The sequence below is a fragment of the Streptomyces sp. NPDC020379 genome (assembly GCF_044387105.1).
In the GTDB taxonomy this organism is placed as follows: domain Bacteria; phylum Actinomycetota; class Actinomycetes; order Streptomycetales; family Streptomycetaceae; genus Streptomyces.
This window is the reverse complement of sequence record NZ_JBIRVR010000027.1, coordinates 1-57,671: the sequence shown is the minus strand read 5'-3', so window position 1 is coordinate 57,671 and position 57,671 is coordinate 1. Positions and strand designations below refer to the sequence as shown.

General features: G+C 69.1%; 43 protein-coding genes and 6 pseudogenes. 34 read left to right on the top strand and 15 right to left on the bottom strand.

Annotation, left to right across the window (positions count from 1 at the left end; all coding sequences use genetic code 11):
- Positions 1-2,184 precede the first annotated feature (2,184 nt).
- The 7 genes and pseudogenes from ACH427_RS28010 to ACH427_RS27980 form a co-directional block, all read left to right on the top strand.
- Positions 2,185-2,529, top strand: a complete 345-nt coding sequence (locus ACH427_RS28010) for a hypothetical protein (RefSeq protein WP_398873792.1) — start codon at positions 2,185-2,187, stop codon at positions 2,527-2,529.
- 25 nt (positions 2,530-2,554) lie between these two features.
- Entirely contained in the window at positions 2,555-3,415 is an 861-nt protein-coding gene (locus ACH427_RS28005; protein WP_398873790.1) for a DUF6294 family protein, read from the top strand.
- A gap of 241 nt (positions 3,416-3,656) precedes the next feature.
- Positions 3,657-3,830 (top strand): annotated as a pseudogene (locus ACH427_RS28000) (DUF6192 family protein); the annotation flags it as partial.
- A gap of 46 nt (positions 3,831-3,876) precedes the next feature.
- Complete coding sequence (locus ACH427_RS27995) at positions 3,877-4,080, top strand: hypothetical protein (protein WP_398873866.1); 204 nt, start codon at positions 3,877-3,879, stop codon at positions 4,078-4,080.
- 112 nt (positions 4,081-4,192) lie between these two features.
- Positions 4,193-4,285, top strand: a pseudogene (locus ACH427_RS27990) (cold shock domain-containing protein); the annotation flags it as partial.
- 198 nt (positions 4,286-4,483) lie between these two features.
- Entirely contained in the window at positions 4,484-4,693 is a 210-nt protein-coding gene (locus ACH427_RS27985; RefSeq protein ID WP_398873788.1) for a hypothetical protein, read from the top strand.
- 399 nt (positions 4,694-5,092) lie between these two features.
- Positions 5,093-5,224, top strand: a pseudogene (locus ACH427_RS27980) (IS110 family transposase); the annotation flags it as partial.
- Positions 5,225-5,494: 270 nt separating this feature from the next.
- Here the strand turns inward: ACH427_RS27980 and ACH427_RS27975 are convergent.
- Positions 5,495-13,120, bottom strand: coding sequence for a LamG-like jellyroll fold domain-containing protein (locus ACH427_RS27975; RefSeq protein WP_398873786.1), 7,626 nt, complete (start codon positions 13,118-13,120; stop codon positions 5,495-5,497).
- A 357-nt stretch (positions 13,121-13,477) separates the two neighbouring features.
- Here ACH427_RS27975 and ACH427_RS27970 point away from each other — a divergent pair, with 357 nt between their 5' ends.
- Entirely contained in the window at positions 13,478-13,567 is a 90-nt protein-coding gene (locus ACH427_RS27970; RefSeq protein ID WP_398873860.1) for a cold-shock protein, read from the top strand.
- A gap of 795 nt (positions 13,568-14,362) precedes the next feature.
- On the opposite strand, the gene ACH427_RS27965 is transcribed toward ACH427_RS27970, so the two are convergent.
- Both ACH427_RS27965 and ACH427_RS27960 read right to left on the bottom strand, forming a co-directional pair.
- The gene (locus ACH427_RS27965) at positions 14,363-14,896 is read right to left on the bottom strand and encodes a hypothetical protein (RefSeq protein ID WP_398873784.1); all 534 of its coding nucleotides are present in this window, start codon (positions 14,894-14,896) and stop codon (positions 14,363-14,365) included.
- A gap of 137 nt (positions 14,897-15,033) precedes the next feature.
- Positions 15,034-15,720, bottom strand: coding sequence for a helix-turn-helix domain-containing protein (locus ACH427_RS27960; protein ID WP_398873782.1), 687 nt, complete (start codon positions 15,718-15,720; stop codon positions 15,034-15,036).
- A 1,533-nt stretch (positions 15,721-17,253) separates the two neighbouring features.
- Here ACH427_RS27960 and ACH427_RS27955 point away from each other — a divergent pair.
- Positions 17,254-18,120: a glycerophosphodiester phosphodiesterase family protein gene (locus tag ACH427_RS27955; RefSeq protein WP_398873780.1), complete on the top strand. Its 867-nt coding sequence runs from the start codon at positions 17,254-17,256 to the stop codon at positions 18,118-18,120.
- 123 nt (positions 18,121-18,243) lie between these two features.
- On the opposite strand, the gene ACH427_RS27950 is transcribed toward ACH427_RS27955, so the two are convergent.
- Positions 18,244-19,101 (bottom strand): SDR family NAD(P)-dependent oxidoreductase, encoded by an 858-nt coding sequence (locus ACH427_RS27950; protein WP_398873779.1) that lies wholly within the window; start codon positions 19,099-19,101, stop codon positions 18,244-18,246.
- Between the two features lie 84 nt (positions 19,102-19,185).
- Here ACH427_RS27950 and ACH427_RS27945 point away from each other — a divergent pair, with 84 nt between their 5' ends.
- Positions 19,186-19,635 (top strand): MarR family winged helix-turn-helix transcriptional regulator, encoded by a 450-nt coding sequence (locus ACH427_RS27945; RefSeq protein ID WP_398873777.1) that lies wholly within the window; start codon positions 19,186-19,188, stop codon positions 19,633-19,635.
- Positions 19,636-20,042: 407 nt separating this feature from the next.
- Complete coding sequence (locus ACH427_RS27940) at positions 20,043-20,255, top strand: M24 family metallopeptidase (RefSeq protein ID WP_398873775.1); 213 nt, start codon at positions 20,043-20,045, stop codon at positions 20,253-20,255.
- Positions 20,256-20,275: 20 nt separating this feature from the next.
- Here the strand turns inward: ACH427_RS27940 and ACH427_RS27935 are convergent, their stop codons facing one another.
- Positions 20,276-20,827: a hypothetical protein gene (locus ACH427_RS27935; protein WP_398873773.1), complete on the bottom strand. Its 552-nt coding sequence runs from the start codon at positions 20,825-20,827 to the stop codon at positions 20,276-20,278.
- Positions 20,828-21,237: 410 nt separating this feature from the next.
- Here ACH427_RS27935 and ACH427_RS27930 point away from each other — a divergent pair, with 410 nt between their 5' ends.
- A complete protein-coding gene (locus tag ACH427_RS27930) occupies positions 21,238-22,278 on the top strand; it encodes a helix-turn-helix domain-containing protein (RefSeq protein WP_398873771.1) in 1,041 nt (346 codons plus the stop codon).
- Here ACH427_RS27930 and ACH427_RS27925 read toward each other — a convergent pair.
- The 5 genes from ACH427_RS27925 to ACH427_RS27905 all read right to left on the bottom strand — a co-directional run bounded on the left by ACH427_RS27925 (position 22,275) and on the right by ACH427_RS27905 (position 28,898).
- Complete coding sequence (locus tag ACH427_RS27925) at positions 22,275-23,201, bottom strand: DUF4232 domain-containing protein (RefSeq protein ID WP_398873769.1); 927 nt, start codon at positions 23,199-23,201, stop codon at positions 22,275-22,277. The genes ACH427_RS27930 and ACH427_RS27925 overlap by 4 nt on opposite strands.
- A 757-nt stretch (positions 23,202-23,958) precedes the next feature.
- A complete protein-coding gene (locus ACH427_RS27920) occupies positions 23,959-24,663 on the bottom strand; it encodes a YoaK family protein (RefSeq protein ID WP_398873767.1) in 705 nt (234 codons plus the stop codon).
- 10 nt (positions 24,664-24,673) lie between these two features.
- Entirely contained in the window at positions 24,674-25,072 is a 399-nt protein-coding gene (locus ACH427_RS27915) for a hypothetical protein (protein ID WP_398873765.1), read from the bottom strand.
- Positions 25,073-25,998: 926 nt separating this feature from the next.
- Complete coding sequence (locus ACH427_RS27910) at positions 25,999-26,439, bottom strand: DUF2690 domain-containing protein (protein ID WP_398873763.1); 441 nt, start codon at positions 26,437-26,439, stop codon at positions 25,999-26,001.
- A gap of 35 nt (positions 26,440-26,474) precedes the next feature.
- The gene (locus ACH427_RS27905; RefSeq protein WP_398873761.1) at positions 26,475-28,898 is read right to left on the bottom strand and encodes a DUF4832 domain-containing protein; all 2,424 of its coding nucleotides are present in this window, start codon (positions 28,896-28,898) and stop codon (positions 26,475-26,477) included.
- Positions 28,899-29,055: 157 nt separating this feature from the next.
- On the opposite strand from ACH427_RS27905, the gene ACH427_RS27900 reads away from it, so the two are divergent.
- The 9 genes from ACH427_RS27900 to ACH427_RS27860 all read left to right on the top strand — a co-directional run bounded on the left by ACH427_RS27900 (position 29,056) and on the right by ACH427_RS27860 (position 37,725).
- Positions 29,056-29,958: a hypothetical protein gene (locus tag ACH427_RS27900; protein WP_398873759.1), complete on the top strand. Its 903-nt coding sequence runs from the start codon at positions 29,056-29,058 to the stop codon at positions 29,956-29,958.
- 421 nt (positions 29,959-30,379) lie between these two features.
- Positions 30,380-30,583, top strand: coding sequence for a hypothetical protein (locus ACH427_RS27895; protein WP_398873757.1), 204 nt, complete (start codon positions 30,380-30,382; stop codon positions 30,581-30,583).
- A gap of 315 nt (positions 30,584-30,898) precedes the next feature.
- Positions 30,899-31,081 (top strand): hypothetical protein, encoded by a 183-nt coding sequence (locus ACH427_RS27890; protein ID WP_398873755.1) that lies wholly within the window; start codon positions 30,899-30,901, stop codon positions 31,079-31,081.
- A gap of 11 nt (positions 31,082-31,092) precedes the next feature.
- Complete coding sequence (locus ACH427_RS27885) at positions 31,093-31,788, top strand: hypothetical protein (RefSeq protein WP_398873753.1); 696 nt, start codon at positions 31,093-31,095, stop codon at positions 31,786-31,788.
- Positions 31,788-32,846, top strand: coding sequence for a DUF6895 family protein (locus ACH427_RS27880; protein WP_398873751.1), 1,059 nt, complete (start codon positions 31,788-31,790; stop codon positions 32,844-32,846). Before ACH427_RS27885 ends, ACH427_RS27880 begins: the two co-directional genes overlap by 1 nt.
- The gene (locus ACH427_RS27875) at positions 32,767-33,684 is read left to right on the top strand and encodes a DUF6895 family protein (RefSeq protein ID WP_398873749.1); all 918 of its coding nucleotides are present in this window, start codon (positions 32,767-32,769) and stop codon (positions 33,682-33,684) included. The genes ACH427_RS27880 and ACH427_RS27875 overlap by 80 nt, the downstream gene beginning before the upstream one ends.
- On the top strand, positions 33,684-34,724 hold the full coding sequence (locus ACH427_RS27870; RefSeq protein ID WP_398873747.1) for a serine hydrolase domain-containing protein: 1,041 nt from the start codon (positions 33,684-33,686) through the stop codon (positions 34,722-34,724). Before ACH427_RS27875 ends, ACH427_RS27870 begins: the two co-directional genes overlap by 1 nt.
- Positions 34,725-35,861: 1,137 nt before the next feature.
- Positions 35,862-36,947 carry an aromatic ring-hydroxylating dioxygenase subunit alpha gene (locus tag ACH427_RS27865; protein WP_398873745.1) on the top strand — a complete coding sequence of 362 codons (1,086 nt, stop codon included), beginning with the start codon at positions 35,862-35,864 and terminating at the stop codon, positions 36,945-36,947.
- 34 nt (positions 36,948-36,981) lie between these two features.
- Positions 36,982-37,725, top strand: a complete 744-nt coding sequence (locus tag ACH427_RS27860; RefSeq protein WP_398873743.1) for a hypothetical protein — start codon at positions 36,982-36,984, stop codon at positions 37,723-37,725.
- 204 nt (positions 37,726-37,929) lie between these two features.
- Here the strand turns inward: ACH427_RS27860 and ACH427_RS27855 are convergent.
- Together ACH427_RS27855 and ACH427_RS27850 are read right to left on the bottom strand one after the other, a co-directional pair.
- Positions 37,930-38,158 (bottom strand): annotated as a pseudogene (locus ACH427_RS27855) (IS5/IS1182 family transposase); the annotation flags it as partial.
- 68 nt (positions 38,159-38,226) lie between these two features.
- Positions 38,227-38,727 carry a resolvase gene (locus tag ACH427_RS27850; RefSeq protein WP_398873741.1) on the bottom strand — a complete coding sequence of 167 codons (501 nt, stop codon included), beginning with the start codon at positions 38,725-38,727 and terminating at the stop codon, positions 38,227-38,229.
- A gap of 921 nt (positions 38,728-39,648) precedes the next feature.
- Here ACH427_RS27850 and ispH point away from each other — a divergent pair.
- The 11 genes and pseudogenes from ispH to ACH427_RS27795 all read left to right on the top strand — a co-directional run bounded on the left by ispH (position 39,649) and on the right by ACH427_RS27795 (position 53,118).
- A complete protein-coding gene (gene ispH, locus ACH427_RS27845) occupies positions 39,649-40,899 on the top strand; it encodes a 4-hydroxy-3-methylbut-2-enyl diphosphate reductase (protein WP_398873739.1) in 1,251 nt (416 codons plus the stop codon).
- A gap of 101 nt (positions 40,900-41,000) precedes the next feature.
- The gene (locus ACH427_RS27840; protein WP_398873857.1) at positions 41,001-42,995 is read left to right on the top strand and encodes a 1-deoxy-D-xylulose-5-phosphate synthase; all 1,995 of its coding nucleotides are present in this window, start codon (positions 41,001-41,003) and stop codon (positions 42,993-42,995) included.
- 251 nt (positions 42,996-43,246) lie between these two features.
- Positions 43,247-44,530: a 1-deoxy-D-xylulose-5-phosphate reductoisomerase gene (gene dxr, locus ACH427_RS27835; RefSeq protein WP_398873737.1), complete on the top strand. Its 1,284-nt coding sequence runs from the start codon at positions 43,247-43,249 to the stop codon at positions 44,528-44,530.
- A 1-nt stretch (position 44,531) separates the two neighbouring features.
- Positions 44,532-45,665 (top strand): flavodoxin-dependent (E)-4-hydroxy-3-methylbut-2-enyl-diphosphate synthase, encoded by a 1,134-nt coding sequence (gene ispG, locus ACH427_RS27830; RefSeq protein WP_398873735.1) that lies wholly within the window; start codon positions 44,532-44,534, stop codon positions 45,663-45,665.
- Complete coding sequence (locus tag ACH427_RS27825; protein WP_398873733.1) at positions 45,662-46,780, top strand: polyprenyl synthetase family protein; 1,119 nt, start codon at positions 45,662-45,664, stop codon at positions 46,778-46,780. The genes ispG and ACH427_RS27825 overlap by 4 nt, the downstream gene beginning before the upstream one ends.
- A 409-nt stretch (positions 46,781-47,189) precedes the next feature.
- On the top strand, positions 47,190-48,050 hold the full coding sequence (gene uppS, locus ACH427_RS27820; protein WP_398873731.1) for a polyprenyl diphosphate synthase: 861 nt from the start codon (positions 47,190-47,192) through the stop codon (positions 48,048-48,050).
- An 8-nt stretch (positions 48,051-48,058) separates the two neighbouring features.
- Entirely contained in the window at positions 48,059-49,048 is a 990-nt protein-coding gene (locus tag ACH427_RS27815; protein ID WP_398873729.1) for a terpene synthase family protein, read from the top strand.
- A gap of 12 nt (positions 49,049-49,060) precedes the next feature.
- Positions 49,061-49,222 (top strand): annotated as a pseudogene (locus ACH427_RS27810) (undecaprenyl diphosphate synthase family protein); the annotation flags it as partial.
- 760 nt (positions 49,223-49,982) lie between these two features.
- Positions 49,983-50,753 carry a hypothetical protein gene (locus ACH427_RS27805; protein ID WP_398873727.1) on the top strand — a complete coding sequence of 257 codons (771 nt, stop codon included), beginning with the start codon at positions 49,983-49,985 and terminating at the stop codon, positions 50,751-50,753.
- A gap of 5 nt (positions 50,754-50,758) precedes the next feature.
- On the top strand, positions 50,759-52,138 hold the full coding sequence (locus tag ACH427_RS27800) for a cytochrome P450 (protein WP_398873725.1): 1,380 nt from the start codon (positions 50,759-50,761) through the stop codon (positions 52,136-52,138).
- Positions 52,135-53,118: a hypothetical protein gene (locus tag ACH427_RS27795; protein WP_398873723.1), complete on the top strand. Its 984-nt coding sequence runs from the start codon at positions 52,135-52,137 to the stop codon at positions 53,116-53,118. The genes ACH427_RS27800 and ACH427_RS27795 overlap by 4 nt, the downstream gene beginning before the upstream one ends.
- Positions 53,119-53,778: 660 nt before the next feature.
- Here ACH427_RS27795 and ACH427_RS27790 read toward each other — a convergent pair.
- The 3 genes from ACH427_RS27790 to ACH427_RS27780 form a co-directional block, all read right to left on the bottom strand.
- Positions 53,779-54,135 (bottom strand): hypothetical protein, encoded by a 357-nt coding sequence (locus tag ACH427_RS27790; RefSeq protein ID WP_398873721.1) that lies wholly within the window; start codon positions 54,133-54,135, stop codon positions 53,779-53,781.
- The gene (locus tag ACH427_RS27785; protein WP_398873719.1) at positions 54,120-54,947 is read right to left on the bottom strand and encodes a hypothetical protein; all 828 of its coding nucleotides are present in this window, start codon (positions 54,945-54,947) and stop codon (positions 54,120-54,122) included. Before ACH427_RS27785 ends, ACH427_RS27790 begins: the two co-directional genes overlap by 16 nt.
- 65 nt (positions 54,948-55,012) lie before the next feature.
- Complete coding sequence (locus ACH427_RS27780; protein ID WP_398873717.1) at positions 55,013-55,252, bottom strand: hypothetical protein; 240 nt, start codon at positions 55,250-55,252, stop codon at positions 55,013-55,015.
- A 116-nt stretch (positions 55,253-55,368) separates the two neighbouring features.
- On the opposite strand from ACH427_RS27780, the pseudogene ACH427_RS27775 reads away from it, so the two are divergent.
- Together ACH427_RS27775 and ACH427_RS27770 are read left to right on the top strand one after the other, a co-directional pair.
- Positions 55,369-55,548: pseudogene (locus ACH427_RS27775) on the top strand (IS21 family transposase); the annotation flags it as partial.
- Positions 55,549-56,052: 504 nt separating this feature from the next.
- On the top strand, positions 56,053-57,201 hold the full coding sequence (locus ACH427_RS27770; RefSeq protein ID WP_398873715.1) for a methyltransferase domain-containing protein: 1,149 nt from the start codon (positions 56,053-56,055) through the stop codon (positions 57,199-57,201).
- Positions 57,202-57,671: the final 470 nt, after the last annotated feature.

Here is a 57,671-nt window from a genome sequence, read left to right as displayed (position 1 = left end):
CTGCCGCCGGGCCGCTGACCTGCTCGGGCTCGCCCCTGCTCCGGCAGTCTCGCAGCGGCATTGTCGGCACAGGATTTCGTCGGCCACGGGTCGGAACAGCTGTGTTTGTACGTGCGTGCCCTGGCACTCGCGTGTCCCGGCCAGACGGGGCGACGGCCCGGCCATCCGCCGTCCGTCCGCGTGCTGTTGAGGATATGTCGGTGGGTCCGACATCTTGCGGGTGAGGCGGTTGTGGGTCAGGCATGCGGGGGAGTGCACCGATGGGCGCAGTCCGGAGGTGAGGGCGGTGCGGAGGTCGGTGATGTCGGCGCCGCGGTGGAACCACTGGCCTGCTATCGGTGCGAGTGCGGCGATGTCGTGCCCGGAGAGCTGGAGTTGTCGCTCGCTGTGGGAGATCGCTGCGAGGGCAAGTGCTCCCCGCTCGACCAATGGTGTCGGAAGGGGCGGGGCCGGTGTCTGCGGTGCTGCCGCCACCTTGGGAAGGGGCTCTTCCTCCCGCTGTGCCGCAGCCGCGGCGTCTGCCTGCTTGCCCGGAGAGGAGGGCGGGGTGGAGGGTGGGGTGGGAGGGTTGGTGGTGTTGTCTTTGGTGTTCTGCTGGGAACGGCCGGTGGACCGGCTTCCCGGTCCACCGGCGGCCGGGACCCCGCCCGCCGGACCTCCGTCCCGCACCAGGGCCGCGTCGTCCACGGACAGCGGCACGCTGGACATTAACTGCGTGGTCGACCACCGGCCGGCCGCGTTCTGCAGCCGCCACTCGTGAAGGAAGCCTTCGGCGGTGAGCTCGCGTTTGGCGCACATGAAGCCGGCCCGCTTGATCCCTGCGCGCTCTGCGGTCTTCGACAGCGGCTGATCGGCGCCCTGCGGCAGTGACAGCTGCCAGGTCAGCAGACGCACCGCGTCCGACGACAGACGCGGATGGCGAATGATCTCGTTGGACACCTGCGTGAAGAACGACGCAGGCGCGATAACCTGCCTGAGCATCCCGGGGAGCTCCACTCTCCTCGTGGTGTAGACCCCCGTGTCGGTGTTTGCCGCACCTTCCGGGGGTCGCTTCGATTCCGGCACGAAGCAACCTGATGCGGGCACCGTACCCCATACGCCAACTCCCGCACATGGGAAGGGTGTAGAGAGACGTCGCCTCTCGCGCAGGGGGCGGCGAGCCGGGCCCCTATCGGGGCAGCGCCCCCCGTCAGGCCCTGGGGCGCGGTCTGACTGGGGCCTGGTTCTACTTCGCGGGTCGTCCGAGCTGGCGGACGGTCCAGTCGCGGCGCAGCCGGCCGACGCCGTCTCCGCCAGGGGCATCGACACCGCCCGGCTGTCGTACGCGGCGGTGTACTACCCGTGGGTGCAACAGACCAGGGACGACCAGGCGTTCGTGCCGCCGTCGGGCGCCGTCGCGGGGACCTGGGCGGCGGAGTGACGGAACGGCCCGAGTGATCACGAAATCCGGCACCGGCCGCGTGCGCGGCGCGCTCACAGCACCTGGCGCGCCGAGCGGAAGCGCGCCCCATCGGGCAAGGGCACCCGCAGGCTCCGGAGCCTGCCGTGGACAAGGCGCACTCGCCACTTCGCGCCGCGCGGACGCATGTGGCTGCCCGCCACACGAGCCACAACGGCGCAAACATCCGAATGCGGCCGCAGTCGTCATTCCGCCCGCAACCCGGTGCGAGGTGCCCGCAAGCGCACCTCGTCCAGCTGGCACCCAGCACAGACCACGCCTCGCCGCCAGCCCACCAGACGCCGGAAAGCGGCTACTTACGGGGCCGGCGTACACGAGACGGCACTGAAGTTATGAGCGAAACACTGAAGCACTCACTGAAGTCTTGCCTGAAACACTGAAGCCCTGAGCGACCCCCGACGCTGCGCGCGAAGAGCCCGCCCGGGGTGGCAGGTACGGTGCGTGTCTTGCGAGTGGGGCGTTACTGGGGTGGTGCGTCGTGAAAGCCGCATGAGCCGCCTCCCGCTTCGCATGCCGCCCCCTTGGTCGCGGGATGCGTCCAGGACGGCAGGGATGTCAGCGGCATAACACTGGTATCCACGCGATTCGCCCATGAGGGTGGCCAAGGCTGTTGACGCGGCTGTGGGTTGTGGGTGGCCGCAGCCGTCGCCTCACCGGCGCAGGTCTGATTATGTGACCTATTCCCGTGGTGAATGGGTGATTTGATGATGGGCAGTCTGAAGGGCATGCTGACCCTTCGTAGAGCCGTATCGGCTCTCTTCGCTGCTGGCCTCGCCATGGGAGTGCCGGCGACCGCAGCCGCCGATGCCGCCGCTGCCCCGGCACCACAACGGGCGGTGGCGCGGCACTGTTTCACCAAGGAGCAGGCCCCCCTCGAGCTCGCCCGCCGGGCGGCGGCCGTCAGGCCTGGCCACAAGGTCCACCTGATGGTGCCGGTCTGCCAGTCCACCGGCACCTCCCGCTGCGACGCTCCGAGCCACACCCTGATGTGCGGGCAGTTCTGTCAGGACTGCGACGGCATGGTCTGCTCGCAGCCGTGGTTCTCCGAGTTCCCGTGCGGAAGCTGCTAACCCAACACCAGAAGAGGGGGGATCGTTGAGAGCGCAACGAGTACTGCGCCGCTTCACCAGAACCGTCGTCGCCGCCACCGCACTCGCGCTGGCCATGCTGCCCACCGGGGCGCAGGCCGCATCCGGCACCTACACCTACGTCACACCGTCCGGGCAGAGCATCCAGGGCCAGGACCCGCCCAGCGACATCTGCCTGGCGCTCACCGGGGGCGCGGTGAAGTTCTCCAACGACACCACCGACACGGCCTTCCTCTACGCCAGCGCATCATGCGGCGGGGGATGGGGCGAACTCGTCGGTACCGGCGCCACATGGGACGCACCCACCGGCGCCCAGGCCCTGGCCGTCAGGTTCGGCTCCGCCCCCGGCGCGGTCGCTCCGCCGCAGCAGGGAACCCAACCGCCGCAGGGCCAGCCGCCCGCCCCGCCATCGCAAGGAACCCAGCCACCGCCACCGCAGCCAGGCCAGCCACCGGCCGGTACCCAGCCACCACAGGCAGGCAAGAACCCTGTCGCCAGCAACGCCATCCGCTCCGGAACCGCCGGCGAGACCCGGCCCGGAGCCGCCACCGCGACCGCCTACAAGTGGTGGACCTGGCCCGACCTGAAGGTCGGCGACTGCCACCAGACCGGCGGCTGGCTCCGCCTTTACGCGGACGGCAAGCTCACCTTCAGCGCACGGACCTGGACCGACCACACCTTCAGCGGCGATATCTGGCACGCACGCTTCCAGCTGAAGAACTCTTCGGGCCAGACCCTGTTCACCACCGGCACCTACGACAGCCCCACAATGTGGGCGAGCAAACAAGTCGACTGGACAGCCAACGGCACCTTCGAACCCAGTGTCTACGCTGCCACCACCGCAGTAACCCAGTGGGCCTCATGCTGAGCTGAGCAACGCGATACGGTCGCCCTCCAGGTCAGCGATAGGGGCCCGGCTCCCCTGCGGCCCTGGAGGAGCGACCTGGGTGTATTGACCTGAAGGGTTGTTGACACGGCTGATGGGTGGGTGATGAACCGAGACGAGAACTCGTCGGCCATCGTCAACAGGCTTCGTATGCATATGCGTTGACCTTGTATGCCGGGGCGGCTTCGTGACCCGTTCGAAGCGTTCGTCCAGCTTCTCCAGGATGCCGTGGATCTCGAACGAGACGCCCTCGGCCCGGCGTCCGTGCACGGGGAAGCCGCAGCGGACGGGGGACGCGGCGAGGCGGCTGGTGGACTGGCAGGTAGGCACGCCACGGTCGGTCCAGGAGAAGGTGGAAGCGATCCACGATCTCGCGTCGGACGAGCAGGTCGCCGCGAGGTCCGCCACGCGATGGGCATGTCCCCGCACGCGGTGGCTACCGCGTGCTCGACTCCCGGTCCGTCAAGGCGTCCGAGACCGTCGGCAAGGACAGCCGGGGTCACGACCGCGGGAAACGGCTGCCCGAGAGTTCCGAGGCGATGATCAACCTCGCGGCGATCCGGCTGAGGACCCGGCGCCTCACTCGCCCGACCGTCCATCCCGCCCTACCTCGTCCATGGCCGGGCAACCCCGTCACAGCCGCCTGAACCGCCCCGGTTCTACTGGCCTTGAAGGTCATGGACATGCTCGCGGCCGCCCTGTCTCCTCTCGACCCGCAGGTCGCGCGGCTCCTCGCACCCGTCTCTGCCGCAATGGGTCGGGCAGCGGGTAGACCTCATGTGGGAAGTCCCCGGCTTCAAACAGGACGGTTGCGACTACCGTGCGGTGAGTATCGTGCCTCGGCCTGCCTGAGGCTGGCTCCATCGGGAGTCCAGGGGGGCGCGGCAGGGACGGCGTGCGCCGGTGGGTGGGGTGTGTGCCGGCGCTCGTCATGTGCGGGCGCTGCCTCGCGCTTTCGCGCTCTGGCCCAGATGGGTGGTGTCGTTTATCGGACAGTGCGGCGGAAAGAACACGGTCACCATCCGTGTGTGACCGGCCCAGGAGGACTGTGTGACCTCTCTCAAGCGTGCTGCCGCCACTCTCGCCGCCGCCCTCTTGCTCACTGTTGGTTCCGCGGCGATGGCTGCCCCGGCCAATGCAGCCGTCCATTTCACCGTCCTGGGGCTGGTCGGTGCGGACTCGGACGGCACCATCGACCTGACCGGCCCCGGAGGCGAGACGGTCATCCAGGCCCCGAACCTGCTCCAGCCCATCGTCTGACCCGGCCGCACGGGGCGGATGGCCGGGCCAGCCGACCGGCCGCCCCCGTGCGGCATGTGGGGTGATGGTGGTCGTGCGGGTGCCGCCCAGGGGCGTGACATGTCACCTGGACGGCACCCTTTACCCTTCCGGCGCGGGGGGTCAGGCGAGGCTCTCAGCGGCGCCTGGCGGATCTCGGTCACGAAGACGCCCGCGTCCACGGTGACCCGGCCGGCTGCCGTTGTCGCCGCCGACAGGTCATGGTCCTCCGCCGCCTCGATCAGATCACCCGTACTGCCGCGCAGTGCGTCCAGCGCGGCCCGCAGTTCATCGACGGCGTCACCGGAGCAACCCAAGCCGCCTCTGTTCGAATCCTGAGCTGGGCAAACGCACAGCTCAGGATTGAAATCAGGTTCGAAGTCGTCGGGCACCTCGATCCACGGCGAACACGCACCCAGAGGCGGCAACCGGCAGCTCAAGCGCGCGATGTTCCTGTCCGCGTTCGCTGCCCTGGGTGATCCCGCCTCCCGCACCTACTACGACCGACGCAAACCCCGCCCGGAAGCCCTGACCCACCCCGTACGGATGCGGCCACGTCGCGGCACGGCCCACCCCGCACACGACGGGGGGCCGATCCGCATCCTGGTCATCAGCCGCCGGGGGGTCTCCCGGCACCCGCCGGTGCCGGGAGACCCCCGGGCTGATCACCACCCGCCGTCCGGGGCCGCTACGCCCTCAGCCGGCCGGGCGTCAGGGCGGTGGCGCGCCTCAGCAGCGATGTCCCGGAAGAGAGCCCGCGCTCAGACGCGGCCACCTGCGGCATCAGCTCTCGACGCCGTAGTACTGCGCGAGGAAGCCGGTCACCTCCTCCGCGTGCGGGCTCAGCTCCGGCAGGTGCGCCGCGAGAGCGCCGCGCACGGCCTGGGCGAGCTCGGCCCGTCCGGTGGCCGCGCCCTTGACGTACGGGTCGAGGCGCCGGACGAGCTCGTAGTTGCTCTCCAGGTCGAGCTGACGCATCGTCCGCTCCAGCGGGGCGGCGCCGTCGGCCGCGACGGGCGGCAGCAGCCGGCTGACGAAGGTGACGCGGTGCATCACGCGCCAGCACGGCGGCTTGCGGTCCGACTGGCGGGCCTGGCGCAGCGCGGCCGCGTTCGGGTCGGTGCCGTTCTCCAGCCAGGACGGGTCGACGACCTTGTGGAAGAAGGTGTCGAAGTGCTCGGTGTCCTCGCCGAGGTAGAAGCTGAGGAACCGGTACGCGTCCACCTTGCCGGGCGCGTTGACGGGCTTGCCGTCGGCGTCGAAGACCGGCTTGCGCTGGGAGTCGTACTGCTGGACGTTGCCCGACGGCGAGCAGGTGACGTTCAGTCCGAAGGAGCGCGTCGCCTCCTTGCCCCGCGCCCGGGTGACGGACATGCCGCCGCCGACCGACGCGTCGAGCTGTGCGTTGATCCCGATGCCCATCACGTCGAACGACGTGCCCACGGAGGCGCCCATGGAGCCGGACAGAGAGTACGAGCCGGACGTGGTCTCGCTGACGGCGTCGGTCGTCTCCGTTGTCTCGGCGAAGAAGCCGCCGTCCGCCGTCCAGACGTAGGTGTTGACCAGGTCGCGGCGGGAGAAGCCCTCGCCGGTGGAGCTGCCCGCGGTCTCCCGCCCCGCGCCGGGCGAGGTGTCGCCGCCGATCGCGCCGCCCAGGACCCGTCCCGCCCGCTCGGCCGTCGGGTCGGGAGCGTGGGTCTCGGTGGAGACCGACTCGTAGTAGCCGCGCAGCCGCTGCTGCTCGCGCTGGATGCGCCGCTTGATCGCGTACGCCTCGCGCGGCTTGTAGTAGCTGTACTCGCCGTGGCCGCGGGCGGCGGCGTAGTCGGGGTCGGTGACCTTGCCGCGCTCGTCGTAGCCGACCGTGCCGTCGAGCGTGCCCTGCTTGGTGTAGCGGGGGTTGAGGGGGAACGGGACGACGTTCCAGTCCTTGGGGATGTCCGGGTTGGCCTGGATGCGGTAGGCGACGAGGGCGCCGCTGTGCGCGAGCCGCAGCGCGAAGACGTCCGCGGTCTGGGACTGGACCAGCGCGAAGCCGGTGTTGACGGGGACGTAGCGGCGGCCCAGGGAGGGGTTGAGGGGCTTGAGCGGGTCCTCCCAGCTGCCGGAGAGGTCGACCTTCATCGCCCGGGAGGTGTTCTCGCCCTGCGAGACGGACGTCTCCTCGGCCCAGCTGTTGGAGAACTCCAGGCTGCCCCGGACGCCCGCCGACACCTTCGCCTTCACCATCGACTTGGCGACGCCGAAGCCGAGCGGCGCGGTGATCATCCACATGTCGACGTCGACCTCGTTCGACAGCGCGAAGCCGAACGCGGCGTCGACGCTGCGCTCCTTGGCCGACGACAGCGAGTGGACGACCTCCTCGGCCTGGGTGAACTCCACCGACGCGATGCCGTCGTAGGTCGCGCGGTCGGGGTCGACGGTGTTGGGCGTGAGGTTCTCCGAGGGCACCGGCGGGGCACCCTCCACGTAGCCGATCAGCTGCGGGTCGAACTGCACCTGGCTGACCCACTCGCTGACCAGGTCACCGACCTTGTAGCCGGTGACCAGGTACCAGCGGCCGTCCCGCAGGTAGCCGTACGCCCGTTTCAGGACGCCGAACGCCTCGCCCTTGGCGGTGTACTGCATGTCCGCGTACTCGGCGACGGCCGGCGAACCGGTGACCGTCTCGTGGAAGGGGGTACGCATCGCGGCGAGCGCCGAGCGGACCTGCGCGGTATCGGTGGAGACCGGCGCCGTGGAGAGCACGGCCGCGGGGCGGAAGGCGCCGTCACGCAGCGTCAGATGGTTGCCGCGCAGCCCCTCGTCCCGCACGAGAGCGGCCGCCTCGTCGGTGGAGTCCCGGTCGAACGGCCAGTAGGCGATCAGATCCGCTTTCTCGCCCCCGAGCCGGCTGAAGAGGTTGTCGAGAACCTGCTCCTGGGTACGGGCGGTGCGCCAGATCCGCACGTCCTCCAGGACGCCGTGGAAGACCTGGTCCGGCCGGCCGTCCTCCTTCGTCCGGGCGCCCAGGGAGAACTGGGTGTCGCCGTAGTCGGCGAAGTCCGCCGACTCCAGCGGGTCGCAGGCCACCGAGACGCCGTTGCGGTAGAGCCGGAAGGCGCTGCCGCGCGGGTCGGGGTTGCGGGTCCAGCGGGCACCGCGCAGCCGCAGGACGTGCGAGCCGGTGGCGTCGGCGGCGGTGTTGCCCGCGTTCTCCTCGAACCGCCAGTGCGCGGTCAGGCCCCGGTCACGCGCCGAGACGGGCGCGCCGAGCTGGGCGGCGTCCCGCGCCGCACCCCACAGCCGGACCTCGGCGATCACACCGGTGAAGCCGTATGTCTCCATTCCCTCCCGGACCCGGCCGATGTCGAGCGTGCCGGTGTTGCCCTTGGGGCCCGGGCCCGCGTAGCGGGCGGTACCGGCCTCGCGGCCGTCGATGTGGAAGCGGATGTCCTGCCACTCCTGGACGGCGACGGACTCCACCAGCTCCACGGTCTGCTTGACGGGCTTGCCGTCCGCGCCGACGGCGGTGATCTCCTTGTCGCCCTTGCTCTCCTGCATCGACCGGCCGCCCTTGCGAACGACACCGATCCGGTGGAACGTTCCAGCGGTCAGGGCCTCGGTGGAGGTGAGGCGTACGAGCCGCCCGCCCGGCTCCTCGAAGGCGAACTCCAGCTTGCCGTCGGGCAGCACGAGCAGCCGGTAGGGGACGCTGCCGCCGGAGCCGTCGGCGGCACGGCCCTTGGACAGCAGGCCCTGAGTGCTGCCGAGGGCGTCGACGCGGCAGAAGACCTCGATCGTGAGGTCGTCGGGGATGTCGAGGGCGTCGTTGTCGGGGGCGTCGAGGTAGCCGCCGTCGGTGAGCGCGACGGCCCAGGACTGCTCGTAGGCGGCCGCGACGTGCGTCCACTCGTGCAGGGGGAAGGAGTCGCGGGTGGCCACGAGCCGCTCGCCGACCCCGGCGACGACACGGTACGCCGCCTCCGCCGTCCGGTCGAGCGCGGCGGGCGCGGCCGCGGTGGTGACGCCACCGCGCAGATAGACGTGCCGGCCCTGGCCCGACCGGTCCAGGACACCGGGCTTGCCGCCGACCCGGGCGGCCGGGTCGGCGTACGGCCAGTAGCCCATGAGCCCCGGCTCCTTGCCGGACAGCCGGCGGTTCTTCAGCCCCCGCACCTCGGCGGCACTGCGGGCGGCACCCCACAGGCGGACCTCGTCCATCTCCACCGCGGCGTAGTCGGCGACCCACCCGGCGAAGTGGCTGCCGAAACTGAAGAGACCCTCCCCGTCGTAGGTGCCCGACGCGACCCGCCTGGCCTCCTCGGCGCCGTCCCGGTAGATGACCTGCTCCCGGGTGGCCGCGTCGAAGACACAGGACCAGTGGTGCCAGTCGGTGTCCACATAGCCGTAGTTGGTGCTGAGGTCGTCACCGTAGAACGCGAACGTGAAGGAGCCGGTGTCACGGAACCCGATGTGCAGGGCCCTGCGCGTACTGCCCTGCGCCGCCCCGTGGCCGACGACGTAGTGCGAGCGGTGCGCCTGCCAGCCCACCTTCCGCCGCGCCCAGAACTCCACCGTGAAGCTCCGGCCGGCGAGGCTGAAGCCGGCCTCCGTCATGGCCACGCCGCTCTTGCCGTCGAAGTCCAGGGCGGGCACGTCGGCGGCGGCCGGGGCGAACACTCCCAGCGTGTACGGGGCTTCGCCGGTGCCGGCGTGGACGATCCTGGCCGCGCCGGACACCTGCTCGGGATTGATCCATGCCTCCAGGGTCAGGTCGCGGGTCACCGCGGCCCGCTCCAGCTGCTCCTTTGGCAGGGAGAGGATGTTCTGCTGTCCGTCGAAGGAGTAGGCCCGACCCGGCTTGTCCGCGCGCCAGCGGCAGCCGTGCCCGGCGACCAGGCCGGACACCTCGCCGAGCGGGACCTCCTGTGCCGTACCCGGGTCGGCGAGCACCAGCCGCGAGCCTGCGGACAGCGGGACCCCGGGGTGGCTGGAGCCGGCCCGGCGGTGGTCGTAGCGCAGCCGCTGGACCGCCTCACCGGGCCGGGGCTCGGGCCCGCCCTCGCCGTCACCCAGCCGGAGCGAGGTGGCCCCCGGCGCGTGACCGGCCTCCGTGAGGTAGAGATGGCCGCCGACCGTGACGGGCGTACGGGCCGGCAGCGTGACCGTGAGGGCCTCGGCGAGCCGGAGGACGCCCCCGACGACATCGCCGGCCTTGCCCCCGGACAGCAGCCGCGCGGTGGCGTCGAACGACTTCACCGCGCCCAGTGTGACGGGTTCCTCCGGTGCCCCGTTGACGATCGCGGCGAAGTCGGCGGCGCGGCGCGGCAGCTCCGTCCAGGTCTCGCTCTCCTCGCCCCGCTCGATACTCACGTCACACAGGCCGGGCCCGTCGCCTTCGGTGACCCGGACCCGTACCGCACCCAGGTCGGTGCCGGAGTCGCGGGCGGTGAAGGTGAGCCCCGTGCCGTCGCCCGCAGCCGCCCGCCGGGAGGAGCGCACGACGGAGGTGTCGTAGTAGGCGGCGAAGAACTGCCCGTTGGAACCGCGGAAGTAGAGCACGACGTTACCGGTCGCGCTGTCCAGCAGGTACGGCCGGTCGGCCGAGCGGGCGAAGGCCAGGAGGGCGCCCGAGCAGCTCAGACCGGTGCGGTCGAGGAAGAGCTGCGGCATGGGCAGCGCGATGTCGTCCGCACCCTTGAGACCGCCGGTGAGGCGGGCGAGCTCGTCGCGCTTGGCCTTCAGCTCGGCCTGGTGGGCCTCGATCTCCCGCTGCCGCCGCTCCAGCAGCTCACGCTGGGGGCGGAGCTCGGCGAGCTGGGCGTCGAGGGACTCGACGCGCCTGCCCGCATCGCGGATGTCGGAGTGCCCGAACTCGTGGAGTGCGACCCGCTCGAGGACGATCAGCCCTTCGCCGGACTCGGTGACCGTGGCGGTGTCGTACTGGACGACGCGGTCGCCGAGCCGGTCGGGGGCACAGACCGCCTTGCCGCTGTGCCGGTTGACGACGGTGCTGTAGCCGTCGCTCCGCTCAGTGATATGGAAGTGGGTGTTCCAGGCCCTGGCGTTCCGCGGCCACACGATCAGGGGCGCGTCGTCGTCCCGGCGCTCACCGGCGACGTTCATGTCCTTGCCGGTGTGCGGATTGTGCAGGTGGTAGGGCGTGGGCCCGCTCCAGGACTCCCCCGGGGGAATCAGGACGGCCCACAGCGCCGACTTCGCCTCCTTGTCGGAGGTCCTGATCAACGGTTGTTCGCTCCCGGCACCGTCGTCCTTCACGGCCAGGTACTGCGGCTTGCCGTCCCGGGTGTTCTTGAAGCGGAGTCGGCACGTCCAGCCGGCGATGTCCTGCCACCGGCCGTAGAAGCCCTCGCGGAGGCGCTCCAGCTCCGGTATGTCGGCGGTCTTGCGGGTGAGGTCGGCGACCTCGGCCTCCTTGGCCGTGATCTCCCCGACCAGCTCCCGGATCCGGCCGTCCAGCTCGCTGATCGCCTCGACGTCCGCGCTGACCTCCGGCGCGGCGAGCACCGGCAGCGCCAGCTCGTCCGGGATCTGGGCGAGCCGCCCGTCGCGCCCCACGCCGAAGTCGACCGTCGCCAGGTACGACTCCCCGGTGACCGCGCCGGACTTCGGGTCGGGGCCGGAGGTCGCGTACGAGAGCAGCACCCGGGCCTGCCTCTTGGCGGGTTTCGGGTCCCGGTCATAGCCCGTGCTGGTCTCCTCCTGCTGGTGGTAGAGAACGGCGGAGAGCCCGGAGACGGCCGTGCGGCCGGCCACCGCGAAGCTGTCCCGCCGGACACCGGGGTGGTCACCCACAGGAGCCTCGGAGGTCACCCACTTCGGGCCGCCGACCAGTTCACCGTGGCGGGCGTGGTCGGTCTGGTCGTGCAGACGGGCGCCGGCGCCCTCGTCGAAGCGGTAGTAGGCGACGAGGCCGGGGTCGTTGCCGATGAGGCGGACACCCCTGTCGCGCTCGATCTCATCGGCGCTTCGGGCGCGGTCCCAGATCCGTACCTCGTCGAGCTCGGCGCGGACGCCCTGGTGGAGGGCACGGCCCAGCAGCAGGGCCCCGGCGCCGGTGTAGTCGCCGCCGGTGGTGCGGCTGCCGGCCTCCTCGCCGTCGCGGTAGACGGTCTGCCGACGGGTCTTGTGGTCGTAGACACAGGCCCAGTGATGCCAGACGGTGTCCGCGACGGGGCTGTCGCTGTTGAGGTCGTCGGCGTAGAAGGCGAAGGTGAAGCGGTCGTCCTCGCGGAAGCCGATGTGCAGGGACCTCAGGGGGGCGCCGTCCTCGTCGCCGTGACCGACGAGGAACTCCTGGCGGCCCGTCGCGGTGCGCCGCGCCCAGAACTCGACGGTGAAGTCGCGGCCGGCGAGCTCCGGCCCCTCGGCGACGCGCACGTGGGCATCGCCCTCGCCGAAGGCCAGTGCGGTCTCCGCGTGCCCCTCCGTGCTCACCACGGGTATCAGCGGCTGTCCGGTGAACGGGCAGGTACCGGGCCCGCTCTCGTACACCGCGTCGCGGTACGCGGGCTCGGGGCTCGTCCACGCCTGGGTGCCCTGCAGGTTGAACAGCCCGTCGCGGCCCTGCTCGACGTTGAAGGAGTCGACGCGGCCCGTGGCGTCGTTGTGCGCGAACACCTGCCAGCGCTGGCGCCCATGCACGGCGGTGGGGACGAGCAGGGCGGTGAAGCGCCCGCCGGAGAGGTTCCGTACGAACGACAGCTCCTGGGTCGGCTCGCGGAACGGGCGGCCTTCCATGTCCGTCGTGCCCAGGCTGTCCTTGGCCGAATCCGGCCGGTTCTTGTGCCGGCTGCGCCGGTAGCGGGCCTCCAGTACGGGCTTCAGCTCCCCGCCGACGAGCAGGAACCGGTCGCACAGGAGGGTGTCGCTGACCAGCGGCACCTTGGCACCCGCACCGTCCTTGACGTAGTCCGCACGCTCCGGGTCCCCGGAGGAGGCCCCGCCGGTGAGCTTGTGGACCGCGTCGGGATGAGCGGCCCCCACGGACTGGCGCAGCACCACGATGTGGGTGCCGTCGGACAGCGCGTGGAAGGGGGCGAGGGCGGTGAGCCGGGCGGTGGTGGACAAGAACGGGTCGGTCTCGTCCTCTTCCAGCCGCTCGTGGGGCGCGGCCTCGACCCGGCCGCCGCGCTTGACGACCGGCAGCGCGGTGGCGCCGGCGGCCGCGAAGCCCAGGTCCGTGATCTCGGACGGGAAGGGCAGCGGAAGGGGGTTCTCCGACCAGTAGGCCGCGTCGAGCTCCCCCTTGGCCTCGTCGTGCCGCGCCAGATCGAGGACGGTGTAGACGAGCCGCCGCTGGTCGTCCATGGCCAGGGCGACCGTGGTCCCCTGGTGCCGCACGGTGGTGGTGTGCACGTAGGAACGGTCGCTGTAGACCTTTAGCAGATGCTGCTCGCCGGACAAGGCATGTCCTCCAAGGGGTGCGGCCGGGTAACGGCCGGGGAAACCGGGGAAAGTACCGGGGGGAAGCCCCGCTGACCTGCGCCGCTCCCCGTCTGCGAGCGCAGCGGATCACACGATTTACCGACGCGAATCCCGCGTCAAGGAACGCTTTCCGCCAACCGTTCCGGAAAAGGACCCAGGAGAGCCGTTTCGGCGCCTCCACGGCGGAGAAGGCACCGCCCCCGCCCTTCCCCAGATGTCCCGGCCACGGATGTGCCGGCTACTGATGTGACGTCAGCCGAGGTTCAGCGTCCGCGCAACCAGGGCCGGTGGGGCCGGCGTCGCGTAGTCCGGATCGAGCCCTGATTCCAGAATGGAATCAGGACCTTGGACGAGAACGCCAAGGTCAGCTTCGAGATCACTCAGAGGCCGAGAGGTCCACAGGCGGTCAACGACAACGTGAACTGAGCAGCCGGGCACAGGCAAGTCCCTCCCTGGCGACACCCTGCTTGGACCAGCGGTGAGCGACGGCCACGGCCGGCCCGCGAGGAGGGCCGTGGTGTCTCCCGAACCGACCGGTACTCATTCAGCGTCGCGATGGTCCCTTCCGCGCCTTCCGAACCCGGCGAGAACGCCTCGCGGAGTCACCGGCATAGGCACCGAGGTCACGAGCCTGCTCGCGCCCAGCTCCCCGGCGATGGTGCGTGCCATCCAGCTCACCTGGGACGGGGGCCCAGCCGGTCCCGCTGGAGTGCGGCCGGTTCGGGGCCCGGACCCGGGACGTGGTGAGGGCCTCGTCGACGTAGCGTCAGCCGGACGATGCCGCCCTCCCCGCCGCCGGGGCCAAGGTCTCCAGCAGCGGACCATGCCCGCAGCTCCCCGCGCACCCGTCCGCGCCACGGCCGACGCGGAGAGTCGGCCCTCGTGCTGGAACATCCTGGCCGGCTGCCGCCCGTCGGTGAGTTCGGCGCCGGTCTCCAGCCGGGCACAGGCACTCCGGCCGCGCCAGCACCCGTTCGGCAGGCAGTGCCGCGAACGTGCCGACGGTAGGGACACTGAGGCGCTCAAGCACCTCGGACAGCCGGGGCCGGCTCAGGATCCCCACCGGGTACGGGGCGAGGAAACGGGCACTGCCCCCGGGTGCGACGACCTGCCCGGTGCGGGCGGCGAGCGCCGCCGCGAACACAGTGTCCGCGATCCCTGAGAAACGTCACTGTGCCTTCCGCTGTGGTCAGCTGAGGAAGGCACAGTGTTGTGGGGGTGTTATGCGGTGACTTCGGTGCTGGCGGCGATGGGCGGGGTGCCGTTGACGGTGCAGTTCACGGTGATGCCCATGGCGGTGAAGCTCATGTTGCCGGGGGTGAAGGTGGTGGTGCCTGGGGTGTCGAGTTGGGCGGCGGCCGTGCCACCGGTCAGTGCGATGGGTTTGCCGGCGGTGATGGGGGCGGGGTTGGTCATACCCGTGATGGCTGTGGTGCCGGAAGAGGCGCCGCCGAGTGTGAGGGAGCTGGTACCGGTCACCTGGTTGGCCGGCAGGCTCAGAGGCGCGGTCATGCTGGTGGCCAGGGTCATGTGCAGAGGGGCGGTCTCGCCCCGGGGGATGCTGGCGGGCGCGTCGACGGTGACCTGGGCGATCAGGGCGATGGGGCTGCCGAAGCCGGTGCAGGTGTAGTCCACGGACACGGCCTCCGTGCTGCGGGCTGTTGCGGTCGGAAGGCTGATCCCGACGGCTGCGGTGGCTGCCGCGCAGACGATCAGGGCCGAGCGGGCGAGTGTTCGTGCTGAACCGGTTCTCATGTGCGTACTCCCTTCCGAGCTGAACGCGAAATGGGTGCGGCCGACTGCTCACCACTGTTTCTCTCCGCGTCAGTTGGTGTCTTGCAAGAATCCGACGCGCGTGTTCCATGTGCGGCGAGGGGGCGGCCGGGGGAGTCCTATGGGGCTGGTGGCGGTACGGGAGTACCAGGCTCGCCGCAGGGGAGGGAGGAGAGTTGACGTGGGGTCAGGCCCGTCAGGGCTTTGCAGTCGTTGGTGAAGTGAGCCTGGTCGCAGTAGCCGCTGCGGTACGCCGCCTCTGCTACCGGCCGGCCGAGGCGCAAGAGGTGCAGGGCGTGGTGCAGGCGTGCTGCGCGGGCCACTGCCTTGGGGGTGAGGCCGATCTGTTCGCGGAAGCGTCGCTGCAGTTGGCGCTCGCTCCATCCGACGTTGCGTGCCAGCCGGGCGATGGGGATCTGTCCGGCGCATGTGTGCAGGTCGTGCCATGCGCTGAGTACTTCCGGGGCGGGGCGGGGGCCACGCTCGTGACGCGCGAGCAGGAGGCGGTTGGCTGCCGCGAAGCGAGCGGGCCAGTCCGCGGCCCTGCGCAGGGCCGCCATTTCCCGGTACTCACCGGGGCTGAGCAGGTCGGACAGCTCGACGACTGATCCGGCGATCTCCGGCAGAGGAAGACCGAGCAAGGTGTAGGCGGTCAGCGGGTCGAGCAGCGCGGTCACCGCGTAGGCGCTGCCCCTGTGCTGCCCGAGTGCCGCTCGGATCGTCAGGCCGGCCGTCGGTACCTGGAAGGGGTGCTGTCCGGCCGAACGCACCGGGCCGCCCGCCGGATTCGCTGGGACGAGGCCCAAGAAGGGGAGAACCGGGCCGACAGTTCCGGCACGCAATTCCATGCCACCACTACCGGGGGCGGCACGTGCCCGCAGCCCCCGGTAGTGGTGGATGCCCGCGCGGAGAGGGGGTGGTGGCAGCGCCCACACGGTCGACTCGGCATCTCTCGCGCTTTCGGAAGCACGGGACAGCGACATGCCGGAAGTGTCGGGAGGGGCACAGGAGATGTCCACAGACATGAGGGCTCGATGCACTCCGAAGGCGCGACGAGGCCGAGTGCGTGTGCCAGAGGGTTCCGGGTGAACCGTTTCGGATTGATCGAGCTTTCTTTTGGCCGGATCGAGTCCGTCAGACGAAGCAATACCCGAAGGTGCTCACCGAGCGGGCCGTGCGGCTGGTCCTGGATATCGTGATCCGTACAGGACTGACCGGCTGGTGTCATTCGAGGAGTTTCACGCGCTGGTCGGACTGCCGGAGATCAGGGTCCGTGAAGCCGCCTACGCCACTGCCGCCGCGAGCGGCGGACGGCCAGGGACTTCCGCCGGCACCGACCAATCCGCTGCCTCTCATTTTTGTCCAAACAGCCGGGTGCGGCACCCTGGTCCTGGCGGCCCATGGCCTCGGCGCCGGCAAACCGCCCGCACCGGCTACTGGCGCCGCACCCAGTGGATCCCGCTCACTTACGACCAGGGCGTCCACGACCGCGAACTGCCTGCGGCTCGATGGCGTGGCGTATGAGAGGCCGGGTGAGCGAGAAGGGGGAAGGCGCTGGGCGGCTGCCCCGGGCGGAGGCCGACGATCACGGCAGGCTGAGGAGTTCGTCGGCGGCACGGGTCAGGCGGACCGCATGCCACTGGCGGAATTCGGGGCCCTCGCCCGGGTAGGCGTCCGCCGGCCCGCCGACCTGTGCCGCCAGCACTCGCACCCGTCCGTGCGCGAGTCGGGGGGAGGCGCGGCAGGATCTGTGCGCAGGCGTCCGCCCGGTCGGCCAGGTACGGCTGTGGTGCCGGAAGAGGCGCCGCCGAGTGTGAGGGAGCTGGTTCCGGTCGGCCGGCAGGCTCAGGGCCCTGGTAGTGCCGGTGGCCAGGGCCACATGTGCACAAGCGGCCCCGCGGGGGATGCCAGCGGACGCACTGACGTTACCTGGGCGGTCAGCGCGATGGGGCTAACGAATCCGGTGTAGAGGGAGTCGCGATCCGGTCCGCGGTCCTCCACAACCGTGCACAGAACAGCTTCATCACCTTCGTCCACGCGGTCCGGCCCGCATGGGGTGTCATGGCCGGATGCGGCCTGGCCGTCCTCCTGCTGATCACGAGCAAACGGGCGGAAGGCTCCGCGCGCGGCCGCAGGCGCAGCGGCTGCTCCGCCCTCGACGCCCCTCACGGGAGACCTTCGCGACGAACGACAGCCGCTGGCTCCGGCGGGGCACCGACCGGTGGACGCCGGTAGGCCCGACCGATCGACTGATCGACGGATGAAATCGCAGGCTCCAGCCGAGCACGATGGCTCCAGGGGCCGTTTTTGTGTCCGAGACGGGAGGGAGGCGCGGGAACATGAATCACCGGCCATGGATCATCGCGCATCGCGGCGGTGGTGCCGACTTCCCGGAGAACACGCTCCTGGCCCTCAAGGGGGCAGTGGAGCATCGGGCCGACATGGTGTGGCTGAGCGTCCAGGTGAGCTGCGACGGTGTGCCGGTGCTCTACCGGCCCGCCGATCTCGCGGCCCTCACGGAGGGCTCGGGGAAGGTGGCCGATACGCCGTTCCGGACGCTGGCCGCCTTGAACGCGGGATTCTCCTTTCGGGACCCGGCGGGCGAGCACCCCTACCGCGGCGTGCCGATCCCCCTGCCCAGCCTCGAAGCGGCACTGGCAGCAGTTCCCCGGGCCATGCCGGTGATCCTGGACATGAAGACCGCTGACCCCGGCGCCACCACCGACGTGCTCACGGCCTTGGACGGGTTGGAGGAACGCGGGCTGCCGGTATGGGAGCGCTGCCGCTTCTACTGCACGGAGAGGGCCCCTCTCACTGCCGTCGCCGCCCACCCCCGTGCACGGGCCTTCGAGGCCCGTGACCGTACCCGGGACCGGCTCGCGGCCTGCCGCCTCACGGGGGAGTGCCCGTCACCACCCCGCAGCGGGAGCTGGGTGGGATTCGAGCTGCACCGTGACATCGAACTCCGGGAAACCTGCACGCTGGGCGAAGGAGTCAGCACAGTCGAGGGAGCGACCATGTGGGACGAGAGAACCTGTGCCTGCGTCCGCCGGCACCACAGAGTCACCGTCGTCTTCTTCGGTATCAACACCCCGGCGGACTACCTGGCCGCTCAGCGCCTGGGAGCCGATGCGGTTCTCTCCGACTCTCCCCGCCAGATGGAACGCCTCACACGCCAGGGAAACAGACCGGAGGCTTTCCGATAGAGAAGCCAAGGTCGGGATCCGGCCCTGGGCCCAGGCCGGGCCTGTCAGATGGCCCTGTTACGGCAATTGGCCGTGTATCGAAAGTACTCCTCGGTTGGCTCGCATGAGCGTGCGGGGGCCGAGTTATCGGACCCAGGTGTCGGTGAGCGACTGGACCGCGGAGCCGTCCAGGTCGGTGAGCTTGGTACCGGCGAATTCACGGGCCCAGTCGGAGGTCTGCACCCGGAACACGGGCTTCTCCGTCGTCAGCGCGTCGAGGATCGGCGCGGCCGCCGCGTCAGCGGTCTGCGCCGCCCCGAAGGACTTCATCGTGCGGTCGATGTACGCCTGAAGGGCAGGGGCGTAGGGGCCGGCAGCGTTCAGCAGTGCGGGGAGGTCCGGGGCCGCGTTGGCGACGAACTCGCTGGCCACCGCGCCCGGTTCGACCACAGTGACGTCGACACCGACCGTGGCGGCGACGGGGGCCAGCGACTCCATGAAGCCCTCCACGGCGAACTTGGCTGCGCAGTATGCCTCGTTGAAGGGCTGACCGACGACACCGCCGACGCTGGTGACCGTGATCAGCCGGCCTCGTGAGGCACGCAGATGGGGCAGCGTGGCGCGGGTGACTTCGACGACCCCGAAGAAGTTGACCTCCATGGTGGCGCGGACTTCGTCGATCCCGCTGGTCTCGATGGTGCCGACCCGGCCGGCGCCGGCGTTGTTGACGACCGCGTCCAGCCGTCCGTACCGGTCGACGGCCGCCGCCACGCAGGACGCGACGGACGCGGGGTCGACCACATCCAGGTGCAGGACCTCGACGCGGTCGGCAACCCCGGCCTCGACGGCGGCGCGGCGCAGCGGCCCGGCCTTTGCGGTGTCGCGCATGGTGGCGACGACTCGCATGCCTGCCTGGGCCGCGGCCACGGCGGTGGCCAGGCCGATCCCGGACGAGGTGCCGGTGATCAGAACGGTCTTCATGGCATCGTCCTGGGTGTTCATGGCGCTCCGCATCGATGGAATTTGCGTGTGTGTACACACAGTATGTCTATGTGTGTACACACACAAGTAGATAGTCTGAGCGGCATGGCGCGAACCGACATCACCCTGGGCGACCTCAGTCACCGAGACCACGCCTTCTACGGCCTCATCTGGGCCGGCACCACACTGGCGGGCCGGGTCGACGCGGCACTGTCCCGTGCGCACGATCTGCCGCTCTCCTGGTTCGAGGTCATGCTCTGGCTGAACGCGCAGAACGAACCCGTCGCAGCGTCCGACCTGGGGGCCAAGACCCTGCTGAGCCGGAGCCAGGTCTCACGGGTCATCGACTCTCTCCAGGCCCGGGGGCTGGTCGCCCGCGTCCCCTCCCTTGCTGACGCCCGCTCGGTTCGGATCGCCCTCACCCCCGAGGGGCGGGCGGCCTTCGCCGCAGCCGACGCCACCCGCCGGGAGGCCCTGCGCGAGGTCTTCGACGACCGACTGGACGAAGCGGACATCGAAGCCCTGGAGAGAGTCTGGTCCAAGCTCAAGGAATGAACTGCCGAGGACGACTTCGTCTGCGTCTTCCGCGGCAGCGAACTGGCTGAGGCGTGGGAACGCGGATCCGTCCGCATGACGGCCGTGGGTCACAGCCACTCGGTGACGGCTGCGATTAGGACGGTCGCCTCGTGGCGGACTGCGAGTTTGAGAGAGCCCGTCTCGTCGATGCCAGAACACCGTCGTCCTCGCCGAGCCGCTCGGCGACGTATGCCTGCACGTCGTCGCGGACCTCGTCAGCGTCCCACCGGGCCCGGCTGAGGAGGTTCTGGAGCCCATGCGGTGTGCTGTGGCCCGCATGTTCAGCGCGGGGCGCATCTGCGTTTTCGGCCGTGAGACCGGTGAGCTCGCGTATTCCACCTTCGTGCGGCCCTCGGCCTACATCGACGGCGTGCTGGGGGGAGGGCATGGTGCTCACGGTCGAACCGGGGGTGTACTTCCAGCCAGACGACACCACCTGCCGCGGGACTGCGGGACTGCGGGGCATCGGGGTGCGGATCGAGGGCGACCTCGTCGTCACCGCGGACGGCGTTCCGGCTGCTGTCCGGTGCGCTGTCGTGCACGCCGGGTGCGATCGAGGGGTGGATGGACGCCGGTTGACTGATGGTGCGGCCGGGTGATGGCCCGGCCGCACCGGTACCTATCGCTTCGCCAGGCCGAAGCTGCCTGTGTTGTGCACCCACAGGGTCGCTGTGGGGTCCACATAGGGGGCCGAGTCCCGGTTGCTGTCGTGCTGGCACCGCAGGCTGACGGTCGTGGGGCTCGTGGCGGAGACGGCGCCGTGGACGGCGACCGTGGCCGCGTAGACGCCCGTGCCGGCGCTGCCCGCGCCAGCAGGGTTTCCTACGACGGTGGCGGCCCCGCCGAGGGCGGTCTCACCCGCGTACAGCGTGCAGCGGCTGTAGTCGCTCGAACCCCAGTACACCAGCGTCGCGTTGCCGGCCAGCACATACGAACCGGCGTCCACCGTCACGGACGCCAGCGTCGTGGCTACCCCGCCACTGGTACTGAGCGTCACCGCAGACGAGGTCTGTCTCACAATGTCCTGCGCGGTCGTGAGGTGCGGCTGGGCCATGACGGACTTACCGTCCGCGCCCCTCTGGCCTGCCGACGCCGACGAGGCCGTCAGGAGGCTGCCCGCCACGAGGCCGCCCGCACCCAACACTGCCATCAGACGGGGGGTTTTCTTCATGGTCCTGTTCCCTTCGCTCGGATCCGGTGTGTGCCGTGCCACAGAATGCTGAGCGGATCGGAGGCCGGACAGGGAGAATCCAGCCGATCGGCGCCCAGTGCAGGCGCCCCGCTCCCTGGTGCCACAAGGGAACTGACCGGAGTTCTCCTGCCCCGGATGCCACTTCCAAGGGCTTTGGCGGCACGTCACTGGGCGGGGGGTTCGGCAGAGTCGGGACTGCTCACCCTGCTCTGCACACCTGAGTGAGGCGTCTTTCATCCTGTCCCGGGAGGGTGGGCGCTCACTGACAAATAAGGTCACGGGATTCCGCGTTCACGTCCCGGTTTGTCAGACTAGTGCTCGATTCCGCCTGGCAGGGTAGTTGTAGGGGTGTGGGGGTGTCGGTTCGGGCTGCTCGGGGGCGAGTTGCAGTGCCGAAGCTGGTGTCGGCCTGTCCTGCCGGGGACGTGGCGGAGGAGGTGAAGGTTCGCAGGCTGGCCGGTGCCCGGCATGCGTCGGCGGACTGGATCCTGCGGGCCAGGACCATCGTGCTGAGCCGGGAAGGCGACCGTGTTCCGGTGATAGCGTCCCGGCTCGGGTGTCATCACAAGACGGTGCGCAAGTGGCTGCACCGGTTCAGCGCCCAGGGCCTGGACGGGCTCGGTGACCGTCCCGGCTGTGGGCGCAAGCGGCGGATAACCGAGGCCGCACGGTCGCGGATCGTCGCGCTGGTCGGCTGCGACCTGCCGGGTCGGCTGGTGCGGGAGCCCTGGGGCGACCTGGCCGCCGAGGACGAATCGGCTCCGGGGGAGTGGGCCCTGGATACCCTCGCCGAGGCGGCCCGGTGCCCGGGCATCGACATCCAGCGCTCCCAGGTCCGCAGAATTTTCCTGGCCGAGGGCGTGTGCTGGCGCTGTACCCGGTCCTGGATCACCAGCCGTCTGCCCAGAAGGACGAGGATCGTCGGCCTGTATACGAACCCGTCACCCGATGCCAGGGTGATCTGCGCGGGCGGGCTCGGCCCGGTGATCCCGCGCACGTTCCCGCCGGTCCCGGGCTGGTCGCCCGACGGCCACCGCATCAAGGCCGGACTCGACTATGCCCGCGGACCGGAGAAAACCTGGATCCACGGCGCCCTGCGGACTGCCGACGGGAACGAGATCACGATGGCCGTCTCCTCCCGCAACAGCAAGGCCACCCGTGAGTGGTCGGAGGGCCCCCGAGGATCTCCCACGCCCTCATCCCCGGCGGTGTGTGCCGGCGGAACCTCCAGGAGGGCTGGTGGCGCCTCTTCCGCAAAGCGGCCCGGGCAGGACAGTCCTTCGCCGACCCCGACGAGACCGACCACGCCACCAGAATCGCAACCGCCCAGCTCAACGCCCGTGCTAAACCCTGAATCTGGGGCCGCCCCGCGCCACCAACACGCACACTCCGACGCCGTTTTGAGTACCGCCTTTGAGGAATCGGGCTAGTGCTCAGCCTTCGCCCACGGTTTGATGCCGAGCCTTCCGGTGGTTCCCAGGTCGAGGTGCAGAGGTATCGTGACCGGGTCGGTGCCTGCCTTCGCCCGGACCCGCACGTAGGGCACATTCACTGGTGTGCCGGACTCGGTGGTGTTGCGCCACACCAGGGCCGCGGCCGCCGACTCGCCGGGGCTGAGCGTGACGGGGCGGGGCTGCTGATCGGGCCCGGCGCCCGCGGTGATCTCGTCGCTGCCTTGGAGAGTCTTGATGCCGTGGATGGTTTTGAAGTCGCTGTCCAGGAGTTCCAGCAGCGGGTAGCCCTCCACGGTGTAGCTGCGCGTGCCGCAGTTGTCGAGATGCAGGCCCACGACGCGCGGTCCCATAGCCGCATCCCCGTTGTCGGCGCTGACGCGGATCCCGGAGGTGGGGCACGTGCCGGGCTCGGTCGGCGCCTCGCCCGCAGGGACCTTGGACACTTTGAAGACCTTGGCCTGGGTCACCCGCGGCGCAGAGGACGGCAGTTGTCCGGCCCGGACCGTACTCCTCACGGTTTTCCCTGGGCGGACGTCGCGCACGGTTGCGGTCTGGTTGGCCATCGCTTCCCCATCACTGCTCATGAAGGTGACGATGACCGAGTAGGTCAAGGTCTCGGTGCCCTCGTTGGTGACCTCGAAGGAGGCAACGATCCCCGAGTCCGTGGCGAGGCTGTCCGCGGAGACGGAAGTGCTGCGGGTGGGTGCGGGGGAGGCGGACGGGAGGGTCAGTGAGGTGATCCGTACGCCGTCCTTGCCTGGATCGTCGACCTGCGTACGGGACGGCGGCACCGACGCGGGGGCGCCAGAGGTCCCGGCACCCGTGCGCTCCGAGCCGCAGGCCGTGAGCAAGAGGGCGGTCGCGCCGACAGCCGACAAGAGGGAAGCAGCTCTTCGCATACGGTCATCTCACCAGGGAGTGGACCCTACTCATGTGATGGAGGCCATAATTCCGGTGACGGGCAGGTCACAAGCGCAGCTTGTCCATCGCCGCGGAGGGGGCCACCGCGAAGAACTCGGAGGCCGCGGAGCCGTCGTCGCCTTCAACCGATCGCAGGCCAAGCGCGAGTGACGGCCGTCCGGCAAAGAGCCCGGGGCGATGCCGGGAGCACCGCCGTAACGGCACCCCCGGCAGGGGAATCCAGGTGGCCGGACCAAGGGTCACCGGGCACCACACGATGGGTGAGTGCCAGGTCCATTTGTTCCCAGGCCGGCGCCAATCCACAAGCCTCGCTCTTGCCCTGCCCCCGGAGCGCGCTGAGCCGCGGCTTTCACCAGGGCTTTTTCACAGGTCTGAGAGACCCTTGGCACGTCGCCCCCAGTCATCCAGCATGGCCGGAGCGCCACGTCGGTGACGGCAATCACTGGCCGGTTCCAGGGAGTTGGCGCTCATCGTCCGGACCACTGGAAGAAGCCGCGTGGAGCATCAGGACAAGCTGAAGCTGACGGGGCACCGGCTCCGTCCGGCTGCTCTTCTGGTCACCGCAGCCGTCACCATCGAAGGTGCTCTGACATTCCTTCACCTCGATGGCGCTGCCCGTCCCCGAGTACGGGCCGTACCACAGATCCGTACTGAGCCCGGGCGAACACCAGACCGGTGCCGATGGTGGTCGCAGCAGTGACCGATTGAACGTCCACCCACGGCATTGGGACGGCATCAGCGGGCGGCTCGTGGCCCCGCGGGGTGAACCCGGACGGCCCCGGTGATGGCAGCGACCGTGCACAGCACCGCCAGCAGGGACCACCGCAGCCCAAGACGCACCATGAGAGCGCCACCGATCGTGGCACCAAGGGCCAGGGCGACGACGGTGCCGAGTCTGCGGGCCGCGTGTTCGTTGTCGCCTCCCAGCAGGCTGGAGTCGTGCACGAGGGCGATCAGGGCGCCGGTGAGCCCGACGGTGACCGGAAGGTCCGGCACTCCGAGTCTGCGGACGGTGGCACTGCGCGCCCCCATGGCCAGGCTCAGCACCACGATCACGGTGTACTGCGTGGCGGCCGAGGTGGGCGGGGCGAGGCATGACAGTCCCAGCGCGGCGGCCAGCAGGAGGACTTCGACGGCCATGGCGTGGAAGAACCAATGGCGTCGCGCGCGCTGGGCGGCGAGCCGCTCGGCGTGGCCCGCCATGACGATCCCCAGTGCGAAGCCGGCGATGGCCAGGGCCGGGCCGGGACCGGAGAAGCCCGCGGCACCGCCGAACGCGAGGCCGAGGACGATGAAATTGCCGGTCATCATCGCGATGAAGACCTTCCCCAGGCCCAGGAAGCTGATGGCGTCGATCATTCCGGTCGCCATGGTCAGCCCCAGGACCGCCGCGGGCATGGGGTCGTCGGCGAGCGCCGGTCTGCGCTTGGGCCGGTCCATGGGCGCGATCCTACGGTGTCCGGGCCCCGTGCCCGGAAGCCGCCGCCGGGCGGCCGGGTGATCTATGGGCGACGTCCGCCTCGTCGCGAACCGACGCGCCGTCTCTGGTGGCCGCACCTGCCCCCGGGTGTGGGGGATGCGCCAGGCTGTGGATGCGGGCCGCGTCCTCGTAGGGCAGGTCCAGCGTGCGGGCCAGCCACTCCGCGGAGAATCCCTCGCAGCCGAGGACCCATGCCGCGTGCACGCGCCCGTCGTACCGCGCGCCGGGAGGAGGCGTCGCCAAGGAGGATTCGGGGTCCTCCAGCAGGTATTCGGCCGGGGTGCCGCCGAGGGTAGCCGTGGCCTTGGCGCAGTGCGCGCACATCTCGGCGAGGCGCCATACGCGGCCCGCGCAGGTGTGGATGATCACGTGGTGGACAGCCCGCCCCTGGTATCCAGGGATGAACCAGACGTGCCACGAGCAGTTCTCCTTGCCGCAGCGGCATTCGGTCGCCGGTGGCACCGGTCCGGCCGCGTGTCCGTGGGATGTGAAATGGCCCGCTGCGGCCGCGGGTGAGGGCAGCGGGATCCGTCCGGACCGGCATCCGGGCTCGGAGCACCGGAGCGTCATGGGCCCGGGCCGCGGATACCGGTCCGAGGTGATCCGCACGGTCCGGAGCCGGGGCCGGTGTGCTGTCCGGTGTGCTTCACCACGTCCGCCTCCCAGGAGCCGGAACCGCGCTTCGCGCACGGACATCCGCCCCAGGATGCGATCCCGGGGCGTACCGGCGGCATCCCCCGCCAAGGGGATTGCCCGGCCAGTCGGCCGGTCCACCGATCGGTGGAGCCAACAGCGCCCGGATTCCTTTCGTCCAGTCGGCCGGCTGCGGCAGCAGGTCCTCCAAGGCAACGACACCCAGCCGTGCCGGGCGAGGAAGACTTCGGGATCCGGCTGTTGTCCTTGTTCGTGCCGGAGGCCGACGGGGCGGTCGAGACCGGCGAACCCCGCCCGCCATCCCGGGGCACGGCGGACCGCGTCCACAAGACGGTCCTCGCCGGGGCACAGCGGGGGCGCCAAAGAGGGGAACGGTGCCGTTCAGTTCGGGGACCGGACGGCCGAGGAGGGTGACCGCGGTCAGCGGCGAGACGGGTACATCGACGACACGTCGCCTGCCCCTGGTGCTCCCCGCGACCACACGGATGCGCAGGCCAAGTGCCAGGGACGAGGTGCCACTGCCCACGTGTTCCACTCCTCCCGGCGACGAGCAACCCGGAGACCGCCTCACCGAGACGCCCCGCTCACCTCGACGATGCCCGCGCCGCCGGGCATGGCCCGGCGGCGCGGCTCGCGTGCGTTCACGCCTTGGGGGTACAGGCCCCGTTGTCGAAGCAGGCCCACGACTTGGGGTATCCGTTGACCATGTCGGTCCAGGCCGAATCGCTGCCGAGCGCCCGGAAACTCTGCTTGTCTCCGTTGTCGTTGTAAACGGTGAAGTTCCAGCCCAACTTGCCGGGGTGGATACGCGCCCAATTGGCGTGGCATGACGGGCTGTACCGCAGTTCGAGGGTGACGTTCTGGTCCTGCTTCGTTGCCACCGTTCTCGCGTCGTTGCCGCACCCGGTCTGCCCCGGGTCCTTGCCGTTGCAGCTGACGCCGTCACACACCGCGCCGGGCTTGGCTGTCGCGGGGGGCGCGGATACCGTGACGGTGGCCGCGAGGGACAGGCAGGCCACCGCGATCGTGCCCAGGACGCGCGGGGCGGACATGCGACCGAATACCGGTCGGAGGATGGTCATGGCTCTTCCTTTCCTGGTGTGTTCGGGGTGTGAGGTCACGTGCCCACGGTCACCTGACCGAGGCAGTAGGTGCCGTCGTCACCGCGTCCGGCGTTCGCCAGTGCCAGTGGCTGGTACGTACCGCCGGGATCGGTGATCTTCAGGCAGAGTTGATAGGTGCCGTGCGCGATCGTGTCCGGGAGGGTGAAGTTCTCGGTGAGGATGCGCTGTTCCCCGCCGGTGGGCTGGTCGGCGAATGGTGTGCTCAGGTCCAGCCGGGAGATGTCTTCCCAGGCGACGGTGGTGCCGGAGCGGAGCTGGATCCGGGTCTGCCAGGGGAGATAGGCAGGTGCGGTGTTGGCGTTGGCCCAGACGCCGGTGACCGGGAATGCGGCTCCCGGGGTCAGCGTGCCGGGCAGGGTGAGCTGGCTGAGCCGGAACCGGTAGCCGGAGCTGAGGTAGCCGCGCAGCATGTTCCGCTGGTCCTGGTCGCCGTAGCTGCTGAAGTCGTTGAGGTTGCCGTCACCGTCGCCGGCGAAGGTCGCGTGATAGCGGGCGATGTCCTGCGCGCCGAGGGCGAAGTCGGGGTTGCTGCAGTACTCGAAGTACAACGGTGCGGTCTTCCAGCGGTCGTGTGCGAGCCGGTCGTTGTCCAGTACGTCACGGTCGCCGCCGAGGGACGGGCGGCCGAGGCAGTCCACGCGTACGCCGGTGGGCAGGAGCCGGGTGGCGTTCAGCGCGTAGTCGAGCGAGTCCTGATGGTTGCTCAGCATCAGAAAGCGCTTGTGGGGAAATGCCTGGTACTGCAAGTCGATGAGTTTCCGCCGGTTCTGCTGGGTCATCGCCGCCATTCCGCTGCCGCCCCAGCAGTCGCCGGACTCGTTCCATTCGCCCCAGCAGCCGTACAGGCTCATGTCCAGGATGCCGACCCGCGGGTCGGTGTCGTAGCGCTGCCCGAGGTAGGACATCAGGGCCTGGGCGCGGTCGAGGTACTCCGGGGCGTTGAAGTCGGGAATATAGGCGCCGTTGCCTCCGTCGTTCCCGGCGATGTCCTGTTTGAGATACCGCGGCAGGCAGCCGGTGTCACCGGTGTTGACCGGCATGATCCGCCAGCCGTAGGTGTAGCCACGGGAGCGGGCGTCCGCCAGCGCCTGGTCGATGGCCCCGGTGTCGTACTGCCCGCGCTCCTTTTCGATCTTCGACCAGCAGAATCGTGCGTAGCTGTCGGTCAACGGCCAGTTGGGCGGAGGCTGTTCGCCGCCGTAGTACTGGGCACCGCGCTGCGGGGCCGCGGTCTCCTGGCCGTCCGGGAGCGGTACCGGGGTGAATGTCGTGCTGTCACGCGGTGGCACGGGGGTACCGCCCGTATCGGCAACCGACAGCAATGCGTTGACGGCGATACCCATGGCCTCGGTGGTGACCCAGTTCTCCGGTCCGTTGGGGGTTGCGCGGATCGACCAGTCGGGGGCCTGCTCATAGACGATGCCGTGGCCGTGGGTGTAGTAGATGGGCCCGGTCACCAGGTCCAGCATCGTCCGGGTGAGACCGGCGTCGCCGGCCACCTGCGCGGCCAGCAGCATCTCCGCCTGCCGTCCGCCCTCCTTCTTGCCTTTGTCCAGTCTCGGCGGGGTGCCCTGGCGGAAGTCCAGCGACTTGAAATAGCCGCGGTGCTGACTGTCCCAGAGCGCTTGCGCACCGGTGAGCAGGTCTCGCGCCTTGTCCGCCATACCCGCCCATGCCAGGGCTTCGATCTCCTGCCCCACCTCGCCGAGTTTGACCTGCTGCTGGCTCAGGATCACGTGGTACTGGCCGTTGTAGTAGGTCCGGTAGGCCGCCTCCAGCCGGCTGCGCCCCTGCTGGACCAGGGTGTCGTCACCGGTCGAGGTGCCCAGGTGGATCATCGCGGCGGCCTGTTCCACGGCCCAGTCGCCGCGGTCCGGTTTGGGCTGCTCGCCCAGCCACTTGCGCACGGTGGAACGCGCGGTCGCGGCGAAGAACGGATCGGTGCTCAGCGCGGCCAGTCGGCTGAACTCGAAGTACGCCCATCCCCGGTCGTCATGCCCGTTGGCGAAGTCGCTCTTCACGATCTCCGTGTACCGGGTGATGGCGTGGTCGAACTGCGTGTCCTCGGGGGCCAGCTTCTTGTAGTGCAGCAGGTTGTGCAGGAACCGCAGGTCGGTCAGACGGTCGTGCCGAGCGCACGGCGTGGCGTCCGGGGTGCCGTTGCTGCCGAAGTTCACCTCCAGGGGATCCGTGCCGTAACGCCAGTTGATATAGAGGCCGTTGGCCTTTCCAGGGCAGTTGTTGTCGCCGTTATCGCGCATGTTCCGCAGCAGGTCCACGGCCATCGCTCTCGCCTCGTTCGCCGCCTTCGCCGGTCTTTCCAGGGCGTGGGTGGCGTACGGCGCCACTGGAGACAGCAGCACGAGAGCGAACAGCAGGCAGGGCAGAACCCGACGGACGTGATGGGCCGGCGTCATACGGATCTCCTTCCGAAGGCGGGTCTGTCGAGTACGGGTTGACCGTACGGACCGGCCCGGAGACGAGCGCCCTCTTGCCGCGCTCGCGTTGTTCACCAATGATGTTCGGCGCTGTCAGCTGCCCGAACACCAATGCGGCGCCACGGCTGGGGGGATCATGGGACGGGTACAGCGGTTGCCGGACCCCGAGGCGGGACCGGTCGAGCGGTTCGCCTACGAGCTGCAGAAGCGGCGGGAGGAGGCAGGGGGCCCGGATTACCGGTCCATGTCCCGGCGGGCGGCCTGCGCACCGAGCACGCTGTCCACGGCGGCGGCCGGCAAGAGGTTGCCGACCCTGGAGACCACTCTGGCCTACGTACGGGCCTGCGGCGCGGACGAGGCGGAACAGGCCGAGTGGGCCAGACGCTGGAAGACGGCCTCCCGGGCAGCACGGCCCGACTCCACGGCCTCCGCTCCTGCCCCTCCCCAACCGGCGTCGGACAGCGAGCCCTTGACGATCGCCTCGGAGCGCCACCAGGGGCGCGTCCGAGGCACCGTCCTGGCCATCGCCCTCATCGCGACCGCAACCCTGGCAGGCGCCGCCATCGCCCTCCACGTCGGCACCAGCGCGAAATCCCCGTCCGCCGAAGTCTCGACGCCGTCCGGCAAGCCGGTGGACAGCCCGGCCGAAACGATCCGCCGCCACAGCCCGCTGACCATGCGCCCGGGTCAGAGCGCCGATCTCGACCCCACCGCATGGCCCCTCCACCGCGCCCCCGGCACGGAGGCGGACGACATCGAGTTCACCCTCGCCGACCAGCGGCTGACCGGTAGTCACGACTCCGTCCTCGCCTGGTTCCCCGAAGGAAGCGCGGCCAGTCGTCGCACCTGCGCGATCCAGCAGGAATACGGCATCAGCGTCCCGACCGCCGATCTGCGCACCGGCTTGCGCCTGTGCGTCCTGACCGACCGGCGCCACCTCGCCCTGCTCCAGGTCACCGAGGTCCGCCTCGATGCCGACGGCACGCCGGAGAGGATCACCTTCGACGCCACCGTCTGGGAACGGCCGCACCAGTCATGAGCCGGACCACCATGATCCAGGTCATGCCGTGCGTCTCCTCCCGACATGGGCAGCAACGCCATCCCGGTCGCCGGCGTCGCCAACAGCTCCACCAGCAACACGCTCGTCAACGAGTGACCGGCCCCGGTATCAGCAGCCGAGGGCACCGCAGGTGACACACCGCCCCTGCACCGGCCGCGCGTCCCCTGCCGGCAGCCGACAGGGGACGCGCGGCCGGTTGCGTCATGCCTCCAGGCACGCCGCGAGCACCGCGTCGGCCAGGCACTCGCAGTAGTGGCCGTCGTCCTGGACGAGGACCGTACGGATCCGGTCGAGCCCTGCGTCCAGCATGGCCTCCGGGCCTTCCAGCAGAGCGTCGGTCGGACGCCGTCCGCATCTGCGGGGGAGTCGCCCTCGTCGGCCGTCAAGGGGTAGTGAGCGGATGGAGAGCGGCGACGACACCGAGCAGCTTGGTGAGGACTATCTCGGGCCGGAGCTGTGCGACCTGTGCGGGCCGCGATCAGCAACGACAGCGAACGGGCGGAACTACTTTGGACGCATCAATGCGCAGGCAGAAGAAAACCCGCTGAACTGCATGGCAGTGGTCCGGACGACGGCCGATGCTCGTGACGGCTTCACTTGGTGATCTGGGACGAGGGCGGAGCCGTAGCCGATACGTCGACGTTGCGCTGAATGCATCATGATGAGAGCGGCTGATCTGCCGGGTGCGGTGCTAAGGCCCCTCACGAGCTGCCCACTTCACTCCTTTGGGTGACAATCAGGTTCTCCAGCCCAGATGGGGGAATTGAAGTTGACACGGTTATCCGACCATCGGAAGCTCCCTGCTCTGCAAAGTGATCTTGATGCTCTATGCAATGGCAAGGAGCTTTGTCCCGCTACCGGATGCTCCATCAGCCGATCCGGTCGCGACCGGAGGGGCTCATTCAAAGGAGTTGATCCCATGGCTACGGATCGCACTGCGCCGGTCGAGGCCGCTCTGGCCGCCGACGTCGAGGAACTGCTGGAACCCGTCGAGCCGGCCGCCGTCTTCCGCGATACCCGTGAGTGTCTAGGCAGTGGGCTGCTCAGCCCGCTGCTGTTGCTCTCGTCGCCGGCTCCCCGGCCCAAGACCAACCCTCGTTAAGGGGAATGGCATTGGCCGAACAGGCTCAGGGAGCAGGCCTGCTGAGCGCCGTGATCGCCGATGCTGCCACCGGGGTTGCCCTCGCCCTGCAAGGTGAGGGCGGCCCTTATGCGCTGTCCGGCATCCTGCGGCAGGGGGACCCGCTGACCCCGGCCGCGGTCCGGGTGCTCGGCGCCGATGCGCTCGCGCCGTATGCCGCGGAGCACTTGGCGGCGCCCTTCGGCGCGGACGACGAAGCGGTGGTCCGGCAGGCGCTCGCGGCCTTCCCGCCGAAGGCCGCCTCGGAGGTCTCGGTGTGGACCTACCGGGGCCTGGTCGAGGCCGCCCACAGGTTCCTGCCCGGAGGCGGACGGCAGTGGCCGCCTGTGCCCGAGGCCGAGACCGGCTGGGTCGGGAGCGCCCCTTGGCCGCAGCTGTCGTGCCGGGTGTCACGGCTCGCCGCACTCGCACTGCCGGGGCTGACGCTCAGTCTCGTCGACCACCTGGCCGACCGTACCGACGACCTGGCGCGCGGTTTCGTCCGGGCGGTCCGCCGCCGGGACTGGCTGCAGGCGGCCGGCCTGGGCCGCTGGCTGGCCCGGCTGCCCGACGTACCGCAGACCCTGGGGCTCGACAGTGGTCTGGCGTTCGTCTGCCAGATGGACGGTGCCGACCCACGGGTGAAGCTGCACACCGTGGCCGCCCAGCGATTCCATGGACGTGGCTGATGACGGCCGAGCGCAGTGACTCGGGGCTGCTGGACCGACTGGTCCGCGGCAGCCTGGGGTGGCTGGAGGAGGCGCGCGAGTCCTTCCGCCTGCCCCCGGGCGTGACGACCGGCGCCGACTCCTCCCTGCCCCTCAAACCGCTCGGCGAGCTCGCCGAACTGGCCCAGCTTATCGGGGCGTTGCACCCGCTGGACGAGATCCGGCTGACCGCCCGCCGGCTGTTCGCGTTCGCCTGGAACGAGACCCGGCACGGCGAGCTGTTCGCCGACCTGATCCGCGGGGAGCCGTTCGCCATCTATCCGGTGGAGCTCTACGGGATCTTCGCCCAGGCCGGGCTGCGCCATGCCGAGGTCGACGAGCTGCTGCGCACGACCACTCGGCTGCGCGGCTGGCGGGTGGCGCGCGAGGACCACACCCGTACACTCGGCGTTCTCAACGCGGAGCGGCGGATCGGGCTGCGGCAGCACGCCGACTTCTCCGCCGTGCTGGCACTGACCGGTCTCGGCCGACTGCCGGAGCCCTGGACGCTGGATCGCAAGGCGGCCTACGGCATGACCCACGACGTCTTTCACCTCACCGACTGGGGGCGCAACCGGCAGGGGCTGTCCTGCGAACTCGCCGGCTATCTGCGGCTATGGCTCCCCGCCTGGCTGGAGAACTGGCTGGAAGAGCAACTATGGGACCTGGCGGGCGAGTTGCTTGCCGCGACGGCCTGTCTGCCGAATGCCCCGTACGATCCGGTGGCCTGGCAGCGGCTGGCGGACGTGCAGGCGGCCGACGGCAGTATCCCCGAGATAGGCGCGGCGCCGACCTCGGGCGACCCCGGTGTCCTCTTCGCCGCCTGCTACCACTCCACCCTGGTGACCGCGTTCGCCGCTACCCTCGCGCGGTCTGCCGCCGATGACGCCGGCACCGGCCCGACGGGCGCGAGCCCGGCGCTGGTGGGCGGGCGGCCCCCTGCGAAAGCGAGAGTGCCCCTTGACCGTGACGGCCGCGTCCCCCGCTTTGCTGCACGGGGTCGGCGACCGGGCCCTGGCCTGGCTCGACGACCACCGTGACTACTTCAGGCTGACCCCCGACGACTTCGTCGCTAACGCCGTCATCGAACGGCTCAAACCCATCGGGGAACTGGCCCTCAATATGCGGGTGCTGTTCCGGGAGGGCGTGGCCGGCTCGCGGCAGCAGGCCCGCGCCGAGCAGCTGTTGGACTTCACCTGGCGCGAGTTACTCGACGGCGGCAATGTGCTGGCCCGGCTCCAGCACGACGAGCCGATCTCGCCCGTACCGCTGGAGATCTATGCCATCTTCTACAAGCTGGGCCACCGTCATCCGGGGCTGGAGGCCGCGATGCGGGCCGGCCGACGCACGCTGACCTGGACGGCGCGGGAGATGGTGCCCAACCGGCGGCTCGGTGTGCTCAACGCGGAGCGCAATCTGGGCCTGGCGCCCAGTGCCGACTTCGACGAGGCAGTGGCCCGCACCTGGCTGGGGCAGCTGCCCGAGCCGTGGACGGTGCAGCGCCACATCGGCTACGACATCACCCACGGCGTCTTCCACCTCACCAACTGGGGCGAGTTCCCGGAGCGAATCCCGCCGGAGATCGCCGACTACCTCACGTGCTATCTGCCGGCATGGATGGACGACTGGGCGGAACTGGAACACTGGGATCTGCTGGGTGAACTCCTCGTTGTCGACGCCTGTCTGCCACGGCCCACACTGGACGCGGGGCTGTGGGAGCGCTATGCCGCCGCGCAGTCGGACTCCGGTGCGATGCCCATCCAGGGCGGGATGCCGCAGGGCGATCCGGCGCGCGTCTTCGACCTGGTCCACCATCCCACCCTGGTCGCCACGTTCGCCTCCGCGATGGCCACTTCCCGGGCGATGTCCGCCGCCTGATGAGCGCGGAACGCGATGCCGCGCTCGCCGACCGCCTCGCGGACGCGGTCGCCCATATCGACGCCCCGGACGTCGCGGTCGCTGTCACCCGGCACGGTGTGCGGACCGTGCTCACCGGAGGTTCCGCGCTGCCGCCGCCGACACCACGCCATACGCTGCGCTACGAACTGGGCTCGGCGTCCAAGACCTTCACCGTGCTCCTGCTGGCCGCCCTGGCCAGGGCCGGCGTGCTCACCCTGGACGATCCGCTCACCGCCCATCTGCCGGACTTGCCACTGCCGCATCCGCACTCGCGCCGGATCACCCTGCGGCATCTGGCCACCCACACCTCGGGGCTGCCGCGGATCCCCACCGACCTGATCGCCGGCGCCCTGCTGCGTCCGTACGACAACGGGTACGCCGCCTACGACACCGAGCGGCTGCTGCGCACCTTCGCCCGCACCCGGCCCCGGAACCGGCCGGGCACCCGCTGGCGGTACTCCAACTTCGGGCTGGCGCTGCTCGCCCCGGCGATGTCCCACGCCGCGGGCGCCGACTACCCCTCCCTGCTCAGGGACCACGTGCTGCGCCCGCTCGGGCTGGACGACACCACCCTGGGCCCCGGGGCCACCGGTACCGACGCCATCGGACACTGTACGAACGGGGTGACGCCGGTGGCCGGCGCCGATATGGGCGCCTTCGCGGCCGCCGGCGCGGTCCGGTCCACCCCCGGCGATCTGCTCGGCTACCTCGAAGCGCACCTCTCTCCCGAGGACACACCACTCTCCGGGCCGCTGCGTGACGTCCAGGTTCCGCTGTTGCACCGCGGCTGGCGGCACCGCAGCACACACACCCTGACGTGGTTTCACCACCCTGCTCCACAGGGCTCGTTGCTCTTCCACGCGGGTGCGACGTTCGGGCAGCAGGCGTTCCTCGGCTACCACCCGGCGACGCACACCGGGCTGGTCGCACTGGCAACCCGGCGCGGCCACACCTGCCGGATGATCAGCACCAGCTACGAGCTGCTGTATGCGCTGGCTGGCCTATGTCAGCGCCTATGAAGAACCTGATCACTTCGATCTTGGGGCCGGAATGGGAGAAATCCTCCCCCCACGGGCAGGACCTCTCGATAGCAACTGTGGTGTCTACGCCCAGTTGCGCCGAAAGGTCCTGTCATGCCGTTGAGCTTGTTCCTTAACCGCGATGTCACTCTCTGTGTTGAGGGCTCTGATCGCTGCGGTCTGCTTCGGTCACGTTCGATCAGCCTCTCGGGTCGCTTGACGGTTTTGCCCACGTCGTAGCGGGTGGCGGGGTGTCGGTTCTTGCGCCGGCGAGGCTGACCTGGAGTCCTTCGATTGCTGACCCAGGATCAGCAGCCGACTGCGCAGGGGACCGGCGGAGGTGGCCGCCATCACCTCCGCAGGCACTCAGGCGATCGTAGGGGGCCTGTTCGGGGTGTCCGGCGGTGCCGTCCGTCGTGAAGCAGCGGGTGTTGGTGAGCCCGCGCTCGGTGTGGATGCGGTTTGTCCAGCGGGTCAGGAACTGGTCGATGTCCAGGCTCGTGACGGTTGACGGCACTTGTACGTTTATTGGGCGCTGGCGGTATGCGCCTTCCTCACCCTTGGTACAGGGCTCAACTATGAAGGGGAAGGCGGTGCCCCAGATTCCCGCCCTTCGAGTGTTCCCGTGCTGGTGGAGTGTCCCGCGGTGATCCGAATGTTCTCCCTCGGCACGGGGGTCCTCGCCCCAGCCCTGTTACGCGTTCGGTGACCGTATCCCTCAGCCGGCGTCGTGTCAGGGCCCACCGGCCGTCGGAGCCTCCCGGCGATCGGCCCCTTCTTGTACTGCCTGTGATTGCAGCGCGGTGAAGGCCAGGCCGTCATGGACTATTCCGCTTTTCCTTCTCTTCCCGTCGCTGGGTGTGGGCCTGTTCTGGTTCCGGGGGAGCTGTGGGTGGCCACCGAGATCCGGCGTCCTGACGGGGCGGTGGTGCCGTGCCGGGCGGCGTCGTTGCTGATGGGCGCGGGCCGGCGGGTTACGGTTTCCGATCCCTCGCCGGGCAGGTGTTCCCTCAGCCTCTCAGGACCAGTCAAAACCAACCTGGGAGAACTCCGGCACTTCACCGTCACCTGCCATCCACGCGGTGTCCGAGTCCCACATCCGTAAGGGTGACAGTCTTCCGCTGGAGGTAAGAAATTATGAAGGTACGCCAGTTCCGCGGACTCCGGCTCCGGCCTGGAAACGACATGTCACCGCCGGCGCTGCCGCACCCCAATGGATGGTTCGGCGTGGGGCTCGCCACGGAATGGAAGGCGGGCACCATCCTGACCAAGCCGTTCATGGACGGAGAGATCGTCGTCTACCGGACAAAGAAGGGGGTTATCCGTGCCGTCGAGCCGTACTGCCCCCACCTGGGAGCGCATCTGGGATCCGGCCGGATCGACGGCGAGAACATCATCTGCCCCTTCCATAAATTCGGCTTCGGGCCGGACGGGAACTGTACCGTCACGCCCTACGGCACACCGCCCAGGGCCACCTTGGCCACGCTGCACGTCCGGGAGCAGTACGGGATCATCTGGGTCTGGCACGCACACGACCGGACGCCGCCCACATGGGAACTGCCGGCCTTGCCGAGTGGTGAGGTGCTCGCCCAGCGGGCAATCGACCTGGTGGGCCATCCGCAGGAAGTCGCAGAGAACACGGTCGACTACGGGCATATCGCCACGCTGCACAAAATGAGCACAGAAGAGGAATCCGCTCCCACTGCCGACGGGCCGCTCTATTCGGTCCATGCCCGCTTGCGCGTCAAGACTTTCGGATTCGGGAACTTCTCCAAAACCAGCGCATTTCAGCTCATCGGCCCCGGGGCCGTGTATGTCCGTGCGTACCTTCCCTGGAACATCTACGTGGACAACTGGACTCTCGCTACCCCCATCGGCCCATGGCGTATCCGCCTCTGGCTGGCAATGGGCACAGGCCGGACGCGGGACGGAAAGCGGCGCCCGGCGCCTTCCCGGCGTTCGAAGGCGCTGTCGAGGATGCTGGGCCGCTGTGCAGTAGCGGCGTTCTGGCCGATCGTCACCGAGGACTTCCCCATCATGCACCACAAGCGGTATGTGCCGCACCCTCGGCTCAATGACAAAGACGGCCCGGTAGGCCACTTCCGCCACTGGGCGTCCCAGTTCTACCCTCCGCCGCCGGCCGATGAGAAACCTCCACCTGCCGCAACACGCGTCCCCGACAAGGCTGACCACGTCGACGCGCGCTCCGAAGACCGGCGCTGAATTCCCCGGGCCTTGACGAAGCGAAGGTGCTCACATGAAAACGAACGCAGCGCACGGTGAACACGCCGCAAGCGGCCGGAATGGCCGTCGCGATCTGCGAACGATCGGCCTGATCGGATTCACCCCAATCGTCCTCATGTCCGCGCTCGTGTTCTTCTCCCCTACATTCCCCTACCCGGATGACAACCTGCACGGCCAGGTGTACCTGGACTACCTCTTCCATTATCACATCGGGGAAATCCAGTCGATCGTGACAATCGCGTACGGAGCTGCGGTCTTCCTGTTCTTCGTGCTGCTCATCGGGGCATATGAGCAGCGTGACGGCACAACAGCCACGCTGCGGAACGTGGTGGTCGGCGCCATAGGCAGCTACCTCGCGGTCTGGGCTGCTGTCTCTGCCCTCACGCTGCTCATGGTCCTGATCGCGCGGGGGTACCCATCTTTCGGAGCCGATCCTTCTGACCTCAAGCTGATCACGCTGTGCTGGGACATGCTGAACACGTTCCTTGCGTCCGGCGCGGTACCCCTGGCACTCACCTTCGCTGCCATCGCCCGGGCGAACCGATCATGCCCCCTTCTGCCCCGCAAGCTCGGGGAGCATGGTGCCATCGCCGTCGTCGTGGCCAATGCAGCCTCGCTCGGCTGCGCGTTCGTCTACCGCGGCCCGTGGTCCCCAGGATCAACCTTGCAGTTCCTGGTCCCCCTCGGTGCCACCTCCATCTGGATGATCGCCACGGCAGTGGTCCTGCTCCGCAAAAAAGAGCCCATGCCGGGCTGACGAGCCCCGGCGCAGGCCCCGGCGGCCGACAGTTCTGTTCTCCTCCCCGCGACTTGGGCGACCAGCGGTTCTGGCGCGCGAGCATGATCGGCCTCGGGACCGGCGGCACCTGCTCGATGCCCTCAGTCTCGCGCTGAACACAGAGGTGCTCTGTGAAGGACGAGGTACACCGGCCACCGGGTCCGTGCCGTCAATACACCGCTTTCATCCTGAATATTCGCAGATCGGGAGGGTACGTACGGCTGCCACGATCCTGACGATGCATGTTGGTCGAGCAGCGTGCTCGCCGCAGCACCCGCCAGGACTTGAGGTGTGCGAAGGAGCGCTCACCAGGTGCGTGGAATTGTGCCTGATCGCGGTCGAACTGCTGGTAGCGCTCGGGCTGTTCGTGGTGGCAGCGCGGAGTGCGGACTGTGGCTCCTGTGCCTTGGTAGGGGTCCCGGACTGGTGAGCTCGCGGAAAACAACGCTAAGGGGCTGCGGCCCAATTCAGAGGCCAGCATCACTGGCCGAGGGCATTGGCGCGGTTCTCATACTCGCGGCGGGCCTTGCCCCGGGATCGCCGAAGCGCCGTCGAGGGCTTGACACCAGCCGAGGAGCTGGAGGTGAACCGTGGGCACGGCGGTGACGCCCTGATCGAGCACGGCCTGTTCGACCACGTCCAGCTCGGTTGCACGTAGGAAGTCGGCGACCCTGCCCGGCATATCGAGGTGACCGGCAGTTCCAGGGCCATGGTGTCTTCGTGGTCGGCCGCGGTGTGCTCGGGCAGGAGGTCGGTGATGGCGGTGCGGACGGCACTGCGGCTGACATCGTGATCGCAGACGAGAGCTGCGATGGAGCGGCCTTCCAGGTGCGCGGTGCGCACGGCATCGGCCTTGCCGGCCGGGACGGCGGGGCGGCGTCCGCCCTTGTTGCCCTTGCCCTCGGCGGACCGCAGCCCATCGTAGAACGGCTCGCGCTGGAAGTCGCGTTGGAGCTCGCTGGCGGCGAGGGTCTGCACCATGAACTCACGGTGGACAGCAGTTCGCCGGTGCACGGGTGGCAGGCGGCGAGGTCCATCGCGGAGAACGCGCCGTCGTGGATGCGCAGCGCCACCTGGTCACGGTGGAGGACGTCGAACACGTCGAGGATGCCTCTGGTGCTGCGTACGAGGCGGAGCAGTTCGCGCAACTCCGGGCGCTGGAGGCGGCTGGAGGCGCTCGGGTCCTCCTCGAAGACGACCGGGTCCTCGATCCCGGCCCCGTCCGGGACAGCGTTGCGTCACGGAATGCGGGCAGCCAACCCTTGCGGCCGAGGGCCCGGATGCGGGCGCCCTCGTCGTCGCGGTGTGGGAGCCGAAGCGTCCTTCTCAGGTATGAGGTTGACCGGAATTGGGCCGCAATGACAGGACGTCGTCCGCAGCGGACTGCTCTGCTTCGGCGAGGGTGGATGACGAACCGGCGCGACTGCGCGGGTTGACGGGCGTTGATGCCTCGTCGGAGTGGTGAGTTACGGCTGGATGTGCTGGTGTACCACCGGGGGTGTTCGGGTGCGCGGTGGTGCGTTGACGGCGCTTGTACGTCTATTGAGTGCTGGTGGTGTACGCCTTCCCCACCCTTGATACAGGGCTCAACTATGAAAGGGAAGGCGGTGACTCAGTTTCCCGCCCTTGGGTGTTCCCGTACTGGTCGGGTGTCCCGCGGTGATCCGTGTGGTTTCCCCAGTGCGGGTGTCCTCACCACAACCCCGCCACGCGTGCGGTGACCGTATCGTCTCAGCCGGCGTCGTGTGGCAGGGCCCACCGGCCGTCGGAGCTCCCGGCGATCGCCCCTCTTACTGCCTGCGACTGCAGTGCGGTGAAAGCCAGGCCGTTATGGACTATTCCACTCTCCCTTTCCTTCCCGCCGCTCGCTCTGTGCCTGTTCTGGTTCCGGGGGAGGTGTGGGTGGCCACCGAGATCCGGCACCCTGGCGGGGCGGTGGTGCCGTGCCCGGCGGCGCCGTTGCTGACGGGTGCGGGCGGGCTGGCGGGTTACGGCTTCCGGGCCCGCACCGGGCCGGTGCGGCTGCTGCCCCCGGGAACGCCCAGCGACTTCCAGCTGATGACCGCGTCCGCCAACGTGAGGGCACCCGGTGACGGCGCCGCTGCCGGCGGGTGTGCGGTGGTGCTGGCGGTGGGGGTGATGGCGTCTCCCAAGCTGCTCAGGCCGGGTGGGCTGGTACGGACCGTGCTGGGCGCCTGGGCGGGGGCGGTGCGTCCGCGTACGGTGTTGCTGGCGTCGCCGCGGTCGTTGTGTGCGGGGGTGGAGCGGGCGATCGAGGTGGTCGAGGCTCTGCTGGAACGTCATGCCGGGGCCGGTCGTCCGGTGTTCGTGCGGAAGCAGATCGTCCATAACACCCACGTTGTCCGTGACCTGGAGTCCCGTGGTGCGGTGTTCGTGGAGGAGCTGGATGAGGTGCCGGACGGGGCGGTGGTGGTGTTCTCCGCGCACGGTGTCTCCCCGGAGGTGCGCGAGGAGGCGGTTCGCCGGGGTCTTGAGGTGGTGGACGCTACCTGTCCGCTGGTGACGAAGGTGCATTCCGAGGCCCGCCGCTTCGCCGCCCGCGGGGACACCGTGGTGCTGGTCGGCCATGCGGGACACGAGGAGGTCGAGGGCACCCTCGGCGAAGCGCCGGAGGCAACGGTCCTGGTGCAGAGCCCCGACGACGTGACCGCATTGCGGGTCCCGGATCCCGCCCGTGTCTCCTACCTGACCCAGACCACCCTCGCCCTGGACGAGACAGCCGAGATCATCACCGCCCTGGAGAAGCGTTTCCCCGGCATCCGCGGGCCGGGCTCGGACGATATCTGCTACGCCACCACCAACCGCCAGCACGCCCTGAAAGCTGTCGCCGCGCAGAGCGATGTGGTGTTGGTGGTCGGCTCAGCCAATTCCTCGAACTCGGTACGCCTGGTGGAACTGGCCCAGCGCGGTGGCACCCCGGCCCACCTCGTCGATGACGTCACCGGGATCCGCCCGGAGTGGGTCCAGGACGCAGGCGTGGTCGGTCTGAGTGCTGGGGCCTCCGCCCCGCAGGCCCTGGTCGACGACGTGGTCGCGGCGCTCGGGGGTCTGGGCCCGGTGACGGTTCGCGAGCACACCACCGTGACCGAGACGGTGACCTTCGGGCTGCCGGCGGCGGTGAGGTCCCGATGACTACCCGACCGGGCCGCCCCGCCCCGGCCACCGCGCAGCCTTCTGCCGGACCACGGACCCCGGCTCCTGCCGCTCGTACTGCTCCGTTCACCGGACCAGGTATCCCGGCCGCGCGCTTTCCCCTCCTGTCCGCCCTGACCACACCGAAGGACTTGCGAGGTCTCACGCACGACAACCTTTCGGCCCTGGCTTCTGAAATCCGTGCTTTCCTCATCGGCACGGTGTGTGCGACGGGTGGGCATTTGGGGCCGAACCTGGGGGTGGTGGAGCTGAGCATCGCCCTGCACCGGGTCTTCGATTCCCCCCGGGACACGGTGCTGTTCGACATCGGTCACCAAGGCTATGTCCACAAGCTCCTCACCGGCCGCGCCGAAGGCTTCGACCGGCTACGCCAGGCGGGTGGTCTCTCCGGATATCTTGCCCGGGCTGAGTCCGGGCATGATGTGATCGAGAACTCCCATGCCTCGACGGTCCTGTCCTACGCCGACGGCCTGGCCAAAGCCCGCCAGCTCACCGGTGAGAGCGGCCGTGCGGTGGTCGCCGTGGTCGGGGACGGTGCACTGACCGGCGGCATGTGCTGGGAGGCACTGAACAACCTCGGCGGCGCCCCCGACCGTCCCGTCGTGATCGTCCTCAACGACAACACACGCTCCTACGCCCCCACCATCGGAGCACTCGCCGACCATCTGGAACAGCTGCGCGCGAGTGCGCCGGACAGTGTGGACTGGCTGCTCAATGCGGCCGGGCGCCCGCACGGCACCGCGGCCGGCACAGGCACTACAGCTCCGGGTGCTGGCCGCAGCCAGGCACGTCCTGACGGACCAGGCAACCGCGAGGGCCAGGACGGGAATGGCAGCGCACCGCTCAGTGACGACGGGGAGGGCGTCGTGTTGCCGGGTCCGTTGCCGGTGGCCCGCAACCTCTTCCACCTGCTCGGTTTTGCCTATCTCGGTCCCGTCGACGGCCACCACCTGCCCTCCCTCGAGGAAGCCCTGTCCATGGCGCGGGATCTGCGCCGTCCGGTCGTGGTCCATGCGGTGACGGTCAAGGGCCGCGGCTACGCGCCCGCCGAGGCGGATGCGGCGGACTGCATGCACGCTGTCGGCACCCTGGACCCGGCAACGGGCCGCCCCAGCACGGCTGGCAGCTCCCCGTCGTGGACGAGCGTGTTCGCCGGGGAACTGTGCGAGCTGGGGGAGCGGTACGAGAACATCGTCGCGGTCACGGCGGCGATGCCCGGCCCGACCGGCCTGGCCCGCTTCGGCGAGCGCTTTCCGCACCGGTTCTTCGACGTGGGCATCGCCGAGCAGCACGCGGTCACCTCCGCCGCCGGACTCGCCCTGGGTGGCTTCCACCCGGTTGTCGCGGTCTATGCCACGTTCCTGGGCCGTGCCTTCGACCAGGTGCTGATGGATGTCGCCCTGCACCGGCTGCCGGTCACCTTCGTCCTGGACCGGGCCGGGATCACCGGCCCCGACGGCCCCTCGCATCACGGTATGTGGGACCTCACCCTCCTCGGCGCGGTCCCGGGCATGCGGGTCGGTGTCCCGCGGGATGCCACCCGGCTCCGTGAACTCCTCACCGAGGCCGTCACTCACACCTCCGGCCCGACCGCCCTGCGCTTCCCCAAGGCCGCCGTCACCGACGACATCCCCGCCTACAAGCGTCTGGGGCCGGTCGAGGTCCTGCACCAGAGCCGGGTCCGGGATGTGCTGCTGGTGACGGTGGGCCCGCTGGCCGGCCCGGCGGTGGAAGCCGCCCGCTATCTGGAAGGCCAGGGCATCGGGGTGACGGTCGCCGATCCCCGCTGGGTCCTGCCCGTACCGCCCGAACTCACCGAACTCGCTACTGCGCACCGGCTGGTGGTGACGGTGGAGGACAACACCCGCGCCGGCGGGGCAGGCACGGCGGTCGCCCGCGCGGTGGCCGACGCCGGCTCCCGCGTCCCGGTACGGGTGCTGGGCCTGCCCGGACGCTTCATCGCCCACGGCACCCGTCCCGACATCCTCGCCGCCTGTGGGCTCACCGCCCAGGGCATCGTCTACTCCGTCCTGCGCGCCCGCGCCGACCGCCCCCACGACGACGGAGGCCGGTGATGGCCGCCGCCTGGCCGACCTTCTGGCGCCTCTCCAACGGTTCTGTCCAGCAGCCCGTCCGTCATAGCAAGGTGCCCGCCCCTGCGGACACGGCCGGCGCACCGGTTCCTCCGGGAAGTCCCCGGCGTGCGAAGCGTGAACCAGCGGGCAGCGACAGGCCCATCCCTGACACGCACGAGCCACACCTGGGCAGGAGCACACGGAGGGACGATGCCCCCTCCGCTGCCCGGCAGACGGCTGAGGGCGTACGGGTGCCGCAGTATCGGGACAGCGACGTGCGGTCGGTCGTGGTCCTGGGATCAACGGGTTCCGTCGGGGCCCACGCCGTCGAGGTCATCGCCGCCTCTCCCGGCCGGTTCAGGGCCGTGGCCCTGGCCGCGGGCGGAAGCCGTCCCGGGGTGCTGGCCCGCCAGGCTCTGCGGACCGGAGCGCGGATGGTCGCCGTCACCGACCCGTCCGCTGCCAGGGACTTCACTGACGCCTTCACTGCCCTGGCGTGGGCGGCAGGCACACCCCGTCTCCCTCTGCCGGTGGTACTGCCAGGTACGGAGGGGCTGTCGGCTGCTGCCGGTTGGCCGTGCGATGTCGTGCTCAACGCCCTCCCCGGCGCAGCGGGCCTGCCCGCCACCCTCACCGCGCTGGAGGCCGGGAGCCTGGTGGCGTTGGCGAACAAGGAATCCCTCGTGGCCGGCGGCCCGCTGATCGCGCGGGTGGCGGGGCCGGGACAGATCGTGCCCGTGGACTCCGAGCACAGCGCCATCATGCAGTGCCTGCCCGGCTGGGCCTACGCCTGCCCCGTCCCCGGCATCCAGCACCTGGTCCTGACTTGCAGCGGCGGCCCGTTCCGTACCCATACCCGAGCACAACTCGCTGCCGTCACTCCCGCCCAGGCCCTGAAGCATCCGACGTGGCGGATGGGCCCACTCGTCACGGTGAACTCCGCCACCCTGGTCAACAAGGGTCTGGAACTCATCGAGGCCCAGGCCCTGTTCGGTCTGGGTTATGACCGCATCACCGCGGTCATCCACCCCCAGTCCGCGGTGCACTCGATGGCCGAGTACGCCGACGGCTCCACCCTCGCTCAGGCCGCACCACCGGACATGCGGCTGCCCATCGCCACCGCCCTCGCCTGGCCCCACCGCCCCCCACCCGCTGTGATCGAGCCCCTCGACTGGACCGGGTCCCATGCCTGGACCTTCGAGCCGGTGGACGAGGCCCGGTTCCCCGCCCTCGCCCTCGCCCGCGAAGCAGGGCGCCTCGGCGGTACCGCCCCAGCCGTGTTCAACGCGGCCAACGAGGAAGCCGTCACCGCCTTCCTCGCCGGTGCCATCCCCTTCTCCGCCATCACCCACACCGTCGAGCAGGTACTCACCGACCACACCCCGATCCCCGACCGTGATCTGACCCTCGACACCGTGCGGGCTGCCGATGCCTGGGCCCGCCACCACTCCCAAGACCACCTCCACACCCACCCCACCCACATCCCCGTCCGCCGCCCGGTCCCGAGCCCCACACCTCCAGCGAAGGAGGCCTGAGATGCCCGCCATCGACCTCGGCCTTCCCACCCCACCCCCCACCACTCCGGTGCGCCGCCGCACCCGGCGAATCCATGTCGGCGATGTCCCAGTCGGCGGCGGCGCACCGGTCTCCGTCCAGACCATGACCACCACATTGACTGCCGATGTGGATGCCACCCTCCAGCAGATCGCCGAGATCACCGCGGCGGGCTGTGACATCGTCCGCGTCGCCGTCCCCACTCAGGACGACGCCGACGCCCTCCCCGCGATCGTCGCGAAGTCGAGACTGCCGGTGATCGCCGATATCCACTTCCAGCCCCGCTACGTCTTCGCCGCCCTCGACGCCGGCTGCGCCGCGGTCCGCGTGAACCCCGGCAATATCAAGAAGTTCGACGACAAGGTCAAAGAGATCGCGGCAGCCGCCTCGGCAGCCCGGGTGCCGATCCGGGTCGGGGTCAACGCCGGCTCCCTCGACCCGCGCCTGCTGGCCAAGCACGGCCGCGCCACGCCGCAGGCCCTGGTGGAGTCCGCGCTGTGGGAGTGCTCCTTGTTCGAAGAACACGGCTTCACCGACCTGAAGATCGCGGTCAAGCACCACGACCCGCTGACGATGATTGCCGCCTACCGGCTGCTGTCCGACGCCTGCGACTACCCCCTCCACCTCGGCGTCACCGAAGCAGGCCCCGCCTTCCAAGGAGCCATCAAATCCGCCGTCGCCTTCGGGATCCTGCTGGGCGAGGGGATCGGGGACACCATCCGCGTCTCCCTCTCCGCACCACCCGTCGAGCAGGTCAAGGCCGGCTGCCACATCCTGGCCTCCCTCGGACTGCGCCCCCGCAGACTGGAGATCGTCTCCTGCCCCGGCTGCGGCCGCCTCCAAGTCGACATCCATAAGCTGGCCGCCCGCGTGGAGGCCGCGTTCGAAGGGTTCCCCCACCCGCTGCGCGTCGCGGTGATGGGCTGCGTTGTCAACGGGCCCGGTGAGGCCCGCGAAGCCGACCTCGGTGTGTCCTGCGGCAACGGCAAAGGCCAGATCTTCCGCAAAGGGGAAGTGCTGCGCACCGTGCCGGAGGCAAGGATCGTCGACGCCCTCCTCGACGAAGCCCTCGCCCTCACCGCCGCTACCGGTGCTGAGGGAGGCGAGCTGCCGTGACCACACCCACCGATCCCCGCGTCAGCCCCTCGCGGACGCACCACGGCCCGGAGGAACGCGGCGTCTTTGGCGAGGTGCGCGGCCGCGTCGAGGCTGTCCTGTACGCCTTCGTGCGGGACAAGGCCGCCGCCGCCGAAGCGGCGGGACTCTCCGCCGAGGCAGCCGAGGCGGTAGAGACGTTCCTGCGGGCCGGGGGCAAACGGATCCGGCCGCAGTTGTGCGTGCTCGGCTGGCAGGCGGCAGGAGGCACCGGCCTTCCCGACCCCGTCGTACGGGTCGCCGCGTCCCTGGAAATGTTCCACGCCTTCTGCCTGATCCACGACGACGTCATCGACCACTCCGACACCCGGCGCGGACAGCCCACCGTGCACCGCGCCCTGACCGCCCGCCACCACCCCGGCCGCACCCCACAGGCAGCCCAACGGGTGGGGGCCGCGGCCGCGATCCTGGTCGGGGACTTCGCGCTGGCATGGGCCGACGAACTCCTGCACACCACCCGCCTCACCCCCGCCCAGCACAAGCGGATCACCCCCCTCATCGACGCGATGCGCACCGAGGTCATCCACGGCCAGTACCTCGACGTCACCGCGACCGGACAAGCCGGCACCGACGTGGACCGCGCCCAGCTAATCGTGCGCTACAAGACCGCCAAGTACACCTGCGAGCGGCCACTGCACATCGGCGCCGCCCTCGCCGGCGCCGACGACACCACCCTCGACCAACTCAGCGCCTTCGCCCTCCCGCTCGGCGAGGCATTCCAGCTCCGCGACGACCTCCTGGGCGTCTTCGGCCACCAGAACGCCACCGGCAAACCCGTCCTGGACGACCTGCGCGAAGGCAAACCCACCATGCTGATCGCCCACGCCCTGGCAGCCGCCGACCAGGCCCAGGCCCGGCAGCTGCGCACCCTGTACGGCGACCCGCACCTCAAGGACGACACCGCCGCCACCGTACGCAGCCTGCTGCACGCCACCGGAGCACACCACACGGTCGAGCAGATGATCCACGACCGTCACACCCAGGCCCTCAAAGCCCTGGCCCGCCTCAACGCCCCCACCAGGGCACGTGACGCCCTCAAAGCCCTGGCCGGCCAAGCCGCCTGGAGAACCTCATGACCTCCCCACCCCACACCACCAGACCACACCCGCACAAGCAACTCCAGCCGGCCTCACACCGCGGCCTGCACACCGGCATCACCCGCACTTTCCAAACCCTGGAGAAGACCCTCGAGGCGCACGGAGCCCCGACCCACACCCGCCACCAAATCGCCCACAACAAACACACCACCAAACCCCTTCCGGATAAAGGCCCGCTACGCCGACACGGCCACCACCTGAGGGCAACCGGCTCGCCTGGCCGAACAGGCCGTCGGCCGCGCCCGGAGCAGGACGGCCGCCGACCACCACCTGGCCCAGGCCCTGACCTGCCTGGAGGAAGCCGACCCCGCTCCAGCCGGCCGACAGACCCTGCTCACGCTCGCCCATGCCTGCGCCTGCCGCGACCGGTAAGCCCCCGGAGCCACCGATGAACCACAGCACCCCCCACCCCGCACCACCCCCGGACACCGGCCCCACGGAGTCGACTTCCCCGGCCCGTGTGCGGGACTCCCGTGGCCAGCCGCCACCCCTCCTCGCCCAGAGCGCCCCCGAGCGGCCACCAGCACCCGCCGTGCAGCAGGACGACCCTGTCCCGTCGTCTGCGGCTGTGCCCCGGCATCTCGCGGTGATCCTGGACGGCAATCGGCGCTGGGCCCACAAGCACCACCTGCCCGTCACTGTGGCCTACCAGGCCGGGGCCCAGCGGGTACACGACCTGGTGACCTGGTGCGAAGGAGCCCACATCCGCTACGTCACCGTGTGGGCCCTGTCCCAGGACAACCTGCACCGTGACCCCGCCGCGGTCACCGACATCCTCCACGCGATTACCACTGGGCTGCGGGCCATGGCCGCCACCCGACGCTGGTACATCCGCGCCATCGGCGCCCTCGACCTGCTCCCCGCCGAACACGCCGAGGCGCTGCGCGCACTGGAAGAGGACACCCGCGGTATCGCAGGCGTCACGCTCAACGCGGCAGTCGCCTACAGCGGACGCGGCGACATCGTCGACGCCGTCCACACCCTGACCCAGCAGCGAGGCGCCGACGGGGAGCACGACCAGCCCGTCACCGAACACCTGGTGGCACGCCACCTGTCCACCGCTGGGCAACCCGACATCGACCTCGTCATCCGCACCTCCGGCGAACAACGCCTCTCCGGTTTCATGCCCTGGCAGACCGCCGAGGCCGAGCTTTACTTCACCGACGCCGACTGGCCCGGCTTCACCCATGACGACTTCCTGCGGGCACTGCACTCCTACGCCGGCCGCGACCGCCGACACGGACTCTAAGGAGACCCATGCCTCCCCGTGACTTTCACATTCCTTTCACCTGCCCCTCTCCGGATAAAGAAGACATCGACTGGGCCGAAAACTGGGGAATCGCGTGGGTGAAAAGGCTTGGCTTCGTGCCTGACGATCCGAAGACGGATGCCCGCTATAAGTTGCTCAACTATGCCTGGTTCGTCGCTTCGTCCTGTCACGGCCTCCCGCGCGAGAAGATGGTACCGGAGATTCAGGCCATGTACCTCACAGGGGTCGTGGACGATTTCTTCGACCGGCCTCAAATCGGAGAGGAACTCGGTCGAGAAGTATGCCGGCAGATTCACGAATTCCTTCGCACCTCGCACACCTCACCCTCGCATCACCCGTTCGTACACGCCTTCGCCGATCTTTGGCGGCACCTCACCGAGGGGATGTCCGACTACTTCGCCGGGCACGCCGGGGTATCGTGGACATCGTTTTTCCTCGGGTGCACCGAAGAGATCCGCATGCGTGACACCACGGGAATCCCGAAGATGGAAGACTATATGGCGACGCGCAGGAAATGTATCGCCATGAACGTGTTCTTCGAAGCCCTTCAGGCTGCGCGCGGATTTGAGGTTCCGGCAGAGATTTACGAACAGCCGCTTTTCGCGGAGATGCGGCAGGATATCCACGACGCCGTCATCTTCTCCAATGACATTCAGTCAATCAGGAAAGATTGCCTTACCGGAGGCGTATCCAACTCTATCTTCGTCTTGCAGCACCACGCCGGTCTTGGCCGTGGACAGGCCGAAGCCCACTTGTACGAGAAGGTCCAAGAGATCTTCCGGAACATTCAGCGTCTCCGTGATGACGTGCCGTCCCTCTGTGAAAACAGTGGGCTCGACCTCGACCTCGCGATCTCCTACGCGGAGCTCCTGACCACGGTCCTGGCCGGCGCGTTCAACTGGGTGCTGCGAAGCGGGGTGTACGACGAGGAATTTTTGAGGGTGGACATCGAGAACCTCCTTGCAGACGGGCCCTGACATGCTCTTTCCCCGGACAACATCGTCCGCACCTCCGGCGAACAGCGCCTCTCCGGCTTCATGCCCTGGCAGACCGCCGAGGCCGAGCTCTACTTCACCGACGCCGACTGGCCCGACTTCACCCACGAGGGCTTCCTGCGGGCACTGCACTCCTACGTCGGCCGCGACCGCTGACACGGCCTGTGAACAGCGCACACCGGCAACCGAAGACGCTCACCGCACGATGATGAAGGCAGTGAGGCGCCACCGCAGCCCTGTCCTGACGCACTACCAAAGGAGGTTCTGCCCCGTGCCGTTGGCCTACTCCCGCTTCCCCTCGCCGTCCCCGGACACCGTACGGCGCACCACCGCCCACACCTTGGACCGGCTCAGCTCTTCCGGGCCGTTCCACGGCACCCCCGCGCCGCCGCCTCCTGCGAGGCCACGCAGCCGGGCTGGGGGCAGTCGCCTACCGCCCCGGTGCCTTAACCGACGGCCTCGACGTCATAACCGAGGTGATCTGCTGGACCTGGTCCGTCGACGGCTTCTTCGACGGCCCAGCAGGCCAGGAGGTGTCCCGGGCCGGGAGGCGAAGCGCGAACTGGCCGCCGTCGCGCTGCGCCCGCCTGGCAGCCCGCCCATTACCCACGTCAAGGCCGGCCTGTGGGCTGGCCAGTTGGCGCGGGAATCGAACGAGCGTGAGGGACTCACTCGAGCCGGGAGGTGGGGCCAACTGCGCCGTTATGCCAATCCGCTACCGCGGCCAGCCGGCCGTCTCCACCGGCGGGAAGGCCAACGGTCTGCGGGCCCCGGTACGCCCGGCCTTCGACGAACTCGGTGCGGGCCCTCAGTTCCCTGGCCCGGCTTCACCCACGATGGCGTCGACCAGTGCCTGCACTGGTTCGCAGGCCGTCAACGACATTACGGAAACTGATACGTGAGGGGAGACAGGCAAATGAGCGCCACTTCGGGAACCTCCGCGCCGCGCGCAGCCAACGTGTCCAGGACATCCGAGCAGATGTGTCTGCGCTGGTCGGGCTATATTGGGCTGACCCCGCTGCTCCTGCTGCTGGTCTCGGTAGGGGGGCGCAGGTTTCCCTGGCCGAATGACAACGTGGAGGGAGGCGTGTACGCCTCCTACATGCTCCCGCACCGGACTGCGGAGATTCAGTCGGTTATCGGCATGGGCATGGTGCTGGGGCTGCTGATGTGGACGGCCCCGTTGGTCGTGGTATATATGCGACGGGCGGGACGGATCACCCTCAGCACGCTGACGCTGATCTGCGGCAGCGTACTCAGCCTGGCACTGTTCACCGTGTCCATTGCCTTGTATCTGGGGATCGTCCTCTTCGCACGAGGGTACCCCGGGTTCGGCAGCAACCCGGCCGACCACCGGATGATCACCCTGGCATGGCTGCTGATGAACTGCTGCTACTTCGTGGGCGAGATCATCCGAGGGGTGGCCTGCATCGCGCTGGTGACCGCGAACCGGGCCACTCCGGTACTCCCCAAGTCCCTCGGCACGTGGGGGGCGGGCGTGGTCGCCGTCGTCAGCATTCTGTGCTCAGCATTCGCGTTCGTGGCGACCGGACTGTGGTCACCAGGATCGACCGCCTCGCTAATGATCGTCGAAGGCGTGACGCTGGCATGGGTACTGGCCACTTCCCTGTGGCTGCTGCGGGCAACACACCGCCCCGATCTCGCCAACGGGCCGGGCAGGGGCTGAGCCCGATGGAACAGCATAAGACTGCCGTGCCGGGGCCCGCTTCCCCGCACGCGAGGCCATGGCCGCTGCTGGGGCACCTGGTCCCGTTGCTGCGCCGTCCTCTGGCGTTCATGCAGGACGCGCGGGGCATGGGCGAGGTGGCCGAGATCAGGGTGGGAACGACACGCGCCTACCTCGTGAACTCCCCTGAGCTGATCAAGCGGATCCTGGTCACTGATGCGGACCAGTTCGCGGACCTGGGCAACCTCTTCGAGCGGCCCCGGAAGTGGATCGGCCCCAGCGTGGTGCTGGTGACTGGCGAGCAACACCAGCGCCAGCGACGGGCCCTGCAACCGGCGTTCCGCCGAACCGTGGTCGAAGAGCAGGTCGAGACCATCCGGCAGGCGGTCGTTGCGGCGGGCGCGACATGGGAGGCGGGCCGTCCGCTGGCGGTCAGGGACGAAATGTACGGGCTCATCATCCGCATGACCTACCGGTACCTGTTCGGCGCCGATCCGGCTCCGAAGGTACTGGCGGAGCTGGTGCGGCTACTGCCGGTGGTGGAGAAGGGCATGGCCTTCCACGTCATCAATCCGCTGCCGGTGCTGAGCGGTCTTCCGCTGCCTTCCTTCCGGCGGTTCTTCCAGGCAGTGGACCGGGTCAACCAGGTGATGTCCGACGCCGTGTCACTGATGCCGCAGCCGCCGGGCGCGGGGTTCGTATCGGCGGCCCGCGATGCCCACCCCGGAGGCCAGGCGGAGCTGGTGCGGGCGGAGGCCACCGCAATGCTGCTGGGCGCAGTCCCCAATACCTCCGCGATGCTGACGTGGGCGCTGCACGAGCTTGCCGCCGCGCCAGGTCTGCAGCAGGAGCTGCGTGACGAAGTACGCACAGTGACGGGCGGGCGGGCGGTAACCGCCGGCGACCTGCACGCCCTGGGGGGCACGACACGGTTCGTCCAGGAGATCCTCCGCCTGTATGCGCCGTGGCTGATCACACGCCGTACCACCGCGCCGGTCGTGCTGGGGACGGTGCGGCTTCCCGCGGGTGCGCTGATCCTCATCAGCCTGCACGCGCTGCACCGTGATCCCAAGATGTTCGAGAACCCGGACGTGTGCGATCCCGCCCGCTGGCTGCCCGGGACCGCCCAGCCGGTTCCCCGGGAGACGTTCCTGCCATTCGGGGCGGGCAAGCGCCGCTGCATCGGCGAGCCCCTGGCTCTGGTGGAACTCATCATCACGGTGGCCACCGTCCTGGCCGACTGGGAGGTGAGGCCGCTTGCGGCGCGTGACGGAGGCATCCCCCGGCGCCTTGCCACGACCGCCGTCGTCCATCCCGCAGACGTCCCGATCATCCCAGTGCCGTGCGAGTACCAGAGCGCCCCGTCACAGGGCAAGGAGCCATGATGCCTCTCAGTTCGCTCTCTTCCTTTGCCCTCGGGCCGGAGAAGGTCAACAAGCATGCCCGGGAAGCCGAGCAGATCAGCGAAGAGCACTGCCGGCGCCTTGGCATCCTGCTGCCCCACTTCACCGAGTACGTCACCATCTCCTCCTGGCTCTACCCCCACGCCACTCCCGACCGGCTCAGCATCGTGAACGTCGTGAACGCGCTCGCCTTCTACATCGACGATGCTTACGTAGAAACGCCCCTCGGGCAGCGCTCACCCCAGGACGGCAGCGACGACCCGCTGCTGAGGCAAGCCCTTCAAAACGGCATCTCCTGCCTCCGCGGCGAGCCGCCCGCGCCCACCGCCTCCGCATACCGGACGCTGCCGGTTGCCTACCGTCAGGTGCGGGAGCTGCTATGCACCGGCGCCCCCGAGTCGTGGATCCAGCGCCTCGCGGACAGCCTGCTCACCCATCACATGAGTTCGTGCATGCTGCGCCGCACGAATTGTTCCGCAGCCGATCTGTCACTGAAGTACTACCTCAAGGTCCGGCCCGAGGATTCGGGTATGTACTTCACCACGGACCTCATGGAGTTCGCCAACGAGAATTACGTACCCGACAACCTGTGGCGGGATCAGGGCCTGTTCCGGATGCGGCAGATCACCGCAACCTTCGGAGCCGTCCTCAATGACCTCTTCTCGTATCACAAGGAAGCCCGCAGCGACGGCAATGTTCCGAACATCGTGAACGTCCTCGCCACCCGGGAAGGGCTCTCCTTCGAGCTGGCGGTACACCGCACGACGGACATTCTCAACAACCTGGTGGCAGAGTTCAGGCAGCTCCTTTCCGGTGCAGGCCGCTGCACCGGACCCGTCCCCGACGCCTACGCCCGCGGCCTGCACGATGAGCTGACGGCCTGCTACCACTGGCAGATGTCCACGAACCGCTACAGGTCCCCCGATTCCCCGTTCCCCGAGCTTCGGGAGTACATAAGGTGAGTGAGAGCCACACTCCCGCGAGTAATACCCGTCCGCTGGAGGCGCAGCGGATGGAGCAACGATTCACCGCCCGCACGCACCGGCTGGCTCTATGGGCAGGGCCATTCATGTGCATGACCTTCCTCATCGGGTGGCTGGGGTTCGCCCGCTTCGCTCCGGCGCCCGGAACAGATATGCCAGCCCCCAACTGGCTGCGTGGCTGACGGAGCATAAGACGGGCCTGCAGGTGGGGTGCATCTTCCTGATCTTCGGGGCTGTTTCCTTCGGTATCTGGGCTTCGATTCTGGCGGTCCTGTCGAAAAGGGTCGAGGCCGGTTCCCTCGTGCTCTATACCGTGCAGCTGATTTCCATGGGAAGCGGCACTGCTATGTTCATCCTCTCCGTGATTTTCTGGGCGCTGTCCTGCTTCCGCGCAGGGCACCAGCTGGGGAGGATGGTGCGGCAGGTCTCGCAGCGGGCCTGCACCCACACGCGCTGTCCATCGCCTCGCAGACTTGTCGCACGCGTGCTCCGAGTCGGTCTCGACGGCGTCAGTCAGGGGTTCCGCCGGTATTGCTGCTGAATTGATTCCCTATGGGGTTGTCAAGCTGGTAGATCATGATCTGGGGCGTTCTCAAGTTGTTGTGGCCGTGCTCGCGGGCGGGTTGGGGGAGCCCCCGCTCAGAGGCGCCGAAACCACTCGATGATCTCTTCGTCCGTGGCCGTTTCCAGATCGAGGAGCTCGGAGCCCGGCGCATGCACGATCACCGTGCGCTGGGCCGTCGAGGCGTCTTCGTCGCCCCGGCGGCGCCATTTGATGACGGCCCGGGCAAGGGTGGCCGTCGCGGTGAGGGCTCCTGCCGTCCCGCCCACCGCGTCCACCACACCCTTCACTTCGAGCAGCCACTCGACCCAGCCGCCGACAGCGCCTTTGGACTCAGAGTGCACAAGGGCAACGGGTTCCAGGGCGAAGCGCAGCGCCTCACGGTCAGCTCCGGTCACGCTCGGCCGGATTGCCAGGGTCAGGAATTCAGCCATCGTCGCCACTTCCGCTTGGGCCGCCGGTCGTTGCCATGGATGTCGAACTGCTGGATGGTCTCCAGATGATGCCCGTAACTGGCACAGAGTGCACGCAAGTTGGCGTTCTCCGGAGCGGCCAGGTCGCATTGCTCGTTGATGATACGGATGATCTCGATCGCTCGCCGCCACGCCGGTGGATGGGTTCCGTAGGCGTCGGGCGACCCCAAGTTCGACTCGACCAGGTGGAGGAGCTCGAACAGGGAGAGTGGCGAGATGATCTCTGGCGGAGTGATCGGGAAGCCTGGCGGATGCATCGGGGCGTGGGGCCAGGCTTTGAGGAAGTGCAGGAAGCCCAGCCGGTCCGCCTCGTATTCCTGCTGCCAGGACAGTTCGTAGCAAGTCAGGCTCTCCTTGTCCGGGCTCGGCGCGGAGCCGTCGGGCGCGACGGAGTGGACCTGGGCTGCGTCCAGGTGTCCGGCGGAGACATGGGCCAGCTCGTGTGCCAGTACGAACATTTCGGCACCAATGATGTCCAGATAGGTGAAATAGATGGTCGGCTTGGGCAGCCTGATCGCTGCCTTCGCTTGCAGCAAGTTACCCGGCGTCTCCAGCATGCCGTTGTCGAAGGGGTGGATGCCGTCGAACTGGGCAAGGATGAACCGGTACCAGGCTCGCCGGTAGGCGTTCTCGGTGGCAGCGTCCGCCTGGTCGTGCAGGTGGACCGCCTCGATCTGCACCTCCTTGAACTCGCTGAGCAGGCTCGGCAGTCCCTGGTTCACCACGATGATCGGGTCACCGCATGGCGACTTGAAGGCACGGGCATTGAGCATGCGCAGGGTGAGGAATCCGACGGGGACCGCAGCCAGTTTCTCCCGTTCCGGGCCGTCGAGGACGTTCAGGAGCGGATCCAGGATGAGTTCGCGCAGGTAGCCCGCCCCAGGTCAGACGCCTTCGCGTAAGACGGCAGCCCATATCGCTCCCGGTGCTCGCGCTCGCGGCTCAACCTGCGGAAGTAGTTGCCTCCGGTCTGTAAGTCGCGGATGAGATTGCGCTGTTCGGTGCCACCGGGCCGCCACAAGGTTCCGTTGTCGTGCTGCCTGACCAGTAGTTCGAGATAGCGTTCGGCGCTGAGCACACCCAGCCTCCCCCTGACGGTACTGAACCAGGGTGAGGGAGTCCCGGCCGTGGCCACAACACCCCGGGCAGGGGCATCCTCGGATTCTGCGCCAGGAGGAGCGGCCCGCGCGGAAGGCCACCCCCACCATGCCCGCTACCTCATCGCCGAGCGGATCGGCTGGCAGCGTGGCATGACCGTACTGAAGGAGCGGGTGCGCGAGCTATGGCCCGCCTATCTGCCCGTTGACTCGGTCTCGCGCACCTTCTACCAACCCGGCGAGATCGCCCAGTGCGGCCTGTGGTTCCCGCCGGTGGACATCCTCGGCTACGGCCAGGCCGGGTCCCCGTCATTGATCTCACCCGAGGCCGGCGTCCGTCAGACCGCCCGCGACATCAGCAGCATCTGGGCCTTGATGCGCATCGGCCCCCAGCACCTGGCCAGCACCCTGCAAACCACCAGCAGGCACATAAAGGAACGGCACGCCTCAGGCAAAGAGTCTGACCTGGCTGAATCAGCACGGTGACCGAAACACGGGAAGCCCAGCTGAGCCGTCGGACCGGTGCTGACGCGCTGTGGGCGTGACGTTGATGCGGGCTCGTCCTCGCCTCCCGGTCATTGTGAGCAAACACCACCTGCAAACGCCCCGTCCCGCACTACCGTCCTCCCATCACTGCTCCGACCGAGAGGAGAGCCTGCGATGGGCACACACGGTGACGGCAAGGGCGGCGAGGAAGGCGACAAGAATCAGTCCAACAAGGAGAAGGACGGCCAGTGGAACAAGCCGGTGACCGACCCTCCGAAGAAGAAGTGAGGCAGCGGTGAGCTCACCGGAACGACTCCTGGAGATCCTCACCAATAAGGGGGCGATTCTCCCGGAGTGGAAGGACGCCGTGGCCTCGGTCGACCGCAAACTCTTCGTCCCCGACGCCATTGAGGTCGACGACCGGCCTCTCAGCCGCGGCGAACGCCCCGAGCGATGGCTGACCATGGTCTACGGGGACCTGCCGCTCGTCACCCAGGTCAACGACGGAAAGGACCTGGGTGACGATGCGTACAGGTTGCCGACGTCATCGTCTTCCATGCCCTCGCTCATGCTGGAGATGCTCGGGCTGCTGGATGTACGGGAGGGGCATCGCGTCATGGACGCTGGAGCCGGCACGGGGTACAACCTCGCCTGGCTGTCGCACCGGCTCGGCTCCCGCAACGTCTTCGGTATTGACGTCGACTCCGCGATCCTCGAGCAGGCCATCAGGAACCTGGAATCGGCCGGGTACAGCCCGCACCTTGTGTGCGGCGACGCAGAGAAGGGATATCCGGACGGTGCACCGTATGACCGATGGATCGCGACGTTCACCGTCCCCGAGATCCCCTACGCCTGGGTCGAACAGACCCCGGCCGGGCGCATCGTCGCTCCGTGGGGCGGCAGCTATCACCCGTACTCGTTCGCAGTCCTCGACATCCAAGACGGCGTCGCCAAAGGCAAGTTCAGCGGCTACCCCGCCTTCATGCGTTCGCGTACGAACCGCCCGCCCCGTGGGTATCTGAGCGACTTCCTGCACCATCAAGACGACGCCGACCGCAGCGAGACCACGCTGTCACCCAGGCAACTGGAAGCCGAGTACGAGGCGAAGTTCTTTATCGGTCTCGGCCTCCGTGACGCGTGGTCCCTGCTGGCCGAGGCCAACGACGGCAGCGACGAGGCCACCCTGTGGGTGCTCGCCGATGATCGGAAGTCCTGGGCATCAGTGGACTACGTCCCCGGACACGACACCTTCACCGTTGAGCAGTACGGGACCCGACGGCTGTGGGACGAGATCGAAGCCGCCTACCTGAAATGGGTGGATCGCGGCCGGCCGGAGCGCGACCGCGCCGGTCTCACGGTGAACCGCGACGGACAGCACGTGTGGTTGGACGACGAGGACAACGTCATCGGTACGGTCCCGCCGGCCGCCCGGGTCCAGCCCTGAAGATCGTTCACCGACGACGCCGTCCAGGTCCGCCGTCAGGGCCTGGGCCCGAGCCCCGGTCAACCTTCGGACGCGATCACGTTCGCCGCGAGCAGGCACACGGCGGCGAGTCCCGTGGCCACGCAGGCCGCCTGAAGGCGCCGGAACTTGGCCTTGGCCAGCCGGGACAGGATCGCGATTTGATTCGACGGTCTCGCCCCGCCGCACCGGCGCCATCACCGTCATCACCCCGCCCCCGTCCACAACGCGGCGGGACACTTTACCCCCGCCCACCCCGGAGCCAGCCCATAACGCCTGCTCCCGCGTCCCCTGTACGCGTCCCTGACCGGGTCAGGGACGCGTACAGGGGGCCGGGGCCGAGCCGTCGAGGTTCGTTACTGACTTTGTTGGCGTGTTGTCGCGGCTGACATGTGTTGCCTGCCGCTGTACGTCAAGGGCCATGAGGTATCCGCAAGGGGGTGGCCTGACGG

What these genes read in the sequence shown, in the direction of transcription:
- ACH427_RS27895 (WP_398873757.1), top strand. Translation starts at nt 30,380, where the DNA reads ATGGAGAGCGGCGACGACACCGAGCAGCTTGGTGAGGACTATCTCGGG.
- ACH427_RS27965 (WP_398873784.1), bottom strand. Translation starts at nt 14,896, where the DNA reads ATGAGAACCGGTTCAGCACGAACACTCGCCCGCTCGGCCCTGATCGTC.
- ACH427_RS27940 (WP_398873775.1), top strand. Translation starts at nt 20,043, where the DNA reads ATGGTGCTCACGGTCGAACCGGGGGTGTACTTCCAGCCAGACGACACC.
- ACH427_RS28010 (WP_398873792.1), top strand. Translation starts at nt 2,185, where the DNA reads ATGCTGACCCTTCGTAGAGCCGTATCGGCTCTCTTCGCTGCTGGCCTC.
- ACH427_RS27925 (WP_398873769.1), bottom strand. Translation starts at nt 23,201, where the DNA reads ATGCGAAGAGCTGCTTCCCTCTTGTCGGCTGTCGGCGCGACCGCCCTC.
- ACH427_RS27785 (WP_398873719.1), bottom strand. Translation starts at nt 54,947, where the DNA reads ATGCTCAATGCCCGTGCCTTCAAGTCGCCATGCGGTGACCCGATCATC.
- ACH427_RS27955 (WP_398873780.1), top strand. Translation starts at nt 17,254, where the DNA reads ATGAATCACCGGCCATGGATCATCGCGCATCGCGGCGGTGGTGCCGAC.
- ACH427_RS27850 (WP_398873741.1), bottom strand. Translation starts at nt 38,727, where the DNA reads ATGGTGCAGACCCTCGCCGCCAGCGAGCTCCAACGCGACTTCCAGCGC.
- ACH427_RS27805 (WP_398873727.1), top strand. Translation starts at nt 49,983, where the DNA reads ATGAGCGCCACTTCGGGAACCTCCGCGCCGCGCGCAGCCAACGTGTCC.
- ACH427_RS27815 (WP_398873729.1), top strand. Translation starts at nt 48,059, where the DNA reads ATGCCTCCCCGTGACTTTCACATTCCTTTCACCTGCCCCTCTCCGGAT.
- ACH427_RS27905 (WP_398873761.1), bottom strand. Translation starts at nt 28,898, where the DNA reads ATGACGCCGGCCCATCACGTCCGTCGGGTTCTGCCCTGCCTGCTGTTC.
- ACH427_RS27910 (WP_398873763.1), bottom strand. Translation starts at nt 26,439, where the DNA reads ATGACCATCCTCCGACCGGTATTCGGTCGCATGTCCGCCCCGCGCGTC.
- ACH427_RS27860 (WP_398873743.1), top strand. Translation starts at nt 36,982, where the DNA reads ATGAAAACGAACGCAGCGCACGGTGAACACGCCGCAAGCGGCCGGAAT.
- ACH427_RS27950 (WP_398873779.1), bottom strand. Translation starts at nt 19,101, where the DNA reads ATGAACACCCAGGACGATGCCATGAAGACCGTTCTGATCACCGGCACC.
- ACH427_RS27870 (WP_398873747.1), top strand. Translation starts at nt 33,684, where the DNA reads ATGAGCGCGGAACGCGATGCCGCGCTCGCCGACCGCCTCGCGGACGCG.
- ispG (WP_398873735.1), top strand. Translation starts at nt 44,532, where the DNA reads ATGCCCGCCATCGACCTCGGCCTTCCCACCCCACCCCCCACCACTCCG.
- ACH427_RS27790 (WP_398873721.1), bottom strand. Translation starts at nt 54,135, where the DNA reads ATGGCTGAATTCCTGACCCTGGCAATCCGGCCGAGCGTGACCGGAGCT.
- ACH427_RS27795 (WP_398873723.1), top strand. Translation starts at nt 52,135, where the DNA reads ATGATGCCTCTCAGTTCGCTCTCTTCCTTTGCCCTCGGGCCGGAGAAG.
- uppS (WP_398873731.1), top strand. Translation starts at nt 47,190, where the DNA reads ATGAACCACAGCACCCCCCACCCCGCACCACCCCCGGACACCGGCCCC.
- ACH427_RS27880 (WP_398873751.1), top strand. Translation starts at nt 31,788, where the DNA reads ATGACGGCCGAGCGCAGTGACTCGGGGCTGCTGGACCGACTGGTCCGC.
- ACH427_RS27865 (WP_398873745.1), top strand. Translation starts at nt 35,862, where the DNA reads ATGAAGGTACGCCAGTTCCGCGGACTCCGGCTCCGGCCTGGAAACGAC.
- ACH427_RS27800 (WP_398873725.1), top strand. Translation starts at nt 50,759, where the DNA reads ATGGAACAGCATAAGACTGCCGTGCCGGGGCCCGCTTCCCCGCACGCG.
- ACH427_RS27935 (WP_398873773.1), bottom strand. Translation starts at nt 20,827, where the DNA reads ATGAAGAAAACCCCCCGTCTGATGGCAGTGTTGGGTGCGGGCGGCCTC.
- ACH427_RS27945 (WP_398873777.1), top strand. Translation starts at nt 19,186, where the DNA reads ATGGCGCGAACCGACATCACCCTGGGCGACCTCAGTCACCGAGACCAC.
- ACH427_RS27890 (WP_398873755.1), top strand. Translation starts at nt 30,899, where the DNA reads ATGGCTACGGATCGCACTGCGCCGGTCGAGGCCGCTCTGGCCGCCGAC.
- ACH427_RS27900 (WP_398873759.1), top strand. Translation starts at nt 29,056, where the DNA reads ATGGGACGGGTACAGCGGTTGCCGGACCCCGAGGCGGGACCGGTCGAG.
- ACH427_RS27920 (WP_398873767.1), bottom strand. Translation starts at nt 24,663, where the DNA reads ATGGACCGGCCCAAGCGCAGACCGGCGCTCGCCGACGACCCCATGCCC.